The 57,671-nt window shown below is 50.6% G+C and carries 55 protein-coding genes, 1 tRNA gene and 2 pseudogenes (2 of these 58 cut by a window edge); 45 read left to right on the top strand and 13 right to left on the bottom strand.

Annotated features, from left to right (window positions below; all coding sequences use genetic code 11):
• From mnmG to ABC395_RS26265, 8 genes are all read left to right on the top strand, one after another.
• On the top strand, positions 1–910 hold the 3' portion of the coding sequence (gene mnmG, locus ABC395_RS26300; protein ID WP_413006650.1) for a tRNA uridine-5-carboxymethylaminomethyl(34) synthesis enzyme MnmG. It extends 980 nt beyond the left edge of the window; only the last 910 of its 1,890 coding nucleotides appear in the window; its start codon lies off the left edge, out of view; its stop codon occupies positions 908–910.
• Positions 911–918: 8 nt separating this feature from the next.
• Positions 919–1,647 carry a 16S rRNA (guanine(527)-N(7))-methyltransferase RsmG gene (gene rsmG / locus ABC395_RS26295; protein WP_413006649.1) on the top strand — a complete coding sequence of 243 codons (729 nt, stop codon included), beginning with the start codon at positions 919–921 and terminating at the stop codon, positions 1,645–1,647.
• Positions 1,648–1,902: 255 nt separating this feature from the next.
• Positions 1,903–2,730, top strand: a complete 828-nt coding sequence (noc, locus tag ABC395_RS26290; protein ID WP_413006648.1) for a nucleoid occlusion protein — start codon at positions 1,903–1,905, stop codon at positions 2,728–2,730.
• A gap of 85 nt (positions 2,731–2,815) precedes the next feature.
• Entirely contained in the window at positions 2,816–2,992 is a 177-nt protein-coding gene (locus ABC395_RS26285) for a hypothetical protein (RefSeq protein ID WP_413006647.1), read from the top strand.
• 199 nt (positions 2,993–3,191) lie between these two features.
• Positions 3,192–3,965: a ParA family protein gene (locus ABC395_RS26280; protein ID WP_413006646.1), complete on the top strand. Its 774-nt coding sequence runs from the start codon at positions 3,192–3,194 to the stop codon at positions 3,963–3,965.
• On the top strand, positions 3,946–4,806 hold the full coding sequence (locus ABC395_RS26275; protein WP_413006645.1) for a ParB/RepB/Spo0J family partition protein: 861 nt from the start codon (positions 3,946–3,948) through the stop codon (positions 4,804–4,806). The genes ABC395_RS26280 and ABC395_RS26275 overlap by 20 nt, the downstream gene beginning before the upstream one ends.
• Before the next feature lie 100 nt (positions 4,807–4,906).
• Positions 4,907–6,070, top strand: a complete 1,164-nt coding sequence (locus tag ABC395_RS26270) for an aminotransferase class V-fold PLP-dependent enzyme (protein ID WP_413006644.1) — start codon at positions 4,907–4,909, stop codon at positions 6,068–6,070.
• Between the two features lie 66 nt (positions 6,071–6,136).
• A complete protein-coding gene (locus tag ABC395_RS26265; RefSeq protein ID WP_413006643.1) occupies positions 6,137–6,631 on the top strand; it encodes a DUF4446 family protein in 495 nt (164 codons plus the stop codon).
• Here ABC395_RS26265 and yyaC read toward each other — a convergent pair.
• A complete protein-coding gene (yyaC, locus tag ABC395_RS26260) occupies positions 6,606–7,220 on the bottom strand; it encodes a spore protease YyaC (RefSeq protein ID WP_413006642.1) in 615 nt (204 codons plus the stop codon). The two genes, ABC395_RS26265 and yyaC, sit on opposite strands and share 26 nt — an antisense overlap.
• A 152-nt stretch (positions 7,221–7,372) precedes the next feature.
• On the opposite strand from yyaC, the gene ABC395_RS26255 reads away from it, so the two are divergent.
• The 4 genes from ABC395_RS26255 to ABC395_RS26240 all read left to right on the top strand — a co-directional run bounded on the left by ABC395_RS26255 (position 7,373) and on the right by ABC395_RS26240 (position 8,971).
• Positions 7,373–7,624, top strand: a complete 252-nt coding sequence (locus ABC395_RS26255) for a putative Se/S carrier protein (protein ID WP_413006641.1) — start codon at positions 7,373–7,375, stop codon at positions 7,622–7,624.
• 13 nt (positions 7,625–7,637) lie between these two features.
• Complete coding sequence (locus tag ABC395_RS26250; RefSeq protein WP_413006640.1) at positions 7,638–8,561, top strand: mechanosensitive ion channel family protein; 924 nt, start codon at positions 7,638–7,640, stop codon at positions 8,559–8,561.
• 4 nt (positions 8,562–8,565) lie between these two features.
• On the top strand, positions 8,566–8,802 hold the full coding sequence (locus tag ABC395_RS26245) for a DUF951 domain-containing protein (RefSeq protein WP_413006639.1): 237 nt from the start codon (positions 8,566–8,568) through the stop codon (positions 8,800–8,802).
• Positions 8,803–8,880: 78 nt separating this feature from the next.
• A tRNA-Ser gene (locus ABC395_RS26240) sits at positions 8,881–8,971 on the top strand.
• Positions 8,972–9,218: 247 nt separating this feature from the next.
• Here the strand turns inward: ABC395_RS26240 and ABC395_RS26235 are convergent.
• Together ABC395_RS26235 and ABC395_RS26230 are read right to left on the bottom strand one after the other, a co-directional pair.
• Positions 9,219–9,500, bottom strand: coding sequence for a hypothetical protein (locus tag ABC395_RS26235; RefSeq protein ID WP_413006638.1), 282 nt, complete (start codon positions 9,498–9,500; stop codon positions 9,219–9,221).
• Positions 9,501–9,517: 17 nt separating this feature from the next.
• Positions 9,518–9,700, bottom strand: a complete 183-nt coding sequence (locus ABC395_RS26230; RefSeq protein WP_009673434.1) for a YjzC family protein — start codon at positions 9,698–9,700, stop codon at positions 9,518–9,520.
• A gap of 246 nt (positions 9,701–9,946) precedes the next feature.
• On the opposite strand from ABC395_RS26230, the gene rpsF reads away from it, so the two are divergent.
• The 17 genes and pseudogenes from rpsF to ABC395_RS26145 all read left to right on the top strand — a co-directional run bounded on the left by rpsF (position 9,947) and on the right by ABC395_RS26145 (position 26,866).
• Entirely contained in the window at positions 9,947–10,234 is a 288-nt protein-coding gene (rpsF, locus tag ABC395_RS26225) for a 30S ribosomal protein S6 (protein WP_413006637.1), read from the top strand.
• 38 nt (positions 10,235–10,272) lie between these two features.
• Positions 10,273–10,755 (top strand): single-stranded DNA-binding protein, encoded by a 483-nt coding sequence (ssb, locus tag ABC395_RS26220; protein ID WP_413006636.1) that lies wholly within the window; start codon positions 10,273–10,275, stop codon positions 10,753–10,755.
• Between the two features lie 19 nt (positions 10,756–10,774).
• Positions 10,775–11,083: a 30S ribosomal protein S18 gene (gene rpsR, locus ABC395_RS26215; protein WP_082211313.1), complete on the top strand. Its 309-nt coding sequence runs from the start codon at positions 10,775–10,777 to the stop codon at positions 11,081–11,083.
• Positions 11,084–11,860: 777 nt separating this feature from the next.
• Complete coding sequence (locus tag ABC395_RS26210) at positions 11,861–12,172, top strand: MazG-like family protein (RefSeq protein ID WP_413006635.1); 312 nt, start codon at positions 11,861–11,863, stop codon at positions 12,170–12,172.
• A gap of 5 nt (positions 12,173–12,177) precedes the next feature.
• On the top strand, positions 12,178–13,101 hold the full coding sequence (locus ABC395_RS26205) for a DUF2232 domain-containing protein (protein ID WP_413006634.1): 924 nt from the start codon (positions 12,178–12,180) through the stop codon (positions 13,099–13,101).
• A 17-nt stretch (positions 13,102–13,118) separates the two neighbouring features.
• Positions 13,119–15,086, top strand: a complete 1,968-nt coding sequence (locus tag ABC395_RS26200) for a DHH family phosphoesterase (protein ID WP_413006633.1) — start codon at positions 13,119–13,121, stop codon at positions 15,084–15,086.
• Positions 15,083–15,526 carry a 50S ribosomal protein L9 gene (gene rplI / locus ABC395_RS26195; protein WP_413006632.1) on the top strand — a complete coding sequence of 148 codons (444 nt, stop codon included), beginning with the start codon at positions 15,083–15,085 and terminating at the stop codon, positions 15,524–15,526. Before ABC395_RS26200 ends, rplI begins: the two co-directional genes overlap by 4 nt.
• Before the next feature lie 65 nt (positions 15,527–15,591).
• A complete protein-coding gene (gene dnaB, locus ABC395_RS26190) occupies positions 15,592–16,947 on the top strand; it encodes a replicative DNA helicase (RefSeq protein WP_103995364.1) in 1,356 nt (451 codons plus the stop codon).
• 150 nt (positions 16,948–17,097) lie between these two features.
• A pseudogene (locus ABC395_RS26185) lies at positions 17,098–18,385 on the top strand (adenylosuccinate synthase).
• A gap of 293 nt (positions 18,386–18,678) precedes the next feature.
• Positions 18,679–19,416 carry a hypothetical protein gene (locus ABC395_RS26180; RefSeq protein WP_413006631.1) on the top strand — a complete coding sequence of 246 codons (738 nt, stop codon included), beginning with the start codon at positions 18,679–18,681 and terminating at the stop codon, positions 19,414–19,416.
• Between the two features lie 206 nt (positions 19,417–19,622).
• On the top strand, positions 19,623–20,759 hold the full coding sequence (locus tag ABC395_RS26175) for a G5 domain-containing protein (RefSeq protein WP_413006630.1): 1,137 nt from the start codon (positions 19,623–19,625) through the stop codon (positions 20,757–20,759).
• Positions 20,680–21,138 carry a M23 family metallopeptidase gene (locus tag ABC395_RS26170; RefSeq protein ID WP_413006629.1) on the top strand — a complete coding sequence of 153 codons (459 nt, stop codon included), beginning with the start codon at positions 20,680–20,682 and terminating at the stop codon, positions 21,136–21,138. The genes ABC395_RS26175 and ABC395_RS26170 overlap by 80 nt, the downstream gene beginning before the upstream one ends.
• Positions 21,139–21,284: 146 nt before the next feature.
• Positions 21,285–22,019 (top strand): response regulator YycF, encoded by a 735-nt coding sequence (gene yycF / locus ABC395_RS26165; RefSeq protein ID WP_103995368.1) that lies wholly within the window; start codon positions 21,285–21,287, stop codon positions 22,017–22,019.
• Between the two features lies 1 nt (position 22,020).
• The gene (gene walK / locus ABC395_RS26160) at positions 22,021–23,853 is read left to right on the top strand and encodes a cell wall metabolism sensor histidine kinase WalK (RefSeq protein ID WP_413006628.1); all 1,833 of its coding nucleotides are present in this window, start codon (positions 22,021–22,023) and stop codon (positions 23,851–23,853) included.
• Complete coding sequence (locus ABC395_RS26155) at positions 23,850–25,136, top strand: YycH family regulatory protein (RefSeq protein ID WP_413006627.1); 1,287 nt, start codon at positions 23,850–23,852, stop codon at positions 25,134–25,136. The genes walK and ABC395_RS26155 overlap by 4 nt, the downstream gene beginning before the upstream one ends.
• Before the next feature lie 114 nt (positions 25,137–25,250).
• Positions 25,251–26,015, top strand: coding sequence for a two-component system regulatory protein YycI (yycI, locus tag ABC395_RS26150; protein WP_413006626.1), 765 nt, complete (start codon positions 25,251–25,253; stop codon positions 26,013–26,015).
• A 44-nt stretch (positions 26,016–26,059) separates the two neighbouring features.
• On the top strand, positions 26,060–26,866 hold the full coding sequence (locus ABC395_RS26145; protein WP_413006625.1) for an MBL fold metallo-hydrolase: 807 nt from the start codon (positions 26,060–26,062) through the stop codon (positions 26,864–26,866).
• Here ABC395_RS26145 and ABC395_RS26140 read toward each other — a convergent pair.
• Positions 26,835–27,047: a hypothetical protein gene (locus tag ABC395_RS26140; RefSeq protein WP_413006624.1), complete on the bottom strand. Its 213-nt coding sequence runs from the start codon at positions 27,045–27,047 to the stop codon at positions 26,835–26,837. The two genes, ABC395_RS26145 and ABC395_RS26140, sit on opposite strands and share 32 nt — an antisense overlap.
• A 182-nt stretch (positions 27,048–27,229) precedes the next feature.
• Here ABC395_RS26140 and ABC395_RS26135 point away from each other — a divergent pair, with 182 nt between their 5' ends.
• The 3 genes from ABC395_RS26135 (at position 27,230) to ABC395_RS26125 (ending at position 29,238) form a co-directional block, all read left to right on the top strand.
• On the top strand, positions 27,230–28,468 hold the full coding sequence (locus ABC395_RS26135; protein WP_413006623.1) for a S1C family serine protease: 1,239 nt from the start codon (positions 27,230–27,232) through the stop codon (positions 28,466–28,468).
• Between the two features lie 19 nt (positions 28,469–28,487).
• A complete protein-coding gene (locus tag ABC395_RS26130; protein WP_413006622.1) occupies positions 28,488–28,655 on the top strand; it encodes a CxxH/CxxC protein in 168 nt (55 codons plus the stop codon).
• 172 nt (positions 28,656–28,827) lie between these two features.
• The gene (locus ABC395_RS26125; protein WP_413006621.1) at positions 28,828–29,238 is read left to right on the top strand and encodes a hypothetical protein; all 411 of its coding nucleotides are present in this window, start codon (positions 28,828–28,830) and stop codon (positions 29,236–29,238) included.
• Between the two features lie 79 nt (positions 29,239–29,317).
• On the opposite strand, the gene ABC395_RS26120 is transcribed toward ABC395_RS26125, so the two are convergent.
• Positions 29,318–30,844, bottom strand: a complete 1,527-nt coding sequence (locus ABC395_RS26120; RefSeq protein ID WP_413006807.1) for a gluconokinase — start codon at positions 30,842–30,844, stop codon at positions 29,318–29,320.
• Positions 30,845–31,260: 416 nt separating this feature from the next.
• Here ABC395_RS26120 and rlmH point away from each other — a divergent pair, with 416 nt between their 5' ends.
• Together rlmH and ABC395_RS26110 are read left to right on the top strand one after the other, a co-directional pair.
• On the top strand, positions 31,261–31,740 hold the full coding sequence (gene rlmH, locus ABC395_RS26115; RefSeq protein ID WP_009673450.1) for a 23S rRNA (pseudouridine(1915)-N(3))-methyltransferase RlmH: 480 nt from the start codon (positions 31,261–31,263) through the stop codon (positions 31,738–31,740).
• A 101-nt stretch (positions 31,741–31,841) separates the two neighbouring features.
• The gene (locus ABC395_RS26110; protein WP_413006620.1) at positions 31,842–33,227 is read left to right on the top strand and encodes an RNA/DNA-binding domain-containing protein; all 1,386 of its coding nucleotides are present in this window, start codon (positions 31,842–31,844) and stop codon (positions 33,225–33,227) included.
• Between the two features lie 640 nt (positions 33,228–33,867).
• On the opposite strand, the gene ABC395_RS26105 is transcribed toward ABC395_RS26110, so the two are convergent.
• Together ABC395_RS26105 and ABC395_RS26100 are read right to left on the bottom strand one after the other, a co-directional pair.
• Complete coding sequence (locus ABC395_RS26105) at positions 33,868–36,870, bottom strand: DEAD/DEAH box helicase (protein ID WP_413006619.1); 3,003 nt, start codon at positions 36,868–36,870, stop codon at positions 33,868–33,870.
• Positions 36,867–38,132: a hypothetical protein gene (locus tag ABC395_RS26100; protein ID WP_413006618.1), complete on the bottom strand. Its 1,266-nt coding sequence runs from the start codon at positions 38,130–38,132 to the stop codon at positions 36,867–36,869. Before ABC395_RS26100 ends, ABC395_RS26105 begins: the two co-directional genes overlap by 4 nt.
• Positions 38,133–38,344: 212 nt before the next feature.
• Between ABC395_RS26100 and ABC395_RS26095 the strand changes: the two genes are divergently transcribed.
• From ABC395_RS26095 to ABC395_RS26085, 3 genes are all read left to right on the top strand, one after another.
• Positions 38,345–40,084: an ABC-F family ATP-binding cassette domain-containing protein gene (locus ABC395_RS26095; protein WP_413006617.1), complete on the top strand. Its 1,740-nt coding sequence runs from the start codon at positions 38,345–38,347 to the stop codon at positions 40,082–40,084.
• Between the two features lie 233 nt (positions 40,085–40,317).
• Positions 40,318–41,178 (top strand): S1 family peptidase, encoded by an 861-nt coding sequence (locus ABC395_RS26090; RefSeq protein WP_413006616.1) that lies wholly within the window; start codon positions 40,318–40,320, stop codon positions 41,176–41,178.
• 45 nt (positions 41,179–41,223) lie between these two features.
• Complete coding sequence (locus ABC395_RS26085) at positions 41,224–42,798, top strand: ABC-F family ATP-binding cassette domain-containing protein (RefSeq protein ID WP_413006615.1); 1,575 nt, start codon at positions 41,224–41,226, stop codon at positions 42,796–42,798.
• A 173-nt stretch (positions 42,799–42,971) separates the two neighbouring features.
• Here the strand turns inward: ABC395_RS26085 and ABC395_RS26080 are convergent, their stop codons facing one another.
• Both ABC395_RS26080 and ABC395_RS26075 read right to left on the bottom strand, forming a co-directional pair.
• Entirely contained in the window at positions 42,972–43,448 is a 477-nt protein-coding gene (locus tag ABC395_RS26080; protein ID WP_413006614.1) for a GyrI-like domain-containing protein, read from the bottom strand.
• Between the two features lie 22 nt (positions 43,449–43,470).
• The gene (locus ABC395_RS26075) at positions 43,471–43,950 is read right to left on the bottom strand and encodes a hypothetical protein (RefSeq protein ID WP_413006613.1); all 480 of its coding nucleotides are present in this window, start codon (positions 43,948–43,950) and stop codon (positions 43,471–43,473) included.
• Between the two features lie 167 nt (positions 43,951–44,117).
• Between ABC395_RS26075 and ABC395_RS26070 the strand changes: the two genes are divergently transcribed.
• From ABC395_RS26070 to ABC395_RS26060, 3 genes are all read left to right on the top strand, one after another.
• Positions 44,118–45,095, top strand: coding sequence for a helix-turn-helix transcriptional regulator (locus ABC395_RS26070; RefSeq protein WP_413006612.1), 978 nt, complete (start codon positions 44,118–44,120; stop codon positions 45,093–45,095).
• A 293-nt stretch (positions 45,096–45,388) separates the two neighbouring features.
• Positions 45,389–46,030 (top strand): hypothetical protein, encoded by a 642-nt coding sequence (locus tag ABC395_RS26065; protein WP_413006611.1) that lies wholly within the window; start codon positions 45,389–45,391, stop codon positions 46,028–46,030.
• A gap of 89 nt (positions 46,031–46,119) precedes the next feature.
• Positions 46,120–46,545: a hypothetical protein gene (locus ABC395_RS26060; protein WP_413006610.1), complete on the top strand. Its 426-nt coding sequence runs from the start codon at positions 46,120–46,122 to the stop codon at positions 46,543–46,545.
• 169 nt (positions 46,546–46,714) lie between these two features.
• On the opposite strand, the gene ABC395_RS26055 is transcribed toward ABC395_RS26060, so the two are convergent.
• Positions 46,715–47,137 (bottom strand): tetratricopeptide repeat protein, encoded by a 423-nt coding sequence (locus tag ABC395_RS26055; protein ID WP_413006609.1) that lies wholly within the window; start codon positions 47,135–47,137, stop codon positions 46,715–46,717.
• Positions 47,138–47,458: 321 nt separating this feature from the next.
• On the opposite strand from ABC395_RS26055, the gene ABC395_RS26050 reads away from it, so the two are divergent.
• From ABC395_RS26050 to ABC395_RS26040, 3 genes are all read left to right on the top strand, one after another.
• Positions 47,459–48,463 carry an ABC transporter substrate-binding protein gene (locus ABC395_RS26050; protein WP_413006608.1) on the top strand — a complete coding sequence of 335 codons (1,005 nt, stop codon included), beginning with the start codon at positions 47,459–47,461 and terminating at the stop codon, positions 48,461–48,463.
• Positions 48,464–48,614: 151 nt separating this feature from the next.
• Positions 48,615–50,204 carry a helix-turn-helix domain-containing protein gene (locus tag ABC395_RS26045; protein ID WP_413006607.1) on the top strand — a complete coding sequence of 530 codons (1,590 nt, stop codon included), beginning with the start codon at positions 48,615–48,617 and terminating at the stop codon, positions 50,202–50,204.
• Between the two features lie 160 nt (positions 50,205–50,364).
• Positions 50,365–51,399 (top strand): NAD(P)/FAD-dependent oxidoreductase, encoded by a 1,035-nt coding sequence (locus ABC395_RS26040; protein WP_413006606.1) that lies wholly within the window; start codon positions 50,365–50,367, stop codon positions 51,397–51,399.
• 20 nt (positions 51,400–51,419) lie between these two features.
• On the opposite strand, the pseudogene ABC395_RS26035 reads toward ABC395_RS26040, so the two are convergent.
• Positions 51,420–51,545: pseudogene (locus ABC395_RS26035) on the bottom strand (zinc-binding dehydrogenase); the annotation flags it as partial.
• A 181-nt stretch (positions 51,546–51,726) separates the two neighbouring features.
• Here ABC395_RS26035 and ABC395_RS26030 point away from each other — a divergent pair.
• A complete protein-coding gene (locus ABC395_RS26030; protein WP_413006605.1) occupies positions 51,727–53,781 on the top strand; it encodes a serine hydrolase domain-containing protein in 2,055 nt (684 codons plus the stop codon).
• A 214-nt stretch (positions 53,782–53,995) separates the two neighbouring features.
• Here ABC395_RS26030 and ABC395_RS26025 read toward each other — a convergent pair whose 3' ends face one another.
• Complete coding sequence (locus ABC395_RS26025) at positions 53,996–55,132, bottom strand: FAD-dependent monooxygenase (protein ID WP_413006604.1); 1,137 nt, start codon at positions 55,130–55,132, stop codon at positions 53,996–53,998.
• A gap of 16 nt (positions 55,133–55,148) precedes the next feature.
• Positions 55,149–55,739 (bottom strand): TetR/AcrR family transcriptional regulator, encoded by a 591-nt coding sequence (locus ABC395_RS26020; protein ID WP_413006603.1) that lies wholly within the window; start codon positions 55,737–55,739, stop codon positions 55,149–55,151.
• 140 nt (positions 55,740–55,879) lie between these two features.
• Between ABC395_RS26020 and ABC395_RS26015 the strand changes: the two genes are divergently transcribed.
• Positions 55,880–57,671, top strand: partial view of a helix-turn-helix transcriptional regulator gene (locus tag ABC395_RS26015; protein ID WP_487247445.1) — the 5' portion only. Its footprint extends 365 nt past the window's final position; 1,792 of the gene's 2,157 nt are visible here — the first part of the coding sequence; the start codon lies at positions 55,880–55,882; its stop codon lies off the right edge, out of view.

Here is a 57,671-nt window from a genome sequence, read left to right as displayed (position 1 = left end):
GATAACGGGCCTGGAAAAGGTTGAAATGATGCGTACCGGTTACGCAATCGAGTACGATGCGGTTGTTCCGACGCAGTTGAAACCGACCCTTGAAACGAAGCTGGTTGACGGGTTGTTTACGGCTGGCCAGATCAACGGCACATCGGGATACGAGGAAGCGGCCGGTCAAGGAATTATGGCCGGTATTAATGCCGCCTGCAAGGTACAGGGGAAGGACCCTGTCATTCTCGACCGTTCCGAAGGCTACATCGGCGTATTGATTGATGACCTGGTAACGAAGGGGACGCCGGAACCTTACCGCTTGCTCACTTCGCGTGCGGAATATCGTCTGCTGCTTCGCCACGATAATGCCGATCTCCGGCTTACTCCGATCGGTCACAAAATCGGACTCATTCCGGAAGAGCGTTACCAGCGTTTTCTGGCGAAAAAGGAACAGATCGAACAGGAACTGCAGCGTCTTAAAACGACAAAGGTCCGCCCCGAACCTCATGTTCAAGCTATTCTGGAAGAGGCGGGTACGGTTCTGCTGAATAACGCCGTGGATCTTCTTACCCTTCTGAAACGTCCGGAGATCAATTACTCTCATATTGAGGGAATGATCCCTCTGCCGGAAGAGCTTTCCGATGAGGTAAAAGAGCAGGCTGAAATTCAAGTGAAATATGCGGGCTATATCGAAAAACAGCTGGCCCAGGTAGAACGGCTTAAAAAGATGGAAAAGAAAAAGATTCCGGACGATATCATCTATGAAGATATTCACGGAATTGCAACGGAAGCGAAGCAGAAGCTTGCAAAAATTCGTCCCATATCGATCGGACAGGCGAGCCGAATCTCCGGAGTAACGCCGGCAGACATCTCTATCCTGCTTGTGTACCTGGAACACTATAATCAAGTTATCGCTGCAAGGGGATAGAGGAACTTATGGCCGATTTAATACAAGATCAGTTTGTTAGTCATTTGCAGCCTCATCAGCTATCTTTCACCGAGGAACAGCTTCAACAGTTCGAGACCTACTACCGGTTGCTTGTGGAGTGGAACGAAAAAATCAACCTAACCGCGATTACAGAACGCAACCAGGTTTATTTGAAACATTTCTACGATTCGCTTTCGCTTGCCTTTTATGTGGATATGTCAAAAGTAGAGACGCTGGCGGATATCGGCTCTGGAGCCGGTTTTCCCAGCATCCCTCTGAAAATCGCTTTTCCGCATCTAAAGGTTACGATTGTGGATTCTTTGAATAAACGGATCGTTTTTCTGAATGAGCTTGTAAAAGAGCTGGGGTTAGAAGATGTAACCTGTGTCCATGCCCGCGCGGAAGATGCAGCACGGCTTCCGCAGCACCGTGACCGGTATGACCTGGTTACAGCACGTGCGGTTGCAAGGCTGAGCGTGCTGAATGAATTTTGCCTGCCTTTTGTAAAGGTAGGCGGACTGTTTGTCGCGATGAAGGCCGCGGATGCAGAAGAAGAAATGAAAGAGGCGGCCTTTAGTATAGGCTTGCTCAAAGGCCAGCTTAAGCAGGTAGATCGTTTGGAATTACCAGTCGAGAAGTCCGTACGGCATTTTATCCAGATCAACAAGATAGCACCTACACCCGGTAAATATCCTCGTAAAGCCGGATTACCTTTAAAGCAGCCTTTAGTGAAATAGGATGTTTCACGTGGAACATCATTACCAGGAATTTCATGATTTGTTGCCTTTATTGGCAGGAAAAGATGAGCTGCTGACGAATAACTTATATAGAGGATTTTACCAATAAAGAACTATGGATACACTTGTCGTAATAGGGGAGTCTGCGACCCTTCTTTAATTCTTTGGTTTCAGATAAACGGGTTGGTAGAATGCCGAGGCAATGCTTTCTCCTTCCTGTAAAATATCGGGGAAGAGTTGGGTGGTATTATATTCATGAAAGAGCAGCTGTCAAAACTTTTTGGTTTTACGGAGCGAAATAATATGGATGAAGTTAAAAACATTCCCGTACAAAACATCAATCCGAGTCCGTACCAACCAAGAACGATTTTTGATGATGATCGCATTGATGAACTTTGCCAAACCATTCGTACACATGGCGTTATTCAGCCTATCGTTGTAAGGGTACGTAATAATACGTTTGAGTTAATTGCGGGGGAACGCCGATTAAGAGCGGTTAAAAAGCTTGGGCTGGAAACCATTCCTGCCATCGTGCGGGAATTTAACGATTCTCAAGCGGCTTCCATTGCATTAATCGAAAATCTGCAGCGTGAAGGTTTGACGGCGATCGAAGAAGCGGCCGCTTATCAGCAGCTTATCGAAATGCATGATCTTACACAAGAAAGTCTTGCACAGCGACTGGGCAAAAGCCAATCCACTATCGCCAACAAAATTCGTTTGTTGAATTTGAGCGAACCGGTCAAAATGGCGCTTATTGAGCGGAAGATTACGGAGAGGCATGCACGTGCCTTACTCTCTTTGGACCAAGAAGAACTTCAAGTTAAAATTCTCGAAGAGGTCATCGCCAAAGAGCTTAACGTGAAGCAGACGGAAACACGCATTCAATTTTTGAAAGAAGCTACCCAGATCAAAAAAAGCAAACGGGTTTCTTTTTCAAAAGATGTACGTCTTGCGCTGAATACCATCAGACAGTCTGTTGAAATGGTGGCCAGTTCGGGTCTTAATATTAATACGGCCGAGCAAGACCACGAAGATCACTACGAAATCATTATTAAAATTCCTAAGCAGCATGCGGCCAAATAATCGAAGGATTAAAGCATAATCCTCCTGTACAACAAAGACAGTATTTCCGTAAAGGGAACTGAATTTGGGGCAGGAGGATTTTTTAATGGAGTTTCGTAATGTAGAAGTGAGTTTGGCCGGGTTAATGAATTGGAAAAATCGCTTCCTATCAGCTGCTCAGCAGCGCTATGTAAATTTAGTTGAAAATTACGGGATAAAGTGCAAACTTTTTGGGCCCAAGATACGTCATAGGTTTGTTCGTTATTTAGGAGTTCTTCTGTAGGAGAAGAGCAGCTCATTCCGGTTATTACCGATCCTTAGACCCCGATTTGAAAACGATTGCCGAGGAAACAGCCGAATTTATTCCTTTTGTTGTCGGAACCTGCATTTTTATTAGTTTCGGTCTCTTGATTATGGTAATATAGTAGTATTCTCTTTGTTAAGTTTTTAATGAGAGGTTTTAAGGTAGCGGGGTGAATGAATTGTCCAAGACAATCGCGATAACGAATCAAAAAGGCGGCGTGGGGAAGACAACGACATCCGTCAATCTGGGTGCTTGTTTGGCTTCGCTCGGTAAAAAGGTACTGCTGGTGGACATCGACCCTCAAGGCAATACGACGAGTGGGATTGGGGTAAATAAAGCAGATGTAGAATACTGTATTTATGACGTCCTGATTAACGATATTCACCCGAAAGACGCTACAGTTTCCACTAAAATTCCAAATTTAAACATCATTCCGGCTACTATCCAATTGGCGGGCGCTGAAATTGAATTGGTGCCAACGATATCGCGCGAAGTCCGGTTGAAAAAATCGCTTCAGCTTGTCGAGCATATGTACGATTATATCCTCATTGATTGTCCTCCGTCGTTAGGGATTTTGACCATTAACTCACTGACGGCCTCCGACTCCGTGATCATTCCGATCCAGTGTGAGTATTACGCGCTGGAAGGTTTAAGCCAACTGTTGAATACGGTCAGACTCGTGCAGAAGCATTTAAACACATCGCTGCAAATTGAAGGCGTTCTCCTTACGATGTTTGACGCCCGTACAAACTTAGGCATTCAAGTCATTGAAGAAGTGAAGAAGTATTTTCAGCAAAAAGTGTATCAAACGATTATACCGCGTAATGTCCGGCTCAGCGAAGCACCGAGTCACGGGCAATCGATTATTACTTACGACCCGCGGTCTAAAGGTGCGGAAGTATACTTAGAGCTTGCAAAGGAAGTGATTAGTCTTGAGCAAACGACTAGGTAAAGGTCTAGGAGCGCTTATTCCGGAGCTGGAGATCGGGGAAGAGGACAAGGTCATTGAAATTCCTTTGAATCAGCTGCGCGCGAATCCATACCAGCCTCGTAAACATTTTAACGAAGACGGTATTCAAGAGCTGGCTTCTTCCATTAAGGAACATGGTGTTATTCAGCCCATCATTGTCCGCACGGTTTTAAAAGGCTATGAGATTATTGCCGGAGAAAGAAGGTTCCGGGCTTCTCAGGCAAGCGGTCTAGCGACCATTCCGGCTGTTGTGAAAAAGCTCTCCGACCAGCAGGTCATGGAAATCGCTTTAATCGAGAACGTTCAGCGTGAAGATTTGAATGCGATGGAGATTGCGATCGCTTATCAAGCCATCATTGATCAGTTCTCATTAACGCAAGAAGAGTTATCTGTAAAAGTAGGCAAGAGCCGGTCTCATATCGCCAATTTCCTTCGTCTTCTTCATCTGCCTGAGTCCATTAAACAATATGTTTCACGTGGAACACTTTCCATGGGACATGCACGAGCGATTGTTGGGGTCAAAGACGACAAGGTGAAGAAAGAGCTGACGGATGCATGTATTAACGGTCAATGGAGCGTTCGCCAGTTAGAGGAAGAAATTAAGCGGCGTGAAGAGCTCGCTTCCGAAGATAAGGAAAAGCCGAAAGTGAAAGATAAGAAGAAAGATCCTTATCTCCATCAGGCGGAAGAGCAGCTTCAGGATCATTATCGTACGACGGTCCGGATCAAGCACCAAAATTATAAAGGACGGATCGAACTCATGTATTACTCCAAAGATGATTTGGACAGATTGCTGGAAATGCTTCAAGGGCAAATTTCCTGATAGTTATCTAACTACACCATACATAGCATACAAATCTTTGGCTTTCTGTCTGTAAAGAAAGTGAGAGAAGGTATGCTATCTTTGTGAGGAGGGACCGGCAGTGACGAAGCCGCTATTGTATTTCGATAATGCCGCTTCCTCGTGGCCAAAACCGCCGCAGGTCGGAGAGGCTGTACTGCGCTGCATGAATGAGTGTGGGGCTAATCCCGGCAGGGGCAGTCATAGCATGGCTGTACAGGCAAGCCGGTTTGTGTTCGAAGCACGCAAACATGCCGCGAAGCTTTTTGGTATTAAGAACCCCAACGATCTCGCATTCGGCTCCAACACAACGCAAGCTCTCAATTTGGCCATCAAAGGTCATGTGAAAGAGGGAGAGCATGTTATCTGTACGGCAGTCGAGCATAACTCCGTTCGAAGACCTCTGGAATATTTGAGACGCATCAAAAATGTACAGGTCACGTACCTGGAAACCGATGAAGCCGGACGAATAAACATAGACACCTTAAAAGAAAATATTCAAAAACACACTTCGCTTGTCGTGATCAATCACAGCTCCAACCTGCTCGGAAGCATCCTGCCCGTCACGGAGATCGGACAGCTTTGCAGAGAAAAGGGGATAACCCTGCTCGTAGATGCCGCTCAGACGGCCGGAATCCTTCCTATTCACGTGGAGCAGATGGGAATCGATATGCTGGCATTCCCGGGCCACAAAGGCCTCTTGGGGCCTCAGGGGACGGGAGGGCTGTATATCCATCCCCGGCTTGATCTGGAGCCTCTCATGCACGGCGGAACAGGCAGCCAATCGGAGGCGGTCGATCAGCCTGGAGTAAGACCGGACAGGTATGAAGCGGGCACGCCGAATACCCCGGGATTAGCCGGGTTAAGCGAAGGTTTGAAGTTTGTCCTGCAGACGGGCGTGGAGAACATTCACGCGAAGGAGTGGCGGCAGACTCAGCGGATCATGGAAGCTCTCCGGGATGTGCCGGATCTTCGGCTTCTCGGTCCGGGAATAGGCGAAGAACGGACGGGTATCGTGTCCTTCGTCCTGGAGCACATGGACGCGTCTGAGATCGCATTCATCCTGGATCAGCATTACGGGATCGCGGTCAGAGCCGGCTATCACTGCACGCCGCTTGCGCATGAAACCGCAGGCACGGCAAAAACCGGCGCCGTTCGGGCAAGCGTCAGCTATTTTACGACAGATGAAGAAGTGGATACTTTAATTGAAGCGGTCAAAGAAATAGCGGACTCCGTTATTTTATAAGCAGGAACGCAGCCGACTGGAAGGAACAAAAAACAGCGAGACAAGATAGCAGAGGGGAAGAAGGACATGGGTGAGAACAACATCGGGCTGCCGGTTGAACCGATTTTATCGGTTCTTTGTTTGCTTGTCTTGTTGCTGTTAATCGGAATGCTTGCGTTGTGGATTAAACTGGGCAAGCTTCGCAAACAATATAAGAAAGTCATGAACGGAGCCGGAGAGGTTAACATTGAACAACTGCTTGTTCACATGCAGCAGCAGATTGAGGACCAGATCATCCTGCAGGGAGATATGGCGGACCGGCTGAACCGGATCAGCCAATCGATGAAGCGTATGAAGTCCAAAGTCGGCATTCACCGCTACAACGCCTTCTCGGACACGGGAAGCCAGATGAGCTTCACGGTAGCTATTCTGGACGAATATGAAGACGGGATACTTATCACCGGCATTCACAGCAGGGAAGATACATACATCTATGCCAAACCGGTTGAAAAGGGCGGTTCCCCGTACTCGCTTTCTCCCGAGGAGAAGGAAGCGATCAGTCTGACGTTAGCGCAGAAGTAGGGGAAGACTGCCGGACGGAGTAGAGGGCGTGATGAAGGGAGCCGGCGATAACGTCGGCCATATTCATGACCAGGTTGAGGCGAGTGTTTTGAAGCACGAAATACTCCATAAACCCGCCGACGTTAACAATCCCGGTAACATGAATATCGCCGACCGACGGAAGTTCTTTATTTACGCCTGCTCCCGGTTTAAGCGGTCCATGCCCGACTTGAATAGAACCGACGCTGGATACCTGACCGAGACAAGCGTCGATCGCCACGATAAAGGGATGGCGGTGGGCCGCCTCTATAGCCGTAATCGTATCGGACAAATTCATGGCGTGTACCGGCTCATCCAATGTTCCGTACAAGGAATAGGAAGCGCTGCTTCGTCTCTTTAAATTGCTGCCAACCAGGGGGCCTAATGAATCGCCTGTGGAACGGTCCGTACCGACACAAACGATCACAATAGGTTGATAGGAGGGCAGCTTTTTTAGAATCTCGGAAAAGTAAGCGGAAAGGGCGGCAGGCGTGCTGCTGTCCGTATGAGAAAGTTTAATAGAAGCGGGCTGTCCGGCAACCGGTTTCGGGGAAAAGCCGAATGGTTTCATTGAGGATCCCTCCGGGTTCGTCTTCTTATCGTGGTAAAGCGGCTTTCGGCAGGTATCAGCGGACGCTTAGAAGTTTTTACTAGTATACGGAGAAAGCGGGTAAAATATACGTAGTCGATAGAGAAGAAACTAGAGTGAAGAGAGGGATGAGAATGGAGGAGTGGCTGCTCATTGCATTCGACTCAACCCAGCAGGCGCTGCGGGCCGAAATGCTCCTCGAGTACGCGGATATCGAAATCGATCTGTGCCCGACTCCCAAAGGTGTAACGGCAGGCTGTTCGCTTTCCATTCAATTTCCGGCGGAGGACTATACGGAAGTGCAGCGGATCATCGAGACGGAGCAGGTCGAAATCAGAGGCATTTATTTCAAAAAAGAATCCGAATATGTTAGGATGGAAAAGTAAGGGCGGTGACAAAATGACTAACATGGGAAATAGACTGGCTGCCATTACGGGACTGAAAAATCCTGAAGAAACGGTGACCCATTTCGTGGATGATATCAAAAAATATTTGCTGGATTCCCAGCAGCTGATCAAGTACGGGGCTACGATCGTTGAAATTATCGTCATATACGTGCTCTCGCGTTTAATTATTAAAGTGGCCGACAAGCTAGTTAACCGGATGATGGAAACGAGGGAGAAGAGCCCTCTTAAGTTCGATCCGAGACGTACGGCTACAATCGGCAAACTTATTCACAATATCATTTCTTATGTAGTCAACTTTATAACCATTCTGCTTATTCTGGCCCAAGTAGGCATTAATCTGGGACCTATTCTCGCCGGAGCGGGTGTGCTCGGACTGGCGATCGGTTTCGGAGCCCAAAGCTTGGTGAAGGATGTCATAACGGGTTTTTTCATCATTTTCGAGGATCAGTTTGCCGTAGGCGATGTTATTCAAGTCGATACGTTCCGTGGAACCGTGGAACAAATCGGCATCCGGGTAACACGGCTTCGCAGCTGGACAGGGGAAGTTCACTTTATTCCGAACGGGAATATCAAGCAGGTTACGAACTATTCGATTAACAATTCGCTGGCGATCGTCGATATTTCGATTGCTTATGAATCGGATATCGATAAAACGATGGAGGTTCTGCAAAAAACCGTAGACCGGATGGCGGAAGGCAACGAAGATATCGTAAGCGAACCGAAGGTACTCGGTGTCCAGTCTATGGGGAATTCGGAGATTGTGCTGCGGATAACAGCGGAGTGCAAACCGAATATGCAGGTAGATGTGCAGCGTAAAATGTTCGCGGAAGTGAAAAAGCAGCTGGACGCGCACGGAATCGAGATTCCGTACCCGAAAACCGTGACCTATTTCAAAGGGGAAAGGGGAGCCATGTAGCCCTATGGAAAAGAAACACTACGAACTCGGGGATATCGTGCAGATGAAAAAACAGCATCCCTGCGGAACGAACGAAATGGAAATTATTCGTATGGGCATGGACATCCGGATCAAATGCGTAGGCTGTAAACACAGCGTGCTGGTGCCGCGCGCGAAGTTCGAAAGCAAGCTGAAGAAGGTGCTCCGGTCCTCGGCTGACAAGGGAGCGGAACCATCGGAAAACGGAGTGTCGGGATCCTGACGCTCCTTTTTTTCTTGCCGAATTTCCCTCTTGCGGACTAACCACAGCTTGTGCTACAATAAAAAATGTTCTCGATACGGAAAGGTACCCAAGAGGCCCAAGGGGGCTGACTCGAAATCAGCTAGGCGGCGCAAGCCGTGCGTGGGTTCGAATCCCACTCTTTCCGCCATAACTTTACCTATGATAACCTCCCGCTTCGTTATGAAGCAGGAGGTTTTTGCATTTAAATCTCAAGGCAGTTCGGCTTATGGTCTTGCCGGGCAGGCCAAAGGTTCGTTTGCGTAGCGATTAAATTCATGCGATCTACAACACCGGAGCTCCCAGCGCGCGGTGCTCAGCGTCACATGGCGGTGGTCACACACCGATCATGGACAGACGCTGCGATACTGCGCGGCGGTTGGTTTGAGCCACGGTCTTCAGGCCGCCCCGCCGGGGCGTCCCTGCCGTTCTTTCCGCACAACGGAAAAACGGTCGATGATGTAACCGACAAGTGCCCAGGAAGCTACCGTGAGCACGTAGATGACGAACATTTTACCCATGGAGATTTCGTAGACGTTCGTGAACATGGGAGCAAACCAGGCAGGCACGCTGAGGGAGTAAAAGAGCAGATACAGCGAGTCCCGGTCATGGCCGAAATAATGAATCAGACAAAGTAAAAGACCGAAAATCGTCGCATACAGCGTGAAGGATTTCTTCATAAAGGCAGAGCCCCTTTTCAGTGGTACAGCCGCTTCCATTTGCGGTTGTGATTTTTGGTGTCGGGAAACGAGTCACCTTTTTTCAAGTGGACGATTTCCGGGTTGTTAATTCCCATATGAAAGGCGTTCTCGCCGATTTCGATGTAACGGCCTTCGTTGGGTGCCTTGTCGCCAGGCACGAACTGCGTCTTTTCACCCATCTTTTTCACCCCCAGGCTTTTGAATTACGGAATTAGTATGTCCGCCGCTCAGGAATAGCATGTGCCGCGCAGGAAGTCCGCCGGCAAGCAGACATTGGCAGTTCCGGAGTTTGGACAGGTTATGACTTGTAATGGGGAAAGCAATCTGCTATAGTATTTAGGTGCGAGTTTTGTAATTCAATTAATTCTCGCTCCTTGCTCCCGATCAGAATTGGGAGCCGCTTAGTCCAAAAGGAGGTGACAAGCATGCGTAAATACGAAGTGATGTATATCATTCGTACAGACATTGAACAAGAACAAGTTCAATCTACTGTAGAGAAGTTCCAAGGCATTATCACCAACGGTGGTGGCGAAATTACAAAGCACGACCTGATGGGTAAACGTCGCCTTGCGTACGAGATCAACAAGTTCCGTGACGGACACTATGTGCTCGTACATTTCAACGCAGAACCTGCAGTTGTAGCAGAGCTTGATCGTGTAATGAAGATTTCCGACGAAGTCATTCGCTACCTGATCGTTAAAGACGTAGCCTAATCGGCGTGTTAAGTAAGGAAGCATCGGAGGGATGAACGTTGTTAAACCGTGTAATTCTTATCGGCAGACTAACAAGAGATCCTGAGCTGCGTTACACACCTGCGGGTGTGGCCGTAACCCAATTTACACTGGCGGTGGATCGGCCGTTCGTAAGTTCGCAATCGAAGGAACGGGAAGCCGATTTCATACCTGTCGTGACTTGGAGACAGCTTGCGGAAACTTGCGCCAACTATCTTCGCAAAGGCCGTTTGGCGGCAGTGGAAGGACGTATGCAGGTACGCTCGTACGACAACAACGAGGGACGTAAAGTTTACGTGACCGAAGTTATTGCCGATAATGTGCGCTTCCTGGAATCCGCAAATTCCGCAAACCGTGAAGAGGGTTCATACTCCGGCGGTTCAGGCGGTGGATATGGCGGCGGCGGAAACGGCAGCGGCCGAAATACGCGGGATCAACAGCAGGATCCTTTCCTCGACGACGGGAAACCGATCGACATATCCGATGATGATTTGCCATTCTAAGTAGAAAGGACTGACTCAAATGAGCGAACAACAAACAAGCAGCCGTCCGCAACGTTCGGAAGGCGGTGATCGTCCGGAGCGTTCGGAGCGCAAGTTTACTCCACGCCGCGGTAAAGGCGGTAAGCGCCGTAAAGTTTGCTACTTCACAGCAAACAAGATCACTCATATCGATTACAAAGATATCGAGACCCTTAAGAAATTTATCTCCGAAAGAGGTAAAATCTTGCCTCGTCGTGTAACAGGTACTTCCGCGAAGTATCAGCGTATGCTGACAACAGCAATCAAGCGCTCGCGCACAATTGCTTTGCTTCCATACACTACGGAGTAGTTTGTATAGAGAAGAAGACAGCCGGTTCTGCCGGTTGTCTTTTTTTTATTGCCAAGGAAGTTGAGGAAAGCGAAATAAAAAGGATCAAAAAGGATCAAAACAGGAAGCCGGAGAAAAATCTCCGGTTTTTTTATGCTCCTGATAGCAGAAATTCTGTGGATAACCGCTGGAGTTAGACAGTCCACAGGAACTTTTATAGAATGGAGATAGGACTTGGGGACATGTGGAAAACACGGTGACTGAATCCGGACGGAAAGTTATGCACATGTGGATAGAAAACGGACGAAAGTTATCTACAAATCGGAGAGTGGCAGGTGATTTGAAAAATCAGTAAGTAAAACGCCGATCATTACGTATGGAGAAAAGGATGCGACGGCTGGTATCTCCACAAAGCAGGCGAAACGATTATTCACGAACGAACGCCCCGAACGAGCGAGGATAGATTTGCATGAGTGCGTAGCCCGTTCTTTCTCATTTTAACGGGGCAGGTTGTGATGGAGACAGCGGTGTATGGCAGGAGCTAGGCCAACATGATGACCTTAAAATTCCGCCGCGTTCCCCCGAATCATATCCATAACCGTTCGCATGATGCCGAGGAGTTTCTAGTTATCTCCAAACCGGGTACTAAAGGAGACCGAATCCGCAGGAAAGGCTGAAGCTGACTGAAATTTAAGGTGTCCGGAGCACGTGGAGGACCAAGTTCAGGAAACACAGCTGGAGCTGTTTTGTGGTATAATCGTGTATAAAGCTTGTAAGGGATAAGGGGAGGAGCGGGCATTGTCCAATCGGGAAAGAGAGGTTGATCTCGCGAAGCGGGTCAAGGTCATTGAATGGCTCAAAACCGAGGTTGTCGATCAGGTAGCACGTTTGTTGAAAGGGATATGGGAGGGCAATCAGGCTAAAATTACGGATGGCCTTGCCAGTCTGATTTCCAGCGTGTATATACTTGGCCGCCGGCTTGGGGTCTCTTTTCGAAGTTTAGATGAAGCAATCATGGATAAAATGAAAAAGCATAGAGAAGAAGGTCACCAGCTCGAGGATTGGTATGGAGATATCTCGGCACTGGAAGATCATCTTCGTAAGAGGTGAACGCGTTGACAAAGAAAAATTTGCAGTTCATCGGATGGGGTCTGCTGTATATACTCTTTCTGTTATCTTTTATGACGTCCTATTTAGTGATTACGGCCAGTTTTCTCATGATTCCGGTCTTGATTCTGTTCGTGAAGCTGGACGCCAAACGGTTTACGGCTTTTTATCTGGGAATACTCCTGGTTGTCAATTTACTGCTCGGATGGACGGGATTCGTCGTCCTGGCCATTTCATTATTCCTGCTGCCGCCGGTTATCGTAATCGGCACGCTTTATAAGAAGAAGGCGCCCGCACATTTGGTTATCACGTACGGTACGCTTACTTTTCTGGCCGAAATGCTGCTTACGCTCGTGATCGGGTTCCTGTTCAACTTGAATTTCATCAAGAAATTCAAAACGGTCATGCTGGATTATTTGAACAACATGCAGCCGGCCGTAAAGGGCATGCTGCCGACCCAGGGCGACATGCAGTGGTATGTGGATGTGCTCGTACAAATCATTCCGCTGGATATGATTCTGTTCTCGCTCTACTTCATCGGAGTTACTCATCTGATCGGACGCCGCCTGCTTAACCGCATGGGAGAGGACATTCCCGGCATGCCGCCTGTAAGAGAGTGGAAGCTGCCGAAAGCGTTCGTCTGGATTTACCTCATCGCGTTCGCGGCGGATATGCTGTTCGTCTCGGCGACCAATTCGCTGATGTCGGCTCTGCTTATCAATCTGCTGCCGCTGCTTATGTTCGCGTTCGCCGTCCAAGCAATTTCGTTTCTTGCGTTCGTGGCCCATTATAAAGGTTGGGGTAAACTGCTGCCGGTGGCCGGCACGATTCTTCTGGTCGTGTTTATGCCGTTTTTGCTTGTGCTCTACAGTTTACTCGGCGTGTTCGATGTGGCTTTTCCGTTACGGGAAAGGCTCTTCAAATCTAGATAAGGGTCAGGGGAGAATAAATGCCGAAATTCTTGTCGAAACGATGGCATGGACAACACATGGTATGGACGTTTGCGCTGCTTGGCGCTTTAACGATCGTACTGTTTCTGTATGAATGGGTATTGGGTGTCGCTGCTCTGCTGGCCTCGGGACTTGTGCTTTACTTCTCGTGGAAGGCGGAGAGTGCTTTTCGTCACGATTTGAATGCTTATCTGGGCACCATCACGCACCGGGTTAAAAAATCCGCCGGCGATGTGATATCGGAGCTTCCGATCGGCATGATTCTATATAATGAAGAAAAAGAAATCGAATGGCATAATCCGTTCGTCGCCAAGCTCGCCAAAAAGGACTCCGTAATCGGGGATTCCCTGGAGGAAGTGTTTCCAAACTGGAAGCCGGGCAAGGAGAAGGAAAAGGAAGAGACGTACGAAATCGAGCAGGACGGCCAGGTGTACAAACTCTGGCACCGTCCCGACGAGCGTCTTCTGTATATCCGCGATGTGACGGATTACGTCCGGCTCGTTCAGAAGCATGACGAGGAAAAAATCGCGATCGGGATCGTCCTGATGGATAACCTGGATGAAGTCACCCAGGGAATGGACGATCAGACGCGGAGTATCATGCTCGCCCGGGTAACCGGTGAAATCACGGAGTGGGCTCACCGGTACGGAGTCTATCTGCGCAGGACCGCATCCGACCGTTTTCTGATTCTGATGAATCAGAAGGCGCTGCGCGAGCTGGAGCAGAACCGGTTCGACATCCTAGATGAAGTGCGCGATCTCACGATGGAATACAAGCTGCCGTTGACGGTCAGCGTGGGGATCGCTTCCGGCATCGAGGAGCTTGAGGAGCTCGGCCGGGTCGCTCAGACGAGCCTGGACATGTCTCTGGGCCGCGGAGGCGACCAGGTGACCGTCAAGGCGGGCCAGCGCATCTCGTTCTACGGAGGGCGTACCAACGCCGTAGAGAAGCGTACACGCGTGCGTGCCCGCGTGATCTCTCATGCGCTGAGAGATCTGATCAAGGAAAGCGACAAGGTCATCATCATGGGACACCGCTTTCCGGATATGGACTCCATCGGCGCGGCAATCGGCCTGCTGAAGGCCGTGCAGATCAGCAACAAGGAAGGCTACATTGTGCTGGAAGGCATCAATCCTTCGATCGAGAAGCTGATGGCGATGATCGAAGAGGACGAGAAGCTGAACCGGTGGTTCATCACACCGGCGCAGGCGATGCAGATCACGACGCAGCGGACGCTGGCCGTCGTGCTGGATACGCACCGGGCTTCGATGGTCGCCGAGCCGAAACTGTTCAACCTGACACACCGTGTCATGGTCGTGGATCATCACCGCCGCAGCGAAGAGTTTTTCCACGACGCCGTGCTCGTGTACATGGAGCCTTACGCGTCGTCGACCTGCGAGCTGGTCACGGAGCTGCTCCAGTACTTCAACGAGAAGATGTCGCTGGACGCGCTGGAGGCTACCGTGCTGCTGGCCGGAATCGTGGTCGACACGAAGCAGTTCAGTCTCCGCACGGGCTCGCGCACGTTCGAAGCGGCTTCTTTCCTGAGGCGGAACGGGGCGGACCCGACCCTCATCCAGAAGATGCTGAAGGAAGATCTTCAATCGTATATCGAGAAAGCCGAGATTATGAGACATACGGAAATGATGTATGATCATATCGCTCTGGCGGTCGGCGAACAGAATCACAAATATTCTCAGTTGATGATCGCCCAGGTGGCTGATACCTTATTAAATATGACCGGCGTTTTCGCCTCCTTCGTCATCTGTGAACGGCCGGACGGTTTAACCGGCATCAGCGCACGCTCGCTCGGCGCGATGAACGTTCAAATCGTGATGGAACGGATGGGCGGCGGCGGCCACCTGACGAACGCAGCGACCCAGCTTGAGCTGAATCCGCAGGAAGCGGCGGCGAAGCTGAAACAAATATTGCAAGAGATAGAGGAAGAGGAGGGGCTTTTCGAATGAAAGTCGTATTTCTGAAGGACGTTAAAGGGCAAGGCAAAAAAGGGGAAATCAAAGAGGTATCCGAAGGTTACGCAACGAACTTCCTGATCCCCCGCGGACTGGCCGCGGCAGGAACGAACGGGGCGGTTAAACAGGTGGACCAGCAGAAGAAAGCCGAACAGAAGCGCAAGGATCAAGAGAAAGAAGACGCGGAAGTTCTGGCCGGCAAGCTGAACGAAACGACCGTGACCATCAAAACGAAAGCCGGTGAAGGCGGCCGTTTATTCGGCGCTATTACAAGCAAGCAGATCGCGGAGCAATTGGAGAAAGCCGGCCATAAAATCGATAAACGCAAAATTCTACTGAACGATCCTATCCGTTCTCTGGGCGTAACGAAAGTGCCCGTTAAGCTGCATACGGAAGTAACGGCTACGATCAGCGTACAAGTATCGGAAGAATAGACGGTGTTATTATTCCTTCTAAGATTGGACAGGATAGAAACTAACAATAGAACAGGTGAAGCTTCATGAACGAAGAAATGTTCATGGGACGTGTTCTGCCGCAAAATATAGAAGCCGAACAGGCCGTTCTCGGCGCCATCCTCCTGGACAGCGACTCGCTGATCACGGCGATGGAGCGGATGAGCCCGGACGATTTCTACCGTCCGGCCCATCAGCACATCTTCGAAGCGATGATCGAGCTGGCGGAGGAAGACGAGCCGGTCGATCTCGTGACGCTGACCGCCCGGCTGCAGAACAAGCAGCAGCTGGAGGAAATCGGCGGAGTCGCCTATTTGTCGGAGCTGGCCAACGCCGTACCGACGGCAGCGAACATCGACTACTACGGGCAAATCGTAGAAGAGAAATCGCTGCTCCGCAGACTCATCCGGACGGCTTCGCAGATCGTCTCGGACGGCTACGCGAGCGCCGACGATGTGGGCATGATGCTCAACGATGCGGAAGCCCGCATTCTCGAAATCTCGCAGCGCCGGGCTTCCAACGGCTTTATCTCCATCCGGGACGTTCTGATGGAAGTCTTCGAACGGGTGGAGTTTCTTTATTCCCATAAAGGCGGCTCCACCGGGATTCCGTCGGGCTTCAACGATCTCGACAAAATGACGTCGGGCTTCCAGCGCTCCGACTTGATCATCGTGGCGGCCCGTCCTTCCGTAGGTAAGACGGCTTTCGCTCTTAACATCGCACAGAATGTCGGTGTCAGGGCGAAGGAAACCGTCGCGATCTTCTCGCTCGAGATGGGCGCCGCGCAGCTTGTGCAGCGTATGATCTGCGCGGAGGCCAACGTGGACGCCACCCGGCTCAGATCGGGTTTCCTCGAAGGCGACGACTGGGAGAAGCTGACGATGGCGATCGGTTCGCTTTCCGAAGCGGATATTTACATCGACGATTCGCCTTCCGTCACGGTAGCGGATATCCGGGCGAAGTGCCGCCGGCTCAAGCAGGAGAAGGGTCTCGGCATGATCCTGATCGACTACCTGCAGCTTATCCAGGGCAGGGGCAAGGGAGACAACCGTCAGCAGGAAGTCTCCGAGATCTCCCGTACGCTGAAACAGATCGCGCGTGAGCTCAACGTGCCGGTTATCGCGCTCTCCCAGCTCAGCCGGGGTGTGGAGCAGCGTCAGGACAAGCGTCCGATGATGTCCGACCTTCGGGAATCCGGTTCGATCGAGCAGGATGCCGACATCGTGGCGTTCCTCTACCGGGACGATTACTACGACAAGGAATCCGAGAAAAAGAACATTATCGAGATCATTATCGCCAAGCAGCGTAACGGCCCGGTCGGCACGGTAGAACTGGCGTTTCTCAAAAACTTTAATAAATTCGTCAACATGGATCGCGCCCATCAGGAGATGCCGACAGGTTGACTGGAATATCCGAACAATCATACTAGAGATAGTATGATTGTTCGCGTTTTATTGACTTTGCTTCATGCGGTCTGCTACACTAAAGTGGTGTGTTAAAGAAGTAAGCAAAATGAGTGGCGATACAGATTCGCCTAACGGAGGTAATACAGAATGTCAACAGTGGTTGTAGTCGGAACCCAATGGGGAGACGAAGGGAAAGGGAAAATCACGGACTATTTGGCGGAGTCCGCGGAAGTGGTCGCCCGCTACCAAGGCGGCAACAATGCCGGCCACACCATTCTGATCGGAGGCAAGAAGTACAAGCTGACGATGATACCGTCCGGTATTTTCAATCACGATAAAATGTGTGTCATCGGAAACGGCATGGTCATCAATCCGGCTGCTCTGGTAGACGAACTTCAATATATCCGCGATAACGGGTTTTCCGTAGACAACCTGAAAATCAGCGACCGCGCCCATGTGATTATGCCTTATCATCTGCTTCTGGACGAGCTGGAAGAAGACCGCAAAGGCGCCAACAAAATCGGCACGACCCGCAAAGGCATCGGCCCTTGCTACATGGACAAAGCGGCGCGCAACGGTATCCGCATTGCGGACCTGATGGATGCGGCAGAGTTCGAACGCAAGCTCCGCCATATCGTCGAAGACAAGAACACGCTGCTGAAGCAGGTGTACGGACGCGACGGTCTGGATGCGGACGCGATCCTGAAAGAATACCTGGGCTACGCCGAGCAGCTCCCGCATGTTCGTAACGGACACGTCCGTGGTTCTGAACGATGCGATTGACGCCGGCAAGCGCGTGCTGTTCGAAGGCGCGCAGGGCGTTATGCTCGACATCGACCAAGGCACCTACCCGTTCGTGACGTCGTCCAATCCGACGGCCGGCGGCGTATGCATCGGTTCCGGCGTAGGCCCGACGAAGATCAATCAGATCATCGGCGTGGCGAAAGCGTACACGACCCGTGTCGGCGACGGTCCTTTCCCGACGGAGCTGAACGACGCCATCGGCGATCAAATCCGCGAAACGGGCCACGAGTACGGCACCGTAACCGGACGTCCGCGCCGCGTCGGCTGGTTCGACAGCGTCGTAGTCCGTCACGCCCGCCGCGTGAGCGGCATTACCGGCCTGTCCCTGAACTCCATCGACGTGCTGACGGGCCTGGAAACCGTGAAGATTTGTACGGGCTACAAATACAGAGGCGAGATCATTGAGCACTATCCGGCGAGTCTTAACATGCTGTCCGAGTGCGAAGCGGTATACGAAGAGCTTCCGGGCTGGAGCGAAGACGTCTCCAACGCGAAATCGCTCAGCGACCTGCCGGAAAATGCGCGTCATTACCTGGAGCGCGTTTCCCAGCTGACGGGTATTCCGCTGGCGATCTTCTCTGTCGGCCGCAACCGTGAGCAGACAAACCTGGTCCGCCCGGTTTACGCGTAACGAATCTTGAAGAGGCCGTATTCAGACGGCCCTCTCCTAATCATCGACCCTAAGACCTCCCGCATCCGGACTTGCTTCCGGCGGCCCGGGGGGTCTTTTTTATTGCCCGGAGGAAAGAAATCGCAAGGGAACGGGTGGTCATCTTCATGTGACGCCAAACCGCGTTCAAGCTGCGGACTGGAAGTTCTCCGGTATTTTTTGGGGAATAGCGGGTTGATCCGGGTCTAAACCGTCAATACTGGCTTATAGAGAAACCAGTATAAACGAGAAGTTTCAAGGCGGTGGATGAACCTATGAAATGGTTGGGACGGTTAGGCAGGTGGGCGGCGGGTGCGGCTGTGATGTCTTTTTTGTCCATTTTTACGACGTATGTAATTGTGACCACAATGGTAGATGAGGTGCTCAAGCAGTTTCAGCTGCCTCCGATAGGGAATAAGCTTTCCTTTTCGCAGATCACCGGGAAGCTGGGTGAGCAGCTCGGGTTAGGGGCGATAGGCAGGGGAGGAACGGTAAACGAGCGGGTAGAACGCATTGCGGCCTCCTCATCGAAGCCCAGTCCAAGCCCTAGCCCGGCGCCAAGCCCGACCCCTTCCACTACCCCCGGGGGAGCGGAAAAGCCCGTGACGGGCAGTCTGGACGGCTCAGGCACGCCCTCACCGTCCTCTTCATCGGTGCAGGGAGGCGTTTCCTCGCCGGAGCCGAGCGGTATGCCGGATGCCGTCGCCGTAATGGGCGAGCTGAAGGAAGGCCAGGTATCCCCCGATCCGAAGAATGCACAGAAGCGGGACGTCGTTATGTCGACGGATGACTTCTCCAAGAAGAAGGACGCTCTGTCGAGCGGCGACAAGCAGAAAATTTTCTCCATTCTTGTCGCGAAGCTGCCTCCCGAAGAAGTTCAGAAACTCTCCGCCATGGTGGAGGACGGCATTACAGCCGAGGAGCTGAAGGAAGTGGACGGCAAGCTTAAAAAATACCTGAATCCGGCCGAATATGAACAACTTTCGGGGATTTTGAAAAAATATGGGGGCTGATTCGGCCCTTTTGAATTCCTTTTACCCCTGATATTTGAGCTTCTTCCAGACCGTTCCTAATAGTGGAAACCCCCCGTTTTCTTGAAACCGCAAGAGAAGGTGTGTTAAATTATTAAGGGAGTTTTACGCGTTGGTAGAGTCGGAGACGATAGGCTGGGCCTGTTATTCTCTTGCCACGTGAAGAAACAACGGATAAGGAGAAGGATATGAAAGGTTTTAAAGCGGTAGATTGGGCCAGGAAGTTGTGGAATCAAAGCCGGGCTCAGTGGCAAAGCTTGACCGGGAATAAAGCGGAACCTTCCACCGAACTTGCGGCAAGTCAGTCAGGGCGGGGAAAGTGGTTCTTCCTATATAGCGTCAGTTCCATTGCAATAGTCGGATTTCTAACCGTCAGCGGTCAGCAGTATGTCAAAGCGAATCTCGCGGATATTTACCCGGTCAAAGTCGGTCAGGAGACACTCGGTTATATCAGTTCGAAGGAAGTTTTGCAGGAGTACAAACAAGAGCGTGAAGAAAAGCTGGAAAAGCAGTATCCGGACGTACATATGGCATTACCCGACATCGAAGAACCCAAACCGGAGAAAGCTTTTATGAAAAAAACGGACGATAGGAAGGTGCTTGCGCTGCTTGACGAGAAGCTCAAGCCCGTCGCATCCGGTGTAGAACTGGTTATCGAAGGCAAAACGTACGCGATCGTCAAAGATCAGGCCACGGCGGACCGTGTGCTGGCGGAGATCAAAAAGCCTTTCGAACAGAAGGAAAAGGAAAGCAAGGTCGCCGTTCTGTCGGCGGACGGCAGTCCGTCTGCGGCTCCGGCTACGGTCGAGAAGGTTGAATTCGTCCAGCAGGTCAAAACGGAGGAAGCCGTCGATATCCGGCCTCAGGATGTGATGAAGCCCGAGGAGCTGATCGCCAAGATCAAGACGGGCGGTGTACAGCCGACGAAATATACGGTTGTAGCAGGAGACTGCGTAGGCTGTATCGCCCAGAAGCTGAACATTCCGAAACAGGTGATTTACGACAAGAATCCATGGATTCATGACGATATGATCCGCGAAGGCGATGTGCTTGACCTTACGGTCATTCAGCCGGCCCTGTCCGTCAAGACGGTCGAGAAGATGGTAGAGAACCAGGAAGTCCACTTCGAAACGGAAGTCGAGACGGACCCGACGATGAAAGAAGGCATCGTGGAGACGATCTCTCCGGGCAAGAACGGATTGAAGCAGGTCACGTATGAGCTGACGAAGATCAACGGCCAGTCTGATGGACGAGAAAATCGTCGGAGAAGACATCGTCGAGCAGCCGGTTACGGAGAAAGTAAGAAAAGGCACCAAGGTTGTTAAAGGAGAAGGTACAGGGACATTCGCATGGCCCGTTCTTTCCCAATCTATTACCTCCACGTTCGGCACGCGCTGGGGCAAGATGCACAAAGGCATTGACATTGTAGGCAATCACACGATCATGGCGGCGGACAACGGGAAAGTGGTGTCGGCCGGGTATAAATCGGATTACGGCAATTATGTTCTTATCGATCATATGAACGGGTACGAAACGATGTATGCCCACATGAGCAAAGTGGAAACGACTGCCGGCACGATTGTGGAAAAAGGAGAGAAGATCGGGATTATGGGAAGCACGGGCGACTCGACCGGTGTTCATCTTCATTTCGAAGTTCACAAAGGCGGCAGCCTGGAAAATCCGCTGAAATATCTGAACCGGTAAATCAGGCGAAACGCCTATTCATAGACGCAAGTTTTTTTAAGAGAGATGTGGCCTCCCGGGCGGGGGGCCATGTCTCTTTTTGCGTACAGGTATGTTACAATAAAAGGGTATGGTTTTCTAGGTGAAGGACAGGTGATGAGTGAAACATGTTCGGCACAAATGGCAAAATACTCGTGGTCGACGATGAACAACCGATTGCAGATATATTGAAGTTTAACTTGGAAAAAGAGGGCTACCAGGTCGTCTGCGCCTATGACGGCGGAGCGGCGGTAGAGCTGGCTTTTTCGGAGCGGCCGGATCTTATTCTTCTCGATCTGATGCTGCCGGTCAAAGACGGCATGGATGTATGCAGGGAAATCCGCGCCAAGCTCAATACGCCCATCATTATGCTGACGGCCAAGGACACGGAGCTGGATAAAGTGCTCGGTCTGGAGATGGGTGCGGACGATTATGTGACGAAGCCTTTCGGCAACAGGGAACTGCTTGCCCGCGTCAAGGCGCACCTGCGCCGCCAGAGCAAGTCCGTACCGGCCGGACAAGCCGAGCCCGAACCTGCGGAGGCGAACGGAATCCGGCTTCACGGGCTTTTTATCGACAGCGACATGTATGTCGTCTACCGGGACAACGAGCCCTTGGATTTGACCCACCGGGAGTTCGAGCTGATCCACTATATGGCGAAGCATCCCGGCAAGGTGATGACGCGCGAGCATCTGCTCCAGGCCGTATGGGGCTATGATTATTACGGCGATGTCCGGACGGTGGACGTGACGATACGGCGACTGCGGGAGAAGCTGGAGGCCGATCCGAGCAAACCGGAGTATATCGTGACCCGGCGGGGGCTCGGTTACATGATGCGGGGAACGAAAAACGGAGGCTTCTAAGATGAAGGTGATCCGGTTTTTTCAATCCATCCAGGCGAAGCTTATTATTATTTACGTCCTGCTGATCCTGATCGCCATGCAGCTGATCGCCGCTTATTTCTATCAAACGCTCGACAGCCATTATAAAAACGAATTCCGCGATTCCATTAACAGTCAGGCGACGCTGATAGCGGGGCTTGTGGAAACCCAGTATTTGAACGAGCCGAGAAACAGCGATACGAAGAACTTGTCGGAAGAGCTGACTTACTTCGTCAACAGCCTGTTTGCGCCGGGAAATACGGAAATACAGATTATCGATGCCGGCGGGGTCGTGCTCAGCACGTCGCTGGAAGCGAATAAACAGATCGTGAATCAGAAAACGACGAAGACGGAAGTGACCCGCGCCCTTCAGGGAATCCGGGATAACGACCGCATGTTCACGGACGTGGACAATACGCGCAAGTTCGCGACGGCGAAGCCGATCGGCAGCGGCGTCCGTGTGCTGGGCGCGGTATATATCGTCTCCTCGATGGAGGATCTGTACAAAACGATGTCCAGCATCAACCGGATTCTTATCGTGGCGACGCTGATCGCGCTTGCTTTTACGGCGGGGCTGGGCGTTATTCTGTCCGGCACGATCACTAAGCCGATCAAGGAGATTACCCAGCAGGCGACGGCCGCCGCCGAAGGGAATTTCGACCAGAGCGTGAAAGTGTACGGCAAGGATGAGATCAGCCAGCTCGGCCATACGTTCAACTTCATGATGAACCGGCTCAAGGAAGCCATCTTCATCAATGAGGAAGAGAAGGAGAAGCTGGCCTCGATTCTGACGAATATGAACGACGGGGTGGTCGCCACCGACGAAGCGGGGCAGATCATCCTCATGAACCGCCGGGCGATGCAGATCCTCCAGGTGAAGGAGGAGCATTCCGCACAGCGGCACATTTCGGAGCTGCTGGGCCTTACCCGCGAGGAAATCGACCAGTACGTGCACGGCGAGCGCAACACGACCCTGATCGATGTGCCGCTGCCGGATGACGAGGACGTGCAGACCGTGCGGGTCACGTTCACGACGATTCACCGCAGGGGCGACGGCGTAACCGGAGCGATTGCGGTGCTCCAGGACGTCACGGAGCAGGAGAAGCTCGAGCAGTCGCGCCGGGAGTTCGTCGCGAACGTGTCCCACGAGCTGCGGACGCCGCTGACGACGATCAAGAGCTACCTCGAAGCGCTGGAGGACGGCGCGATGGAAGACAAGCAGCTCGCTCCGCGCTTCCTGAGCGTGACGCGCAACGAAACCGAGCGGATGATCCGGCTCGTGACGGATCTGCTCCACTTGTCGCGCCTGGATTCGAAGCAGGCGCTGCTCACGAAGGAGCGGACCGACATCGCCGACATGCTGGAGGAGGTAGCGGACCGCTTCTCCTTCCAGCTGCGGCAGAAGAGCATCCGAATCCGCATCGTGGCGGAGCCGGGAATCCGTCCGGTGGCGCTGGATCGCGACAAGATCGACCAGGTGCTGGACAACCTGGTCTCCAACGCGATCAAATATACGCCGGACGAAGGGGCCATCACCATCTATGCCCGGATGGCGGAGGGAAATCAGCTCGAAATCTCGGTGCAGGATACGGGCATCGGGATTCCGAAGAAGGACCAGCCGCGCATTTTCGACCGGTTCTACCGGGTCGATAAGGCGCGTTCCCGCAACATGGGCGGCACCGGCCTCGGGCTCTCGATTGCCCGGGAAATAGTAAAAGCCCATGGCGGCGCCATGTCACTGGAGTCCGAGCCGGGGACCGGCACGAAAGTCACCTTTATGCTGCCGGTCCTGCCGGAGGAGGAGAACGCGTCATGATAGAGAAGCTGAAGTCGGTCACGCTGACCGTACTGATTCTGCTGAGCCTGCTGCTCAGCTATCTGCTGGCGTACAGCACACCGAATTACGAGCCGCTGCCTCCTTCCGAATACATTTCCAGCGAACTGGAAGGAACGAAGGCGAAACTGGAAGACCTGCTGTTCCCGGATCAGATTGTGCTACATTTCGGCAATCAGCAGCATACGGTTCTTTATCCGGATTCGACGTCGTACTCGACCATTTTCGAAAGCGTCAAGCAGCGCAAAATGGAACGCTTCCGCAAAGTTACCTTGAATCAGGAGCGGACAAACTGGGACGAAATCCGTGAGAAACAGGAAGGCGTCGAAGTACGCTTCCGCGACGGTCTTCCGCTGAGCGTGCTGCAAAATACGTTTCAGATCAAAGGGGATCTGCCGGACGACACGGAGTTGATTACCCGGATCTGGATCTTCGCCAGCAGCGATAAAAAATCCGCCGAGACATATTTGTTCACGGATTCCGCGAGCACGGCTTTCGAAGTGCTAGGGGCCGATTTTACGGCCAAGGATGTAGAGAACTTTACGGCGATTGCCGGCACTAATCCTCCGTATACGGCGGCGTCCGGCGGAGAGTTTTATTTGCCGGTTAACCCGATACCGGTGAATTCCTATGATTTCGGCTACAAGGAATTTCCCACGGAGCAGCTGAAAAGCAGCCTTTTCGCCGATCCTTCCCTGACAAGAAATCTGAAAGACCGGGACGGCTCGCAGATTTATACGGACGCGAAGCGGGGACTGCAGATCAACCAGGAAAAGAAGTGGATGAAATATACCGATCCGCTCGCGGTAACGGACAGCAAGAACAGCATCAAGGAAAACCTCGATGCGGGGGTTCAGTTTATTAACCAGCACGGCGGCTGGAACGGGACCTACACGATCAGCAAACCGCAGCAGCAGCACGCTTTTTCGAATCAGATGTTTGTGTTCCGGCAGGTGTATGACGCGTTCCCGATTCTGACCGAACAGAAGGAAGGCTACGGGGCCATTCATATTACCCTGCAAAAAGGAGTCGTCTCCAACTACGAACGCTCCGTCGTTTATTCCGATTTGAAAATTACGGGCCAGCTGAAAACCGAGCTGATCGGCGGTGAAGCGCTGAACGCGAAGATTACGAATCATCCGAAGCGCTACAACATCGTGAACGTGTTCCCGGCTTACCGCCCGACGCTTGGCGTCAAAACCGTCAATTTGTCCCCCGTGTGGGCGATTGAGTTTAAAGACGGGACTTACGAGTTTTTCCGCTAAGTTTACGAGGAGCTTTTAGGAGCTTTTAGATCTTTGGATCTTTTGGATCATGCAGACAGGACGAGGACGTTTACGCGGGCATGTATTATTTTTGCGGGAAGGGAGGCTGCGCAGTTGAACTGGGGAAGAGCCAAAACCATTCTGATTCTTTCGTTTTTCTTTCTGAATGTGGTGCTGGGTTATCTCGTATGGACGGGAAAAGCGAAACAGACCGAGCTGGCGACGGATATGACCGGCGTGCTGGAGGAGACGAACAAGCTTTTGAAGGGAAAAAGCATTCAGCTCAGCCACGAGCTGCCCAAGGAAGCGCCGAAGCTTAAGGAGATCACGTTTAAGTTCGTGGAATCTTACCAGCCTAACGTGATCGTCAAGCTGCAGTACCCGTTCAAAATCGCCAGCCTCCTGAACCGGATTTCTCCGAAGGACGATTTTCCGAAAACCGATATTCCCAAACTGGACGCGTACAAGCACGACCCGATACTCAGCAAGAAAGGGATGTACGTGCTGAACCAGATGTACAACGATTATCCGATGTTCGACGTTCAATTAAAGCTCTATGAAACCGATGCACAAATTACCAGTTACCGGCAGGCGTATGTTGAAGTAGAATCAGGTGGAGAGGACAAGGAGCAGAAGGTTATTCCGGCTTATATTGCGGTGCGCAGTCTGGTTGAGAAGTTTCTGCTCGACGGTTCGGTGATTACGGATGTAAGGCTCGGCTATCATGGACAGCTGTTTGATTCCCAGACGCAGTATATGGTGCCGAATTGGCGCGTTACGATTAACAACGGCGATATTTATTATGTGCATGCTTTTAACGGGGCGGTTGAAATGCAGCCGGCCTCGGCGGAAGATGCGAATACGGATACTAAAAAGTAATCCTGCCTTCGGGACGGGATTTTACGATAGAGGAGTTAACGCTTATGGGGTTACGATTTACGGTGCTCTCCAGCGGATCGACGGGCAATGCGACCGTCATCTGCGACGGGGAAACGAAGCTGCTGGTAGACGCGGGACTGAGCGCCCGGAGAGTCGAACAGCTCATGAAGGAACGCGAGGTCGGCGGGGATCAGATCGATGCGATTCTGGTGACCCACGAGCATTCCGACCATATCAAGGGCCTGGGGGCCATTGCGCGGAAATATAACCTTCCCGTCTATGCCAATACCAAGACTTGGGAAGCTCTTGATAAGCATATCGGGACGATAGCGGAGCCGAACCGGAGGATTATGGAGACGGGCACGGAAGAGTACTTCGGTAACATCCGGGTCGAGTCTTACGGCATTTCCCACGACGCGGCGGAGCCGGTCGGGTACTGCTTCCACTGCGGCGGCCAAAAGCTTGCCATGGCGACGGATCTGGGCTATATGAGTACCAAGGTCAAAGACGTCATCGGGGACTCGGACGCCATTATTCTGGAAGCGAATCACGACATCGAGATGCTGCGGATGGGACGTTACCCGTGGAACATCAAACGCCGGATTTTGAGCGATCTCGGCCACTTGTCCAACGAAGCGGCCGGAGAAGCGCTGCTGGATATTATGACGGCCCGTACGAGAGCCGTGTACATGGCGCATTTAAGCCAAAATCATAACATGATGGATTTAGCCAGGCTTACGCTGAATAGTGTATTAGAAGACCGGGGCGTCTCCCTCAAGGAGCGCAATATCCGGCTGATGGACACGTATTTTGACCGTCCTACGAAATGGGAGGAGCTGGGTACGGATTGAAGCTGCTGTCAAGCTTGTCCATCCGGCTCTGAAGCTCCTGCGTGGTCAGAACGCCTTTGTCGATCAGAACGTCGATGAGAGCGGTAAGAATGAGCGAATTGCGGTAGTGATCCTCTTTGAGATCGGCAAGCTTGCCGATGAGCTGGACTTCATCCAGGTGGGTGCGGATACGGTTGTTCATGGAGAGTAGCTCCTTTACGGATTAGTGGGCTTGGGCTTCGTTGATCTAGCATTCTTATAAAATCATTTACTATTATTGTAGGCGGTTCCGTCCGGAAACATTCCTGATTTCTCCGTAATTTTACGAAAATGAAGTGCAGCATGTGTACAATAATCCGCCGATAGAGCGAGAGGTGTGATCGCGTGAGTTTGTTCGATGACGATTTCTATTCTACGAAGCAGCGCAAGGATCGGCGGAGGCAGGAAGATGGGGGCTGGTCGAGGGGAAAGGCTTTCACCTCGGGCAACCGCCCTTCAGCGGGCTTGAGAGGGCTTACAGACCCTCGCAGCCGCACGGTGTGGCTGGCAGGAGGTGCGGGAGCCGCTGTCATGCTGGTCGTCGTTCTGCTCGTGCAGGCGCTGGCCGGCACCGGCAGCGCGAAGCCTGCGGCCTTGTCCGCCCAGCAGATGGAGGACTCCTACAACAATGCTGTCGTTCAGGCCGCGGAGCGGGTGAAGCTGGCCATCGTCAGCATCGTCAATCTGCAGCCGAATGATAAGAACGAACTCAAGCAGACGGGCATCGGGTCCGGCATCGTGTTCGAGAAGAACGGCTCGAAGGTAAGAATCGTCACGAACTACCACGTGGTGGACGGCGGCAAGCAGTTCGAGGTCTACACGGCATCCGGCGAGAAGAAGAAAGCCGAGCTGCTCGGCAAGGACCGGATCACGGATCTGGCCGTGCTGGAGACGGACGCGTCAAATCTGACGTCCATCGCGGAATTCGGCGACTCCGGCAGCCTGAAAGCCGGGGAAACCGTCATCGCGCTCGGCAATCCGCTGGGACTCGGCTTCTCGCCGACCGTCACCAAGGGCATCGTCTCGTCGCCCAAAAGATCCATCCCGATCTCGTTCGCCATGGACGGCCAGTACGATTGGGAGATGGAGCTGATCCAGACGGACGCCTCCATTAACCAAGGCAACAGCGGCGGCGCGCTCGTGAACCTGAACGGCCAGGTCGTCGGCATTAACTCGCTGAAAATCTCCGACATGGGCGTGGAGGGCCTGGGCTTCGCCATCCCGATCAAGGATGCGGAACCCGTGATCCGGTCGCTGATTGACCATCACAAAGTCATCCGCCCGCTGATGGGCGTGTCGACTCAGGAGCTGCAGCTGTTCCAGGGGACGGAAGAGCTTAAGCTTCCCGCGGACGTGAAAAGCGGACTGATCGTCATCGAAGCTTCGGGACCGGCCAAGAGCGCGGGCCTCAAAAGCGAGGATGTGATCGTGGCCCTCAACGGGAAGAAGATCGAGACGACCGTGCAGCTTCGAAAATTTTTGTATAACGAAAGCAAGATAGGGGATAAAATTGAAGTTGCGTATTACCGCGAAGGAAAGAAGCAGAAGACCGAGCTGACGCTTGCCGAAGCGGGAGAGAATTAAGGGAAGAAGGGGCCGAGCAATGTATTCCGTCTGTAAAGAGCACCTGGAGCTGGCCATTGACGTATTCGTGGACGAATACGAGGACGCACCGGACATCGTGGATTTGAGCAAAGTGAAGTTCGCCGAGTGGGAGCCTCCCGCTCATTGCGCACACTGCAAAGAGAAACCGCAATATCTGGTCGTTTGACGATAGGACGTTAGAAAAAAAGAGGCCTCTGCACAAGGTTCGCCGATAGCGAGCTTGGTGCAGAGGCCTTTTTGGTGCGGGGGATTGTAAAATAAAGCGGCGTATTTGAGAAAACTTTCAGTTTCCGATAATATAGAAAATGGAAATATTTCTTATTAAAGGAAGTGTCGGGTTGAAAACTTTCCTGGAAACTTATAATAGAATTATGGTTCCCTCTACCGCGTTTTTTATTTTCGCCCTTGTGGGGGCGGGAATTTTATATTTTAAGCAGGGTGATTCCACGGAGGCTAAACGAAGCGCAAACCGGTATTTGTCGGCAGTTATTAAACATAATGCGGAGGCGGTTGAAGAGAACGTGGTCTATGAAGTACCGCTTACGTCCAGCGAAAGATCAAACTTTAAAAAGTACATTCAGACCAGTGATATGAGAGACTTTGAAATAAAAGAAGCTGTCTTGTCCGAACCCGGCAAGTATGAAATGCGGGTTCTTATCATGAAGGAAACCAGTCAGGAAGAAAGCAGGCTTATGGTGGTAAAGGCGGATAGCAGGTGGAAGGTTTTAATAAAAAAGCCCGTTGGATAAACGGAGAGACCGTAAAGACAAAGAAGTTTGTCCTTACGGTCTCTTTAAGTTTTATGACGAAAGCCGTTGGAATAATGGCTTACTTGGCGGTCGTGCGGCGCTGGTACTCCGCGATTATCGAGAACTCCTGCTCCAGCTTGCGGTAGACGCGGTCATAGAGATAGTAGAGCTCGATATACGTAGGCGAAATCTCGATGTTCGGCTCCTGGCGCTCCGTAATCGGGATGAGCTTGTTCACGTCCTCGAGGCGCTCCAGCGCACCTACCGCGTACATGGCGAGCACGACGGCGCCGAAGCTGGAGCTTTCGTGGCTCTTCGGAATGTGCACCGGGTAGCCGAACATGTCGGACATGATCTGGCGCCATTCCGGGGAGCGGGCGAAGCCGCCGGACGCCCGGATTTCCGTTGCCGGACCGGCCAGGTCGCGCAGGGCGATGCCGATGCCGTAGACGGCGAACAGGATGCCTTCAAGCACGGCGCGGATGAAATGCGGCCGTTTGTGATGGAGGCCGATGCCGAAGAAGCTGCCGCGGGCATCTGCGTTCCAGTACGGCGCTCTCTCGCCGGAAAGGAACGGCAGGAAGAGCAGGCCTTCGGAGCCCGGTGCGACTTCTTTGGCCGCCGCGATCATGACGTCGTACGGGTCGCGGCCCGTGCGGCGGGCTTCCTCGACCTCCGGCCAAGAGAACTCGTCGCGGAACCAGCGGAGCATAAGGCCGCCGTTGCTTGTGGCCCCGCCGATGACCCAGTGATTCTCCGTGAGCGCGTAGCAGAACGTGCGCTCCTTGGCATCGGTAAGCGGCTTGGGCACGACGGTACGGACGGCGCCGCTTGTCCCGATCGTGAGCGCGACCACGCCGGGCTCAACTGCGCCGACACCGAGGTTGGCAAGCGCTCCGTCGGCCGCGCCGACAACGAAAGCCACCTCGGGATCGAGGCCGAGCAGGTCGGCGAATTCGCGGTTCATGCCGCGCATAATGTGCGTGGTCGGAACGAGCTCGCTGAGCTGATCCTCGCGGATGCCCGCGATGCGCAGAGCGTCGGGGTCCCAGCTCAAGGTGTTCAGGTTGAAGAGGCAGGTGCCGCCTGCGACCGAATGATCGACCACGTAACGGCCGAAAAATTTGTAGAGAACATATTCCTTGATCGATATGTATTTAACGGCTTTCTCGAAAATATCCGGACGCTCTTCCTTCAGCCACATGATCTTCGGAAGCGGGGTCATCGGATGGATCGGGATGCCGGTTTTATGATAAAGCATGCTGCTCAGATTCTCGTCCTTCAGGCGCTGCACTTGGGCCACACTGCGGTTGTCCGCCCAAATGATGCTGTTCATCAGGGGGCGCCCGTCGGCATCCACCGGAATGACACTGTGCATCGCCGTGCTGAAGCCGATCGCTTCGAGCTGCCTGCCGTCGATGCCTGCGCGCTGAATCGCTTCCTTGATGGATTGAAGCACGGCTTCGAACATCAGGTCCGAGTCCTGCTCGGCCCAGGAAGGCTGCGGTACGGCCAGCGGATATCCGGCTTCCCCGGCTCCGAGGAGCGTTCCTTTTTCGTTCGTGATGATGGTCTTGGTGCTCGTCGTTCCAATGTCAATTCCCATGAAATAGGTCAATTCTAGTTCACCTCTGCGTCGGTATGGTCGATCTCCTTGCCTCAATGGTCCGTATCTCTATCTTCATTATAAGGCTTATCGGGCAGACTTTCGAAAATGCAGCTCTTTTTTATGTGTCTGGTGGCTGCAAACCGCACTCCAAGAGGTTTTTTTCCGCGGCAAGAGCCCTGCTGGAAACTACCCCCTACTGGCATCATACCTGCTTGGGGGGAAACGTCAAGTGTGTTTTTTTCGGATCGGGCGGCGTGAAAATACGGGAATTGGCCGGGCGGGTGTTTTTTGGGATGAGGCAGGTTGGGTTCGGATGGGGTTGGGGTCCGATTCGGGTTGGATTCAGGCGGAATTTCGGGTACAGTAAGGGAAGATTAAGCCTATGACCGGTAAAAAAAGGAGCGACTTCGCACATGCACATCACGATTGCCTCTGTCGGCAAACTGAAAGAGAAATACCTCGTCAACGGAATTGACGAGTACGTCAAGCGCCTTGGCCCGTATGCCAAGGTGCAGCTTGTGGAGGTGCCGGACGAGAAGGCACCGGAGAGCATGAGCCCTGCGGAGGAGCAGCAGGTGCGGGCGAAAGAGGGCGAGCGTCTGCTGGCCAAGCTCGCCCCGGACGCTTACGTCGTGGCGCTGGCCATCGACGGCGAGATGTGGACGAGCGAGCAGCTCGCGGGCTCGCTCGATAAGCTGGCCACCTATGGGCGCAGCCAGGTAGCCTTCGTCATCGGCGGCTCGCTCGGGCTGTCGAGCGAGGTGCTGCGCCGCGCCGACGCGAAGCTGTCGTTCGGGCGCATGACCTTGCCGCACCAGTTGATGCGGCTGGTGCTGGTGGAGCAGGTTTATCGGGCGTTTAAGATAAACCGGGGGGAGCCTTATCATAAATAGGGTGAAATTTTTAAAATAGTTAAATGTTGACACCTGAAAATCTGAAAGTTAATCTATTATTAGCTGTGACTTAGACTATTAATATGGACGGTGTAGTACTAATGAAAATAAAAGAAATCTCCTTAGATGAAGCTATAGCTTATTGTGAAAAGCAGGAAAGCTATTTATTTGATAGAAAAGCATTGAGGGTTCAACCGAGACAACTAGAGAAACATGCTGTTGCATTTGCAAATGCTGATGGAGGAGAACTTGTTATTGGTATAGCAGATGATGGAGATGAGCCATCCCCCTCTAAACGCTGGAACGGTGCAAATGATATGGAGGATTTTAATAGCATAATTCAAAGCCTAATACACTTATCCCCATCAATTGACTTTAAGTACAAATATCTAAAGTGTACAGAATTGGATGGATTGGTATTACTTCTTGCAATTGAAAAGGGAAATCAAGTCCACAAAACTTCTGATAACTCTGTTTATGTTCGCTTCAATGCCTCTTCAATACAGTTTAAAGATCCGGAAAAAATTCAAGAACTTGCTTTTGCGAAGGGGACTTCTTCTTATGAGGATGAGTTGGTTAAAACAATCCCAGTAGAAAGAGTTGTGGAATCGAAGACTATAAAAAATTTTCTTGAGCAAATTACCACTGAATCTGATTCACTGGAATATGTAGTAAATGAAAATTTAGTCGATTTAATAACTTTTGATCCAAGAGTTGCAGGAGTTCTATTATTTAGTGATAATCCTTCACCTAATTTACCAAGGAAGTGCGCTGTTAAGATAGCTCGTTACGAAACAAGGGAAGATGATCCAGAAAGAGATCACCTCAAAGACTCCTATACATTAGAAGGACCTCTTTATAATTTAATTTATGATTCGGTAGCGAAGGTTACAGAAATAATGTCGGAAATCAAAATGTGGACTGTGGATGGGTTGAAGACAGTAGAGTATCCGCCAGAGGCCATACACGAAATTATTACTAATGCGATAATTCATCGAGACTACTCAATCTCGGATGATGTACAAATACAAATATTTAATGATCGGATAGAGGTACTTAGCCCAGGAAGACTCCCAGGTTATATAACCGTTGAGAACATTTTAGATTCTCGATTCTCAAGAAACACGAAAGTAGTAAGAACATTACACAGATACAATAAAGCGCCTAATAAAGATATGGGAGAAGGCCTAAATACTGCGTTCCAAAAGATGAAAGAATGGAGACTAAAGAGTCCTGAAATAATAGAGGAGCGAAACTTTGTTCGTGTGATTATTCCCCATACATCATTAGCTAGCCCTGAACAGTCAGTACTAGATTTTTTAGAGAAGAATGAGGTAATTCGGAATAGGCAAGCAAGAGAATTAACCGGTATTAGGTCAGAAAATACAATGAAGAATGTATTCTATAAGTTGAGAGATGAAGGGTTGATTGAGCGAGTACCTTTTTTAGAAGGGCCTAACTCAGCTTGGAGAAAAACAAAGCAGTGAGCTAAACCCTATGAAAAGGACAGCTTTGAGAAGGTGATCTTCTTCATCACATACAACAGGATAACAAAAAGGTATCTACGTCTTTACGAGAGACCACATGTGGCACTCCTCTAAAGGAAAGTTAATCCCCATGGATAAAAAGGGCACCTAAATTTAGGTGCTCCTTTTATTTATTACAATTTATGGTATTATTAACGTCTTATAAGTCACGTATCGTTGAAGACTTTGGCCCTACAGCTAAAACTGGTATAAACGCTGTACCTGGTTACGAACAATCCTTTTAGGGGCATACTTCATTAATCGATTTCTGACACAGTAAACAGGAAGTCTTCCGAATTTTCTCCGCTCGCGGCTGATAGCCCTGCCTAATTAAGACTTACTCTTCATCATGATGGCTGACGCTTTAGCTCTCTTTAAGTAGGGAAGCAAGGAAATTGAGCCCAGGAGCGCCAGAATAAAACCGACCCATAACGGAGAGTGGAGCCCGTATCCGCTGTCGATGGTCAGTCCTCCGATGAAGGATCCGACGACGACGCCGAGGCTGATAATCGATCCGTGAACGGTCGTAACAAGCGTGCCAGTCCCTGCAACGCGGGTGATGCGGGTCGACATAGCGGGATTCAGGTTGCCCAAATCCCGCTTAATCGCGAGACCAGTCCCGCCGCAGCGAGAACAACTCCCGCAGCGCATCCGTCGACAGCTCGGTAATCCAGCCCTCCGAGCTGGAGATGACGTTGTCGCTTAGCTGCTGCTTGTTCACCAGCATCTCGTCGATGCGCTCCTCGAGGGTGCCGAGCGAGATGAATTTATGCACCTGCACGTCGCGCGTCTGGCCCATCCGGTAGGCGCGGTCGGTCGCCTGGTTCTCGACGGCCGGGTTCCACCAGCGGTCGAAGTGGAAGACGTGGTTCGCCGCGGTCAAGTTAAGCCCGACGCCTCCCGCCTTGAGGGAGAGGATGAACACGTTCGGCTGCTCGGACGGCGGAAGGTCGCGGGACTGGAACCGTTCGACCATCCGGTCCCGCTGCGCCTTCGGCGTGCTGCCGTTCAGGTATAGCACGGGTTCGTCCAGCTCGCGCTGCAGCACATCCTGTATCATCTTGCCCATGCCGATATATTGCGTGAAGATGAGGCAGCGCTCGTCCGCCTCGCGCAGCTCCTTGACAATGGCCAGCAGCCTCTCCAGCTTGGAGGAGCGGGCGACGATCGCCTCCGTATGTAGAGGGCCATCCTCCAGCTCCGTTCCCATATCCTCATCCAGCAGAGCCGGATGGTCGCAAGCCTGCTTGAGCCGCGTCAGCGCCCCGAGAATAGCGCCTTTGCGCTGGATGCCGTCGAGCTTCCTCAGCTTCTCTAGCAGCTCCTTAACGCAATTGTCGTACAGGGCGGCCTGCTCGGAGGTCAGTGGAACATACGTCTTCATCTCGTTTTTGTCCGGCAGGTCGAGCTGGATGGCGGGATCCTTCTTCTTGCGTCGCAGCATGAACGGTTTCACTAGCCGTTTTAGTTCAGCCGTGCGACGCCCGTCCTGCTCGCGCTCGATCGGAGAGGCGAACCGTTCCTGGAACGACTTGGCGGCCCCGAGATAGGTGGGCACGATAAAATCATAGATGGACCATAGCTCCGCCAACCGGTTCTCGATCGGCGTCCCGGTGAGCGCGATGCGATGGAGCGCGGGAAAGCTCTTGACCGCCGCGGCCTGTCTGGTCCCGGCATTCTTAATGTTCTGGGCCTCGTCCAAACAGACGGCGCCCCATTGGAATCCGGCGAGCGTCTCCTGGTCGAGCGAGGCTGTAGCAAAGGAGGTCAGCATGACGTCAACGCTGCGGGCCTCGTTCCGGAACGCGTCGCCGCTCTTACGCCCGGAGCCGTAATGCATGGCCACTCGCAGCGACGGGGCAAAGCGGGAGATCTCCTTCTGCCAGTTGCCGAGCACCGACGTGGGGCAGACGATAAGCGAAGGGAGTCCCATCCCCTCGTCCGCCTGTTCCTTGGCGTAGAGCAGGTAGGCAATCAACTGGACCGTCTTGCCGAGGCCCATGTCGTCCGCGAGACAGGCCCCGAGCCCGAAGCGGCGGAGAAAAGCCAGCCAGGCGAATCCGTCCTGCTGGTAGCTGCGCAGCTCGGCACGCAGACCGGCCGGCGGATCGAGCCGCGGCCATTCGCTCTGCTGATTAATCTTGGCGAATAGCTCGGTCAAATGCGCGTTCAGCTCGACATCGAGCCCAACACGAGCAGCATGGGTCCCGAATGTCTCCGCGCCGGCATCCGTGGCCCCGCCATCCGCGCCGGCGTCCGTCTCGGCCTGCGAGAGCAAATGCAATTGCAGTACATCCTGGAAGCTCAATCCCTGGCTCTTGTCCATGCCTTCCATCATGCGGCGGATCTGGGCAATCAGCGCCGGGTCGAGCACGATCCAGCGGTCCCGGAACTTCACGAGACGCTCCCCTCGCGCGAGCAGCTCGTCGAACTCCTCCTCGTTCAGGTCGGCGCCGCCGATAGAGATGCGCCAGTTGAAGCTCAGAATCGCGTCCAGCCCGAATAAAGACTTGCCGCCGCCACGCTCTTTGGACTCGTCCTCCGACTGCACCGCCGCGCGCAGCCGCGGTTTCTTGCGGCTGGCGGCTTCCCACCATGCGGGCAGCAGCACCTGCCAGCCGCCTTCGAGCAACCGGCGGCTGTCCTCGTTCAGAAACCGCCAGGCCGCCTCGTCGTCAAGCGGCTTGCCGAGCACGTCCTCGCCGCGCGACAGCCGATCGTGCGGAAGGCTGGCTCGCAACCGTTGCAGCCAACCGTTCGAGCGGCTGCGGACAGCCTCCGCCCATGCGTCAGGCCACTTGCCGACCGCCGAGCCGTCGTCGCCGAGCCGTACTCTGCGGAGCTTAGCCGGATCGTTCTTGTCCTGCAGCACGAACCGCAGCCGCCAGCGGGAGTGCTCGTCGCCCTCCCATGGCTCCAATAGTTGCAGCAAGGGGCGGAACGGCGCGACATCCGCTTTCCAGCCAATCTGCACGAGCCAGCTCTCGTCGTCCAGTCCCGCCGTCGCGGCCGCCGCGTTCTCACGCGCGAACAGGGCCGGGAATTCGCGGCGCAGATCCGCCTCGTCCGGCTCCGTTCCGTAGAAGCGGCTCATGACAGCCGCCGAGAAGGCCGCCTTCAGCCCGTCACGCGCCTCATCGCTCCAACTGCCGCTCTTCAGGTCCAGTTCGTCGCGGCGCGCCTGTCCGAAGGTCGCACCGACCGCCGCCGCATCCCAGCTCCAGCGCAGCGAGCCGCTGCGGTAAGCCGCAAGATCGGGCGCGTACAGCCGCTTCTCCAGACATTCGGCCAGCAATGGCGCCAATTCGGCCAAGCGCGCGGCATCGTCTTCCCACTTCCACTCGATATGCGCCAGTAGAGGTCCAGATGCAAAGAAGGGGATGACCTCTTCGGCGGGCAGCACAATGGCTTCGAGCTCCCCGACCTTGACGAGCTCCAGCTCGGTGCCATAGAAGGACGGCTCGTGCCAGGCGAACAGGCGATGCTTCAGTTGAAGCCCGGTCCACTCCCGCAGCGAATCCGGGTCCGCGAAGAACAACGCGTCGCCATGCGATGTCAACATCATTCGAACCGCGATGGTATCCAGATTATCGATCGTCGTCATGGAATCAGCTTTCCTTTCCGCAGCTCTTCCTGAAGGGCCCGCAGCCGGCTATGCCGGCTCACGAATGTCTCTATGTACACGTCCCACCGCTGCTCACGCTTTAGCTTCTTGTACAGCTTGGCCAGCCGTTTGAGCAGCTTCACCGCCCGCTTGTAGCCGTGGCGGTTTCTTAGCAACACGTATTTCTCTATGCCTTGGTGGTAGAACGGCAGCAGTGCCTCCGGGGCCTCCTTCTCGATGGGCTGCAGATCCTTCGCCCGGAAGTCGAGCGGATCGCTGCCGAGGCTAAGCTGATAATCAACCCACTGGCGCCAACGGCCGAAGCGCATCAAGTTCTCCTCGTACAGGCTGCTGGAGTAGGGAAGCAGGCTCGTAATCGCGCTCCACATGTTCCTCTCGGCCTCCGGCAATTGTCCGACGACGGCTTCCCAGTAGCGTCCATACCTATCCAGGCTACCGGGGCTGCGACCGACCCGCTCGGTGGCGCAATGGCTTAGCCAAGCCTCTAGCCGTATCCATTCGCCAGTCTCCTCCAGCACGCGCAGAAAGCGGAACACATGCCCGGGATTCAGCCGATGCCGCTCCGCTGCTTCGAGCAGCCGCCAAGCAGCTTGATCCTCTTGAAGCCAGAAGTGAATCCAAGCGCGGGCGACAAGCGGGAAGAGCTTATTTTCCTTGCTGAATCCATCGGCCAAATGGGACAGCTCCTCCTTAAAGAGGCGAGGGCTGTCCGCATCGGACGATACCAGGATCAACCACAGCTCCACATAGATATCCAAATAGGCTGGCGGGAACCACGCATTCGCCTTTACCGTTTCGCGGATGTAAACGGCCGTCTCCAGCAGTCGCCCTTGATGCTTGACCGCGATCTCCGGCGGCAAGCCGCTATTGAGGTGAGCCTCAATCGTATCTATCGTCTCGGATGCCGCCACCTGGGTGAAGTAGCCCGAGTGGCGGTCGGTCGATTGCTTGCGAAGCAAAAACAGCCCGATGTTCAGCTCGAGCAGCCAGGCCTCCTCGGGTGTCAATTCGGACAGAAAGAGACGCACTTTGGAGCGCACTTCGTTACCGTAGTTTATTTGAAACGGGCTGCTCGCCGCTCCCTCGGCGCAGCCTGCGATCAGGCTCTGACACTCTTCAATGCTCAGCTCGCTCAGTCGATTTGACTCGGTTATCGTCATAATGCCGGACATTCCTTTCTTGAGCTTTGGCCGCTCGTAAATCCCTCCCTTCATTATAACGATAAATGATAAAGATGGCATGCAGCCCAAAGACCCTTGATCTAAGACCTGATTAACATCGGCTTAAAAACGACCACCCGCCGCAATGACAGCTAGTCCGATAAGGACCACAAGGGATACAATGGGATTGAAGTTGGTTGTAAACAGTGTTACTCTAACAGCGGTAAATTCAAAATCCATGGTTTGCAATCCATCTAATAGCCACTATTTTAGTGATAAAGAAAGGTAATACTATGATAAAAGTCGATAACTTATCCTTCTCGTTTCCGCAAAAAGAACTATTTAACAACATTTCATTTACGTTAGAAGAAGCACAACATTGCGCTTTTATCGGAACAAGCGGCAGTGGGAAAAGCACTTTGATAGATATACTGATCGACCCGGAAAGATATCTTTTCGATGGTAAATTAGAGATGGACCCCGATTGTACAATTGGATACGTAAGTCAGTTCTCAGAACTAGACAACACGAAAGAAACAACCGTTTTTGAATATATAGGAGAACCATTTATAAAGCTTCAAAATGAAATTCAATCGATTTGTACGGAAATGGAAACCTCAACAGATATAGAGCCGTTACTGGAAAAGTATCAATTCGCTTTAGACGCATGGGATGCTATTGGCGGGGATGATTTTGAAAGCAACATTCATAAGCAGCTAAATGTAGCAAACCTTATGAAGCGAAGAGATAGTAAGGTAGCCGACCTGAGCGGCGGGGAATTCAAACTTATTCAAGTGATGAAGGAAATGCTTAATCGTCCCGACTTAATGATTATGGACGAACCGGATGTGTTTTTAGACTTCGAAAATCTAAATGCTCTTAAAAAACTTATTAACTCTCACAAAGGAATGCTGCTAGTTGTTACGCACAACCGATATCTACTCAATCATTGTTTCAACAAAATTATACACCTTGAAAATAGGGAGATCCAAGAGTTCGATGGGCGATATATTGAGTATAATTTCTCATTACTTCAGACAAAAATTGAGTTGCAAGAAATCGCAGTCGCTGAACAAGAAGAAATTGAGAGATACGATAACATTATTGATAATCTTAGAGCTATCGCAACTATTAATTCAGAAGCATCCAGAGGGAGGGCGTTAAAAGCTAGAGTTAGATTTCAAGAGAGATTGGAAGCGCGTAGAATTAAAGCGCCATTTGTTGATATTAAGCAGCCGAATATTAGTTTTGATATTGATCATGAGATTGAAGACACCATTGTTGTAAAGGTCAGTAATTATAGGGTTGCTTTTGATGAGCTGCTGTTAGACAAGGTTAGCTTTGAGATAAAATCTACGGATAAAGTAGCTATTATCGGTCCAAACGGTACCGGGAAAACAACCTTACTTCGAGACATCTTTAAAAATAATCATGCTTCCATTGAAATAAATGCGGATGCAAAAGTGACTTATCTATCTCAGTTTCAAGGCGAGGTGTTAAAGGATTCTAATACAATACTAGAAGAATTCATTGAGGCCGGGTTTAGTACTTATGATGAGGTTAGATCGTATATCTCTCACTATGGCTTTGAAGGAGAAATCGTTAATCAGAAGATAGGATCTTTATCTGGTGGAGAAAAAAACATACTCCAATTGGCCAAAGTTTCTGCCAGTAAGGCAAACGTATTGCTTCTTGATGAACCTACAAGCCATTTAGACACCTATACGCAAATTGCACTGGAAAAAGCCATTGAAGATTATAAAGGTGCGATTCTCATGATATCTCATGATTTCTATACTGTTGTAAATGGGATGGATTATGTATTAATCATTGAAGATAAGACGATTAGAAAAATGAGTATGCGAAAATTTAGACAGATGATTTATGCTAGTCATTTTGATAAAGACTATTTAGAAGCGGAACAAAACAAAAAGTCAGTTGAAATGAAAATAGAATGGGCTTTAAAAGATACTAATTTTGAACTTGCAAAAGGATTGGTAGAGGAGCTGGAAGAGCTGATTAAAAGGCTTTAAAGGACAACCCTCGAAGTGAGGTCAGTTAGCAATAAAACATGATGATAGTGGAAAAATATCAACGATGTAACCCAAATAAACCACTCCATTCCGGAAGTGGTTTGTTTGAATTCCCAACTGGACTAATAATGTATTCAATGCGACGCAGGACGTTGCCGCCATCCTCCCCCAATTATAGGCAGTTTGATGATACAATAACGGGACAAGATTACGGCGAATACGGAGGGATGCGCATGGAAAATAATCCAAGTCGAAACAAAGAGAACTCTCTTTCTCATTCCGAAGAGAAGCAAGAACATGAGAATGACCACCCATATGCAGACGAGGAGTGGGATTTTGAGTCGGAAGAGGACGACGACGACGGGGGTTCATCGGCCAACCGGCGGAAGTGGATCAGAAATACGGTCATATTCCTGCTTGTTGCCGCTCTAGTCGGAAATATATTGGTCTTCTGGCCGCAAATCTACAACATGAAGACGCTCCCGCTCTTGTTCGGGTCGAGGGAATTATCCAGCCAAGCTGAAATCCAAAGCTATAAAGAAGCGGTTGTTACAGTCAGCACGGACAACGGCAAGGGCACCGGATTTCACATTAACGGGGGCTATATTGTGACCAACTACCACGTCATTGAAGATAACGGCTATATTATAGTGAAATTCCCGGGGCAAAGTCAGAGTTATAAAGCGGAGCTGTCGGGCAGTGATCCCGATCTGGATATCGCCATACTGAAGGCGGACATCGGGGATCAACGGCTGCCGTTTATTGAAGTCGAGCGAGACAACAAACAGTGGGAGCCGGATGAACAAATCTACGTGATTGGCAATCCGCTTCACCTCACGCAAATCGCCATTAAAGGGGCTATTATCGGCTTGGTCCCGATCCAAGGCCGTCAGACGCCGGTCATGGCCCTTGATGCGCCGGTCTATAAGGGCAATAGCGGCTCTCCCGTTATTAACAAGCGTGGCAAAGCCATCGCCGTTGTATTCGCCACTGCCGATGTCGAGCATCAAAACCAAATGATAGAAGCTGGTTTGGCCATACCGATTGCCGACATGGACACCCTGCTGCGAACTTCGCTGCCGCCAGTAGAATAAAAACTTTAATAGTTTCGATATCTTGCTAAAGTAAGGGTGATAGCCATGAGCGTAATACGTTTGGAGAACGTCACGAAGAAGTATGAAGGGTCCATGATCTTTCGTGATATTTATTTTCGAGTTATGCAAGGGGAACGTATCGGCCTGATCGGACGAAACGGTGCCGGCAAGTCGACGGTATTTAAACTCATTATGGGCAAAGAGGAGCCGACTTCCGGCAGAGTAGAAATAAGTCCTCAGTTGAAAATCGGATATTTCTCTCAATTCTCGGAATTGAGCGGAAGCCTGTCTGTTCAGCAAGAACTGGAAATGTGCTTCGAGCAGGTTGCCCTTATCGAGCGAGAGCTGCTAGAGGTAGGAAATAAGCTGGGTTTGGTTACAGACAATAACGAAATGGAGGGGCTGCTAGCGAGGCAGGCGGAGTTATTCGAGCAAATGGATCATCTCGATGGCTGGAACGTGTCCGTCGAGATTGACACAGTGCTCACGAAGCTAGGGTTCAACGACAGATCCCGAAATCAGCCGATCGATGAGTTGTCCGGGGGATGGCGTAACCGTGCGGCGCTCGCGAAGTTACTAATCGAGCTGCCCGATGTCGTTCTGCTCGACGAGCCTACGAATTACCTCGATATGGAAGGCATTGCATGGCTGGAGCAGTGGCTGTACCGGTTCAAGGGAGCCATGATTCTGGTGTCGCATGACCGGCAATTCATCGATAAGGTCGTCACGCGTACGATCGAGATCGAGAATTATCATTTTCAGGAATACGAAGGCAACTACACCGATTATGTCCGTAAGAAGAAGATGCGCAAGAAGGAGCTGGACCGTCAGTTCGAATGGGAGGAAGAGCTGCTGCTCATGGAGTCTGAGGCGATCGACGACCGCGCGAGCAGGAAATCCGCTTCCAAGGACCGTCTCTCACGGAAGCTGGCGGATAACAAGAAGCGGATCGAGCCGCATCCCGTTAACGTACTGATTACCGATATATACGAGAGGCTGCGTTTCCCGGATAAGCTATGCGAGGTGAAGAAGATCGGACAGACCTACGAGGGCAGGCAGATCTTCGAGAACGTTAGCTTCGATATTCAGAAGGAAGATCGCTTGGTCATCGCGGGGCCGAACGGAAGCGGGAAGTCCACGCTCATCAAGACGCTTACCGGGGCGGAGAAACCGGAGTCGGGAGAGGTTATCTGGGAGAAGGGCGTTAGCTACGCCTACTTCAACCGGATGTGGGGGGAGCTTGATCCCAAGGATACCGTTAGCCACGCGGTGAATACGTATGGATTGGGGCTGGACGCCCCGCGCAAAAAGGTGGCCAAATTTCTATCGATGCTGCAATTCTCGGAGGCGGATCTGAGCAAGGAGATCGGCCATCTGTCCGGCGGACAGAAGGCTCGGGTGGCGCTGGCCAAGTGTCTTCTATCGGGTGCGGCGGTTATCATCTTGGACGAGCCTACCAACCATCTGGATCTCATGAGTATTCAGGTCATGGAGCAAGCTCTAATCCATTTTCCCGGCGCCGTCATTACGGTCAGTCATGATCGCTTCTTCATCGATAAGATAGGGACGAAAATGCTGACCTTCGATCCGGTGACGGGAGTGACCGAACAAAGCCTATAAGGGAGAATGGTTCTCTCGATACCTCTCAACATACATGTTACAAAGCAAGGGCACCCAATTGGGTGCCTTAAAATTCTGCATCTAAAGTAAATAGGCCACCCCGTTCAGGGCAGCCTTTTTGGCTTGTAAAGGAGTTGTCTTCGAGAAATAGGTGGTATACACTTGCCATCCTACTATTTTTTAACCACGGGAACCCAAAATTCCCCATAGAAAGTGCCGTTACCGTTTTCTTTGCGATAAGTCGCATTTGGACCGCCGATGTAAGCATAGTCAGTGATTTGTGCCAAGACTTCGCCAAAGGCGCGGTAAGTCAACTGATCAAACAAAGTTTCCTTTTCCCCGGTTCCTGCGAGCACGATGTACTCGCTTTCCGGAAATTCGATGATGCGTGTTGCGTCAGCGACCGATTTGCCGGCTTCTACCGCGAAATAATTCCACGGTCTGCCTTGATAAACCTCGTTGACGGACCATTCGCGATTATCTTTTGCGGCCGCCTTGAGCTTATCAAAACGTCCGTCAGCCTTGAGTCCTGCCCAAAACTCCGCTTTTTCCTTTTGCAGAGCTGGGGCGTCTTGAAAATTCGATTGAAGTGAAAAACCATAAGCGGTCAATGTAAATGATTTTTTGTGTTCAACGGTGTAATTTGCCATGAGAGACCTCCTTTGACTAAGATTAGTCTACTACTTTTTTGACACGAAGCCACATTTCCCCGTAGAATTTACCGTCTTCAATTGCTTTGACGAATGTCGAGTTACCTGGACCCACGTATTTGTAGTCCGTGATTTCTTGCAGCAGGCCACCGAAAACTTTGCCTGTTATTTCGTCAGCAAGGCGGTCTTTGTCAGAGCCTGTTTCAGGCACCACGAGGTAATCCCCAGCGAGAAAGTCGAGGACGACCGTGTCTTCCACGTCGTATGCACCCTTCACGCCGAAGCCGCGCCAGGCTTTGCCGTCGAGAACGTAGTTAATTTGATATTCCTGTCCGTCAGCGAGCGCGAGAAGTTTGGCAAGCTTGCCGTTTTCAGTGATTTCAGCTTTTTTCGCGGCAGTTTTGGCGGCATTACCCGCCCAGTCGTTGTAGTCCTCCAGTGAAACACCGAAAGCAGTCATTTTGTAGTTTTCCGAGATGGTCTGGATGGAGTAGGTAGACATTTTAATCTCTCCTTTAGGGTCATATCTTACAAGATTGATCCTATTCGCTAAATGTATCAAAAAATGAAACCTTTTATCCGGTATCAAAAAGTAAGGCAAAAACAGCATCAAAATCAGTATGAATGCTGCATTTCTGATACAATAAAATCATGAAAAAGATAGAACGAGTGAATCTGATCATGCGCTTCATCAATAACCGCGCGCATTTCACGATTGCAGAGATTCAGCGTGAGTTCAAGATTTCCCGCGCGACAGCGATCCGCGACATTAACGAGATACAGGCGATGGGTTTTCCGCTGACGACCGAGCTTGGACGCGGGGGTGGATACAATGTCCTGCAAAATCAGTATCTGTCCGCCGTCCGTTTCACGCCAGAGGAGCTGAAAGCGATATTTATCAGCTTTATCGCTTCGAAAAATTCGCAGTTGCCCTATTTGCAAAATCGCCGTTCCATCACTGAAAAACTCATCGGCATCGCCTCGCAAACCCAGCACGACGAGTTGATCGAGCTGAATAATATCTTGCTTTTTGAAAACACAAATCCTGCCAATCCAAATCTGTTGGAACTCGATGATGCGGCGCCAGCGGAGTTGAACCAGTTGATTTCGCTTGCTGCGCGGGATAAGCACTTGCGTTTGACTTATGAGCCGAGTCCCGGGTGGCCCCAGTTAATGGACGTTTTTTTGATTCATATTTTTAATTCAAACGCTCGTTGGCTGGTTGAGGTTTATGATCTTGATACCGATGAGTTTCGTTATCTGCCCGTTGAGATGCTGCGGGATTCGGCCATTTCTAAGCAGGAGATGAAGCGGTCTGAGCAAGAGATCTTGAGCAAAAAACGGCTTGATGCACGTGAATCCAATCTGGTTGTAAAGCTTGATGCGACCGGGGTTCAACGCTTTAAGCGTTTGCATCCGCCGGGGATTATTTTGTCCTTTACAGGGATGTTCCAGTCCAGTGGGATTTTCAATGTTCAACTGAATGTGGCCGATGTTGAGGCGCTGGAGTATTACGCGGATTGGCTTTTGTTTTTGGGGAAAGGAGTCGAGTATGAACGGATTCCTGATGAACTGCGTTTGATTTTGGAAGAGCGGTTAAGGGGAAGTGCGGATACTTTAACAAAATACACGCTAGGCACAAGTTAAGGCTATCCTGCTGCAGGGTGGCCTTAATAATTATATTTTGGCAATCACCATCGGAAATGTCGCATAAAGGAGAATAGAAATGACCGTGGAGTATCGCAAGGGGACTTCCTTTCATCTGTACCATTTGGGGAGTACTATGATAAAGAGAAGGATAAGATGGTGGATATAGATGATATCGAGATTTCCTGTTTAATAGGCGGGACAGCCATCTTACAAGAAGGGGGGAATAAAGTAGTCTAGGACCTAGCGGCCTAAGAGGTACCTCATTAAGTATCTTGAAGGAGAGTTGTAGAATGCCTTTGGACAATAAAATAAACGTTTTAGATGAACGAACAGATAGTATTCTTTACTATGCCGATTCTAACCTGCGGAAAGATCAGGGGACAGGATGGATCGGTGGAAATGCACCCGAATTTTTTGATGATCAAGATGACCTCATTCATGAAGGCAACCGGAAATATGTTTTTTACTTGACCCTCGTCCATCCCTTTAAACCGGAGAGCATGATTTCGATCTTCATTCCTGACTCCTATGACGAGTATTTGGAAAATAATTTATATCCTAATTGCTCGATCAAGGTGATTGAACACCCCATTTCAACGGAAAGCACCAAAGAGATGTTTACTAATCGAGGCCTTATAAAACACATCATTTCGAATGGGGTATTAAGCAAGGACGAGAAATCGATGGAGCAGTCTTTTTTGATCAAAGTAGGAGGAAACCCGAGGCTTATTCAAAATGAAGACTATTATTTTACGAAGCTGAGAGAGGATTCATATTCCTTTTTATTTCAAGTAGATGAAGACGGTTACCCCGAAACGTTGGTTAAGGACGATTACAATTATCCTTTTGGTTTTGGATCCCTATATATCTTCGCCATAATAGGGGCGGCCGAGATAGAACGCCCTGTAGCAGGCTTTTGGCAGTTCTCTTGATTTCGCTCTATAGATGTTACGCCGAACCGATAGTAAAAGTTAAAGGGTGAGTACTTCTAACTGTAAGCTCACTATTCAAGGGGGGAAGCATGATGATAAGCAAATTAGAACATGACATTATTAGTACGGCAGAAAGTTTTGTAAATAATTTTTCCGATAAAGGAAATTTTGATTATAGTGTGCAAAGTCTAAGACAACTTGACGCATTGCTAGAAGAGTTATGTGAGTATGGAATCGATGATCATGCATTGGATTCTGTTTCTTCTATGGCGGGATGTTACATTTTTGAAGTGGCCAGAAGGAATTATGGGGGACGGTACATTTGGGTACAAGAAAGAGACCAACCCGTGTTAGTTACTGGAGAGCCTGAATATTCAATTTCTATATTTGCCTTCGATAAAGTTAGAGGCAGAATTCGGAATGGTAGGGAAGATGATATCCCCTATTATTTCGATGGCTATATCGAAGCGGTTGAAAAAGGCAAGAATACAGGGTACAGAGCTACAATTGTTTAAAGCAGTTTAGAGAATTGAACAACTACTTCCAAACCCGGACCTTTCTAAAGGCCGGGTTTGTTTTGTTTATAACGGTAATTTTATAGGTTCCTGTTATCGAGCAGCAACAGATGCAACAAAAAGATATAAAATCTATATGATTTAGTGCTAGGTGAACTAACCTCAATGTTCAAATCTCTATGTTTGTCTCTAAAAACTCAAGATACTTGGGGTCGTCTTCCATAAAAATCTCAATACCGGCGCCCATGTAAGCCCGGGTCAACTCGTCAGCCGCTTTTTCAAAGTTTTCCTGTTCGTAATATAACTGCCCCAGCCGAAGATGAATATACGGATTCCCCAACCCATTCGGACACTGCACGGCATTAAAAAAGCACTTGAAGGCCTTATCGTAATTCCTCATATGATAGTGGACATCTCCAATAGCTGCAAATATCCAGGTAGCGGCCTCCCAATCTTGATGATTTTCAGGCAATAAACGGAGGGCGGCCAGATAACTTTGCTTGGCGGCGTCAAAATCGGCTGTTTTCACTAAATCATCGCCTTGTTTACATAGAGCCTTAATTGCGGAATAAGTGGAATCCGGGAGCTGCAACGCGATCTCTCCTGTTCTATTGATTGGATAAATGAATGTGCTCGGCACAGTCTTTGACTTCAGGCCAACAATCCCATATGAAAAGTCTACCAAATTTTTAGACCTAATTCATACATTGAAAACCTGCTCTAGTTTATCGTCATTTTCCCGGACTTTAGTAAGAAATCGACGAGTTTGTACAAAGCGGGTCGTAGAGAATGTGTATTGATCATGGAATTCAATATGGGGTAAAATCTACTCAAGCTAAATGATAATGATTATCATTATAAATAAACGAATTGTTGGCTGCAAAACATACAACTTATGGGAGTGGATTTAATCATGGCAAGATCGGGATTTATGAAAACAGGATGGGTATCGCTTATAACGGCAGCTATGATTACGGTGACAGGTTGCGGCTCGACAGGTGATCAAGCTGTGGCCACGGTGACTGCCGATAAGCCTGCACAGGCAACGGCAGCTTCAAGTGAAGCCCCCACTCAGACAGAAACGCGCGTCGTAACCGACAGCTTCGGAGAGGTAAAGATTCCGAAAAATCCGAAGCGAGTCTCGGCTCTTTATCGTGAAGATTATTTGGTTGCGCTTGGGGTAACGCCTATTGTGCAATATTATAACCCGATGTGGGGCAAGCAGGATTATTTGAAGCTGGAGGTGCCGTTGTTCGACGTGACCGGCAACATCGAAGCTTTGTTAGCGTCCGAGCCGGACTTGATCATCGGCGCCGGAGAGGTCGATGCAGCGCAATACGAGCTCTATTCCAAGGTTGCGCCGACATTCCGCTTGCCGAACGACGTACTTGCGGATTCGCGCAAAACATTGACCTTAATCGCCGATTTGCTTGGTATCAGCGGCAAGGCGGAACAGGTTCTTGCCGATTACGAAGCCCGTATTGTTGATGTGAAGGCGAAGCTGAAGGCGGCGATCGGCGATGAGAAGCTTGTTGTTCTGCGGATGAACGTCGCAGACAAATCGATTAATATTTTCGGTGTTCATAACACGTTTGTCGGTCAAATCCTGTATGAGGATCTTGGGCTGAATGCACCGGGGTTCGCCAAGGCGATGACGGAGGGCAATATCGTCTTGTCGAAGGAGGTTATTCCGGAGCTTGACGCGGACCATATTATTTTGCTTCCGTCCAACGGGACGTGGGAGGAAGAGAGCAACGCGAAAGCACTTAAGGAAATGAAGGAAAATCCGTTATGGAAGACCGTTCCCGCATTTAAGAACGGCCATGTATATCCTGTAGAGAGATCGTATTGGCAGACGGGAGCCATTACGGCCAACGGTTTGAAGATGGATGATTTACTTCGATTGCTGGCTCCTTAGCAGAAAAGAAGAGGGATTAAGTTCATTGGCAGGACTGATCGCCATAATTGGGAAAGAGCCGCTTTTCAACGAAGGTTGATGGGCGGCTCTTTTTGATTTACACTATGTTAATTGAGAATGAATATCAATTAAAAGGCGGTTGATAGTAACGATGGATATTGAACAGCCCAAACAAGCCGGGACTGCTCCTCTCGTCCAATATGTGCTGCGATCGATCCGCTTAGTCGTTGCGGGCGGTCAAGCAGACATGAGTGATTTGGACGACAGCGGTCGAAACGATAAGGAAAGCTTTGAACTGCTCATTATAATAAGCGGGACGAGACAAGGAAAATGCTATTTGCAGGGGCCTGGAAGATCTTTATCTATTGATCAAGAGGTTATGAGCTGCAGCTATTACCGGGTGTGCTTTGTAACGAGCGGCTATGATGCGGCTTCGAGCTTGCTGCCGGATAAACAAGAGCTTGCCTGCGCACCCTTCGCGAAGATGATAGAGCTGCTTGATGAGTTATATGGACTCCGCGGGGCGAGCGACGAGCTCGAGCTGTTTCAACGATTTGTGAGATTTCAAGAGCTGCTGCTCTTTCTATTCCGCCAAAATGCACCTGCAGCCGTGGATAAGGGAACGGATACTGAGCGGCATGGGGTAGAGCTTAGCATACGGCATATTCATCAGTATTACCGTGAGCTTCTGACCGTAGAGGAGCTGGCCTCCCTCGCAGGCATTGACCGCTGGAAGTATAGCGGTCTGTTCAAAGAGGCTACGGGTCAAGTACCTCTCCAGTACTTGAATGAAGTACGGATTAATCAAGCCAAGAAGTGGCTGGCAAGCGCCGATGACAAGCTGCTCGATATTGCGCTGAATACAGGCTTCAACAATGAATATTATTTCAATCGTCGTTTCAAGCAGACGGTAGGCATATCCCCCGGACAATACCGCCGCAGCCGCAAGGGACAGCTTAGAGTAGTGGCGCCGTATTTGGAGGATTTCATAGTCGCGCTGGATATGCAGCCTATTGCCCAGTATTGGCATGCGAAATGGGGAAAACAAGAGTATCTGGGCTTAAACCATATTCCGACGTTCGACGTGAACGACGGCAGTTTTGACGCGCTTTCCGGTTATAAGCCGGATTTGATCTTGCTTATGGATCGTTACGAGCAGCAGCAATATTCCCAGTGCCGGCGCATATCCAACACTTGCATCTTGAGTAAGCAGAGTGATAATTGGCGTACGCTGCTGCGTACCGTCGCCGATTATTTCGGTCGGACGGAGTTGGCCGACGATGCTATCGCAAAGTATGCTTTCAAAGCACGAAGCGCGAGTCATAAGCTGAGTCAGGTTATGAAAGGTGAAACGGTCGCTTTTTTGCGTATTTCGGCGGACCACATCATCCAGTATACGGAAAAAGGGCAAGGTTTTGTTTCGACTGTTCTCTACGGCGATGTTGGCCTGCGTTCCTACTCCGCGGTAGGTGCAGCTTCAAAAGCGAATAGGCCGGGCATGTTCAATCTCTCTGTAGAGGACCTGCGCACGTTAAACGCGGATCATCTGTTCATTACTTTCGATAAGTGGCATAGCCAGGCAGAAGGAAAGGAAAGGGAGCTGCTGGAGCAGCCGGAGTGGCGTGATCTGCCCGCTGTACGAAATAACCGCGTTTACGAGGTTGATTTTCTAACTTGGATGAATAACGGAATTATTTCCAACGGCAAAAAAATCGATGATATACTGCGGTCGTTAGCTTGATTTGATTTTGCTTACGACTGAAAGGTCTGCATCCTCCATTTTATATAAAGCAACCGTCGATTTTGTCCATTGTTATTGTCACGTTGCCGAAACTACAATTATGTTGAGAATGATTATCACAGCATGGACGTTACATGTGCCGGCTGGAGGAGGACATCGATTGACTGAGCAGCTTGAATTATACGATGTGACGATTATCGGCGGTGGTCCTGCGGGAATGTACACTGCTTTTTATAGTGGAATGCGCGATTTAAAGACAAAGTTGATAGAAGCGAAAGACGAGCTGGGCGGGCGGATGCTTATATACCCCGAGAAAATGATTTGGGATGTCGGAGGGGTTGGGCCGATCCTATGCGAGAAGTTAATCGCCCAATTGTCGGAGCAGGCGAAGACGTTCGACCCGACCCTTGTATTCGGCCAGCACATTATCGGATTGGAGAAACAAGCGGATTCGACATACATTCTGGAGGCCGCAACGGGGGAGAAGCACTGGACACGCACGGTCATTCTGGCTATCGGCCGCGGCATTCTGCGAATGGCGAAGCTGGAGCTGGAAGGGGCCGAGCGCTATGAGGTGTCCAATCTGCACTATACGGTGCAGGAACTGGAGCCTTTTAGGGGGAAACGAGTCCTTATTTCGGGTGGGGGAAACTCCGCTGTCGATTGGGCGAACGAGCTGGTTCCGATCGCTGCTCAGGTTACAGTCGTGCATAGGCGCGACCGCTTCGGCGGGCATGAGAAAAACATTGTTCGAATGAAGGAGTCTTCTGCCGATGTGCTTACGCCCTATGAAGTCACACAGTTATACAGCGGCAACGGGAAGACGATTGAACGGGTGACGATTACCCCTATCGAATCAGGGGACTCGCGCGAGCTGGAAATAGACGAGGTTATCGTTAACCACGGGCTGAAGTCCGATTTTACAGGTATCAAGGATTGGGGACTGGATATGGACGACTGGAACATATTCGTCAGCCCGAGACTTGAGACGAACTTGCCAGGCATCTTCGGGGCTGGCGACTTTGTCAATTACGAAAGCAAGCTTAACCTCATTGCAGGAGCGTTCACGGATGCGGCCTTAGCGCTTAACAGCGCCAAACGGTACCTGGATCCCGAGGCGCCGAGAATGGCTTATGTCTCGTCGCATAACGAGAGGTTTAAAGAACGGAACAAAGCGCTTGGCAACGATTTTTGAACGAGAGGTAACGGTTGGCTTTAGAACTGAATGATCACGTTACCTTTTTTACGTTCGGTCTCTACATATTGGTGGGCATCCGGCAGACGCTCCAAAGGATATCGACGATCAATCACGGCACTCAGTGTTCCATTGGTAGTGAGTTCCTAAAGGAGTTGGCTATCGCCGGCTCGACAGGGCCTCTTGCCAAACGAACAATCCTTAGACAACATGTTGTTTAGGGATTGTTTTTTTCGTTTCAGGGCGTATTTTATTCCAGCGGCCTTCTTCCATTTATGATGAATTCAGTTAGTCCAATCCAGAAAGAAACTGCGAGGAGGAATTATAGTGAAGGGATTGTTTTCCGTAGTAATGACCGCCGTGCTTATTGCCATACCGGTCACCACTGCTTCTGCTCAGACGAATCCGGTTCCTGTAAAAGAAAGGGCACAGGCGCTGGCTTCGAAGCTCCTATCCGATTATGGTGTAAGCGGTTTGCAGTATGCCATTATGGATAAGGGATCCATTGTTTTATCGGATAGCGCCGGTGTATATGATAAAGCTTCTAAAGCTCCAATCACCAAAGATACCATGTTCGGTATAGGCTCGATAAGTAAAATGCATGTATCCGCCGCAGCGATGATGTTAGCCGATGCTAATAAAATCGATATGGATAAACCACTTACAACGTATATCAAAGACTTCAAAATGGCAGACGAAAGATACAAAAAAATTACACCTCGTATGTTAATGAATCATGCGTCAGGTCTTTACGGTACTCACTATTCGAATAGTAGTTTATTCGATGACAACGATACAAAAGTCCACGATGATTTATTGATCAAGTTACAGTCGGAACATTTAAAATCCGATCCCGGTGAATATTCCGTTTATTGTAACGATGGATTCGATTTGCTTGAAATTATGATCGAACGGGTGAGCGGTATAAGCTATACCGAATTCCTCGCGAAATATGTGAGCAAGCCTCTGAATTTAAACTCCACTAAAACACCACTTGATCAATTTGATAGAGAAAGGTTAGCCAAAGCTTACTTCCCTACGATGGATCAGGCTTTACCCATTGAGAATATCAATGCCATTGGTTCAGGCGGGATCTACTCGACTGCAGAAGAAGTAACTAAGTTTGCAGAAATATTAATAGGCAATCGAACGGATGTTTTATCTGAACAATCAGCGAAAGCCATGCAAAGTCCTGAATATAAAAAAGGAATATGGGTTTCTGAAAAAACGAACACCTTTAACTATGGTCTTGGTTGGGACGCTGTTAGCTTGGCACCGTTTGACGATTACGGAATAACGGCTTTATCCAAGGGTGGGGACACCGGTAATTATCACGGTTCCTTGATTACCATTCCAAAATATAACATTTCTATGGCTGTGCTTTCTTCAGGAGGGTCTTCGCTATACAATCTTTCTTTTACCTCTAATGTGTTATTGGAATACTTAAAGGAACAGGGGCATATTAAGGAAATTCTGCCCGAGAAAATATTTAAACCTTCCTTGAAAGTGAACATGCCGTCTGAATTGCAATCTTATGCCGGCTTATATGGTACAGTGGGTTCGACTCTAAATATAGAGATTAAGAACGGAGAGATTGATTTACCTGCACAATTGGGGGGGATTATACCCCCGCAAAAATATGTATATACGGGCGATGGACAATTCAAAAGCGGTGATGGCAGTGTAACAGTAAGCTTTGACAAACAAACAAATGGGGAAACCTATGTGAAGCTTAACGCTTATACGAATTTCCCGGGATTAGGTCAGTTCATGAACGTGCTCTATGCCTATCAAAAGCTGGATTCCAATCCACTTCATTTTGCAGCCAAAAAGGTATGGGAGAATAGAAACGAGAAAAATTATTATCTGCTGGATGAAAAAATTAACTCCGGAAGTTATCTGAGTTATCCGATGTTAACCAAGAAAATATCCGTTGATTTGGATCATGGATACGCAAGCGGGACTAAAATCGTGGATGAGAACAAAGCAGTAAATGCTGTCGAAATTCCGATCATGATGGGAAGAGATGCGTTTGATCTCAACTTTTATAAAGAAGGTCGTACGGAGTATTTAAAGATTGACGGATCCACCTATATCAGTGAAGATGCCATTCAGCCCATTTATAAAGGGAATCATTCATTATGCAGAATACCTTCCAATGGTCAGGCTAGATGGTACAAAATTAATGGAGATACAGCTAATCGGGTCATGAACGTTCAGACTCCGGCAGGTGGGGGATTTGCCGTTTATGACAAGAACGGAATACCTGTGAACTTCTCAAAGGCATCTGACAATCATTCGGTAGTACTGCCGGAAGACGGGATGATCGTTTTTGGCGGGAAGGCGGGGGATGTATTTAAAATCGAATTGAAGAATAAATAAGAAGAAGAAAAATGACTGGAGAGCTGATGCTCATCCGGTCATTTTTAATAACTTCATAGGACGTAACCCATTTGAAGCAGAGAGGTTCTTACTCTGAAAAAGGAGAATGTACCACCCACTGCTCAAAGCCCATCCGAAGCAGCGCTGAACGGAGGTTATGTTGTTGATTTTTGCCCTTCAACTCCGCGTCTACGCATCGTCGAAGATTTCGGTCCTAGAACCGAAACTGGTACAAGCGCTGTGCCTGGCTGCGAACAATCCTTTTGGGGGCATACTTCATTAATCGATTTCTGACAGTAGTGAACAGGAAGCTTTCCGATTGCGCCATTTTTCCGACTTTCCGGGATTGATTGGATATTTGTTCGATTCTCTTTCTGCGTCTGGCGTCGTAATCTGCGAATGCTCCCTGATAATGGCTCTGTATGCGGAGGCATTCGGCCAAAATACGCGCATCCTCAATCGCTTGGCAGGCTCCCTGTCCCATATTAGGGGTAATGGCATGAGCGGCATCGCCGATAAAAACAACTCGATCTGAGTAGAAGCGATCCATAGGTGCTATATCCACGATATCACGATGAATCATGTCCGCGGATGACGTTTTCAACAACAGACTTGGTATGGGATCATGATAGTTCTGGAACAGGCGATGCAGGTCCATCGTAGAATAATCCGCAATAAGGGGATCGCTTTGGCGGGCGTTGATAAGCGCATACCAATATACGTTGTTTTTCGGCAGCGGGACGAGACCGAAACGGCCTTTCGTTCCCCAAGTCTCGATAAACCGGTTGGAAAGGCCCGGAAGGCCGTCAGCGGAAACAACACCGCGCCAGCAGGTGTAGCCGGCATAGCGATACGAATCTTTTGGAAATAGCTGTTTGCGGACGTTAGAGTGGATGCCGTCCGCGGCGACTACCAGGTCACCCGCCGCATGACTGCCGTCATGGAATGTAACCCGAACGTGAGTATCCTTTTGCTCAAGCTGCGCGAATGATTTCCCCCACTGTAAAGTGCCGGGAGGAAGCGCAGACAAAAGAATATGATGCAGGTCCTTGCGATGGATGGAATATAAGCGGCCATAGTCAGCAGGAACTGTAAGTTGAGTAATAGGCCGGCCCCGATCCGATAACAGATGGAAGCCGCTGCTCGGAATGCCTTGACGAATGATCTCGTCGGAAATGCAGTAAGGCTCCAGCGCCTGCAAAGCATTCGGGGCGATAATGATACCCGCGCCGGCAGCAGCCGGTCCGGCACTTCTTTCGTATACCTTTACCTTCATTCCCATCTGCTGCAAGGTGATTGCGGAACATAGACCTGCGATCCCGCCACCTATGATCAAGATGGTCTGTGACATAGGCTTGCTCAACCTCCTAGTTATCGTTAATACCTTCCCATACGATATCGAATTGTTTTCTAAAGGAGCCGGTTATGGTTACGGGTTCAACGCCCATCAGTGTCCATGACAGAATGGTATGGAAATAAACGCCGACAATCGTCGTGGTGATGGCATCCGTTTCCCAGCGGCTGCGCAATTTGCCTTTTTGTTTTGCATTGTCGATCATGGACGAGAGCTGCTGATGCAATTGGTGAACGCTTTGTGACTCCTTTCCGGCAAGGGAAGCCGACTTGATGATTTCCAATGTAGCCAGTTTCATGAGTTCGCTATGTGACGAAAAGTGATGAAGCAGATCTTCTAACACGTGCAAGATTTGGTTTTTGGGAGAATCGATATTCCGATGCTTCTCTACACTCTGCTTCAGCAAATCGATCTGGGATTCTCCAAGATAAAGCAAGATGTCTTCCTTCTTAGCGAAATAATTAAAAAAAGTCCCTTTGCCAATGCCGCATGTAGCTGTAATTTCCTGCACCGTGACTTGCTCAAACCCTTTCTCCCGGAAAAGTTGGAGGGCTTGTAAAAAAATTTGTTCTTTTAGTTCCTTTTTACGCGTTTCCCTCAGCATCCTCTTAGCTCCCTTATTAATATGACCGTGGTCATTTATTGACTATAGTCATAATAATCCTGTTTTTTCTGCTTGTCAAACGAGCGCTAAAATTTGCTTAGGAAAAGGCATACGTTGCCGGGAGTTGATATAATAGATCTATGTTAACTCCTATAATCGCCTCCAAGTTATATGTCCCCGAGCCTCGGTCGGAAGCGGTTCTGCGCCGAAGATTAACCGAACGGCTAAATAGGGGCTTGCACCGGAAACTGACCCTTATCTCTGCCCCCGCGGGCTACGGCAAAACGACTTTAGTCTGCGAATGGATAGCTGACTGCGACCGGCCGGCCGCATGGCTTTCCCTTGAACAAGGGGACAATGAACTTACGCGTTTTTTGACTTATATGATCTCCGCTCTTCAGACCCTATCGGAGAATATAGGGGAAGGTGTGCTATCCGTACTTCAATCACCTCAATTGACATCGGCCGAGCTGGTTTTGACGGCTCTTCTTGATGAACTCACGGCTATGCCGTCTCCTTTTATCCTTGTCCTTGACGACTATCATACGGCGAGTTCGAAAGAGGTCGACGAAGCGCTATCGTTCCTGCTGAACCACCTGCCCAAACAGATGCACCTAGTGATAACGACTCGCGAAGACCCTGCAGTTTCTCTGCCGCGGTTGCGGGTTCTGGACCAAATAACCGAGCTGCGCGCTGCCGACATTAGGTTTACTTTTTCGGAAGCGGAAGCTTTTTTTAACCATGTAATGGACTTCAATCTCTCCACAGATTACATAGCCGGGTTTCAATCACTCACCGAAGGGTGGGCTGCGGGGCTGCGCTTGGCCGCGATCTCCATACAGGCAGATCATGACGCCGGTCAACTCCTCCGGTCTTTCACAGGCAATCACCATTTCGTGCTGGATTATCTGGCAGAAGAAGTTCTGCAGCGGCAGCCCGAAAGCATACAGGCTTTTTTATTGCAAACCTCTCAACTCGACCGGCTTTGCGGACCGTTATGCGATGCCCTGTTACTTGATCCTAAGGTTGATCCTAAGGCTGCCGGTAAGGAAATGTTAATCGATCTTGAACGTAAAAATTTGTTTGTCATTCCTCTGGATAAAGAACGGCGTTGGTATCGTTATCATCATTTGTTCGCGGATATTCTTCGTAAAAGGTCGGTGGATAACTATGGTGCGGACCATATCGCAGAATTGCACAAACGGGCGAGCATCTGGTACGAAGGCAGCGGATTCGAGCTTGATGCGTTCCGTCATGCCATAGAAGCGGGGGATATAGAACGAAGTTCACGTCTGCTTCAAGGGGGCGGGATGCCGCTGCATCTTCGAGGAGCTGCCAGAATGGCGCTGAACTGGCTGGAGCCGCTGCCTGCCAAGGAGCTGGATGCCAGACCGGAATTATGGGTGTTTTATGGTTCTGCTTTATTGATGACCGGTAAGCTGACAGGGGTTGAACACAAGCTCCGGGCGGCAGAAGCGGCCATGGAGAGCATGGAACAAGCCGCCGGTACCAGGGATCTGACCGGATGGATCGCGGCCACCCGCGCTACACTGGCCTCTTTAAGCTTGACCGATCATCACGAACTTGCCGAACTGAATCTTCAGTCAGCCGAAACGGCTTTGCAAGATACGGGGCCCGAAGACAAAACCGAAGAGCTTGTCGGATTGATCGGGTCTGCACGGAATGCGGAGGTAAGAGAAACAAACGGAATAGACGAGGTTATCGCCCAATCACGCCGCGCGCTTGCCTATCTGCATCCGGATAACCTGCCTGCCCGGACGGCATCCGCTTGGATGCTGGGCGTCGCTTGCCAGCTGCGGGGAGATTATGCGGGGGCATATGAAGCCTATAACGAAGTCATATCGAACTGCCTAAAGATCGATCATCGACTGATGGCTGTAGCGGCCATGATTGGAATCGCTCAAATCAGGG

It is taken from the genome of Paenibacillus canaveralius, from assembly GCF_047238265.1.
GTDB lineage: Bacteria > Bacillota > Bacilli > Paenibacillales > NBRC-103111 > Paenibacillus_F.
The sequence above is the reverse complement of the archived record's forward strand: the minus strand, read 5'-3'. Positions and strand labels throughout refer to the sequence as shown.

Excerpts from the sequence above, each read along its gene's own strand:
- rsmG (WP_413006649.1), top strand. The coding sequence starts at position 919 with ATGGCCGATTTAATACAAGATCAGTTTGTTAGTCATTTGCAGCCTCAT.
- noc (WP_413006648.1), top strand. The coding sequence starts at position 1,903 with ATGAAAGAGCAGCTGTCAAAACTTTTTGGTTTTACGGAGCGAAATAAT.
- ABC395_RS26285 (WP_413006647.1), top strand. The coding sequence starts at position 2,816 with ATGGAGTTTCGTAATGTAGAAGTGAGTTTGGCCGGGTTAATGAATTGG.
- ABC395_RS26265 (WP_413006643.1), top strand. The coding sequence starts at position 6,137 with ATGGGTGAGAACAACATCGGGCTGCCGGTTGAACCGATTTTATCGGTT.
- yyaC (WP_413006642.1), bottom strand. The coding sequence starts at position 7,220 with ATGAAACCATTCGGCTTTTCCCCGAAACCGGTTGCCGGACAGCCCGCT.
- ABC395_RS26255 (WP_413006641.1), top strand. The coding sequence starts at position 7,373 with ATGGAGGAGTGGCTGCTCATTGCATTCGACTCAACCCAGCAGGCGCTG.
- ABC395_RS26250 (WP_413006640.1), top strand. The coding sequence starts at position 7,638 with ATGACTAACATGGGAAATAGACTGGCTGCCATTACGGGACTGAAAAAT.
- ABC395_RS26245 (WP_413006639.1), top strand. The coding sequence starts at position 8,566 with ATGGAAAAGAAACACTACGAACTCGGGGATATCGTGCAGATGAAAAAA.
- ABC395_RS26235 (WP_413006638.1), bottom strand. The coding sequence starts at position 9,500 with ATGAAGAAATCCTTCACGCTGTATGCGACGATTTTCGGTCTTTTACTT.
- ABC395_RS26230 (WP_009673434.1), bottom strand. The coding sequence starts at position 9,700 with ATGGGTGAAAAGACGCAGTTCGTGCCTGGCGACAAGGCACCCAACGAA.
- rpsF (WP_413006637.1), top strand. The coding sequence starts at position 9,947 with ATGCGTAAATACGAAGTGATGTATATCATTCGTACAGACATTGAACAA.
- rpsR (WP_082211313.1), top strand. The coding sequence starts at position 10,775 with ATGAGCGAACAACAAACAAGCAGCCGTCCGCAACGTTCGGAAGGCGGT.
- ABC395_RS26200 (WP_413006633.1), top strand. The coding sequence starts at position 13,119 with ATGCCGAAATTCTTGTCGAAACGATGGCATGGACAACACATGGTATGG.
- rplI (WP_413006632.1), top strand. The coding sequence starts at position 15,083 with ATGAAAGTCGTATTTCTGAAGGACGTTAAAGGGCAAGGCAAAAAAGGG.
- dnaB (WP_103995364.1), top strand. The coding sequence starts at position 15,592 with ATGAACGAAGAAATGTTCATGGGACGTGTTCTGCCGCAAAATATAGAA.
- ABC395_RS26180 (WP_413006631.1), top strand. The coding sequence starts at position 18,679 with ATGAAATGGTTGGGACGGTTAGGCAGGTGGGCGGCGGGTGCGGCTGTG.
- ABC395_RS26175 (WP_413006630.1), top strand. The coding sequence starts at position 19,623 with ATGAAAGGTTTTAAAGCGGTAGATTGGGCCAGGAAGTTGTGGAATCAA.
- ABC395_RS26170 (WP_413006629.1), top strand. The coding sequence starts at position 20,680 with ATGGACGAGAAAATCGTCGGAGAAGACATCGTCGAGCAGCCGGTTACG.
- yycF (WP_103995368.1), top strand. The coding sequence starts at position 21,285 with ATGTTCGGCACAAATGGCAAAATACTCGTGGTCGACGATGAACAACCG.
- walK (WP_413006628.1), top strand. The coding sequence starts at position 22,021 with ATGAAGGTGATCCGGTTTTTTCAATCCATCCAGGCGAAGCTTATTATT.
- ABC395_RS26155 (WP_413006627.1), top strand. The coding sequence starts at position 23,850 with ATGATAGAGAAGCTGAAGTCGGTCACGCTGACCGTACTGATTCTGCTG.
- ABC395_RS26145 (WP_413006625.1), top strand. The coding sequence starts at position 26,060 with ATGGGGTTACGATTTACGGTGCTCTCCAGCGGATCGACGGGCAATGCG.
- ABC395_RS26140 (WP_413006624.1), bottom strand. The coding sequence starts at position 27,047 with ATGAACAACCGTATCCGCACCCACCTGGATGAAGTCCAGCTCATCGGC.
- ABC395_RS26130 (WP_413006622.1), top strand. The coding sequence starts at position 28,488 with ATGTATTCCGTCTGTAAAGAGCACCTGGAGCTGGCCATTGACGTATTC.
- ABC395_RS26120 (WP_413006807.1), bottom strand. The coding sequence starts at position 30,844 with ATGGGAATTGACATTGGAACGACGAGCACCAAGACCATCATCACGAAC.
- rlmH (WP_009673450.1), top strand. The coding sequence starts at position 31,261 with ATGCACATCACGATTGCCTCTGTCGGCAAACTGAAAGAGAAATACCTC.
- ABC395_RS26110 (WP_413006620.1), top strand. The coding sequence starts at position 31,842 with ATGAAAATAAAAGAAATCTCCTTAGATGAAGCTATAGCTTATTGTGAA.
- ABC395_RS26105 (WP_413006619.1), bottom strand. The coding sequence starts at position 36,870 with ATGACGACGATCGATAATCTGGATACCATCGCGGTTCGAATGATGTTG.
- ABC395_RS26100 (WP_413006618.1), bottom strand. The coding sequence starts at position 38,132 with ATGCCATCTTTATCATTTATCGTTATAATGAAGGGAGGGATTTACGAG.
- ABC395_RS26095 (WP_413006617.1), top strand. The coding sequence starts at position 38,345 with ATGATAAAAGTCGATAACTTATCCTTCTCGTTTCCGCAAAAAGAACTA.
- ABC395_RS26090 (WP_413006616.1), top strand. The coding sequence starts at position 40,318 with ATGGAAAATAATCCAAGTCGAAACAAAGAGAACTCTCTTTCTCATTCC.
- ABC395_RS26085 (WP_413006615.1), top strand. The coding sequence starts at position 41,224 with ATGAGCGTAATACGTTTGGAGAACGTCACGAAGAAGTATGAAGGGTCC.
- ABC395_RS26080 (WP_413006614.1), bottom strand. The coding sequence starts at position 43,448 with ATGGCAAATTACACCGTTGAACACAAAAAATCATTTACATTGACCGCT.
- ABC395_RS26075 (WP_413006613.1), bottom strand. The coding sequence starts at position 43,950 with ATGTCTACCTACTCCATCCAGACCATCTCGGAAAACTACAAAATGACT.
- ABC395_RS26065 (WP_413006611.1), top strand. The coding sequence starts at position 45,389 with ATGCCTTTGGACAATAAAATAAACGTTTTAGATGAACGAACAGATAGT.
- ABC395_RS26060 (WP_413006610.1), top strand. The coding sequence starts at position 46,120 with ATGATGATAAGCAAATTAGAACATGACATTATTAGTACGGCAGAAAGT.
- ABC395_RS26050 (WP_413006608.1), top strand. The coding sequence starts at position 47,459 with ATGGCAAGATCGGGATTTATGAAAACAGGATGGGTATCGCTTATAACG.
- ABC395_RS26045 (WP_413006607.1), top strand. The coding sequence starts at position 48,615 with ATGGATATTGAACAGCCCAAACAAGCCGGGACTGCTCCTCTCGTCCAA.
- ABC395_RS26025 (WP_413006604.1), bottom strand. The coding sequence starts at position 55,132 with ATGTCACAGACCATCTTGATCATAGGTGGCGGGATCGCAGGTCTATGT.
- ABC395_RS26020 (WP_413006603.1), bottom strand. The coding sequence starts at position 55,739 with ATGCTGAGGGAAACGCGTAAAAAGGAACTAAAAGAACAAATTTTTTTA.